64 protein-coding genes, 5 tRNA genes and 1 pseudogene (2 of these 70 cut by a window edge) are annotated in these 57,513 nt (G+C 35.6%); 13 read left to right on the plus strand and 57 right to left on the minus strand.

All coding sequences use genetic code 11. The annotated features are described in order from the left end of the window. From fdhF to TEPIDINF_RS05885, 4 genes are all read right to left on the minus strand, one after another. Window positions 1-586, minus strand: partial view of a formate dehydrogenase subunit alpha gene (gene fdhF / locus TEPIDINF_RS05870; protein WP_421691531.1) — the beginning only. 2,396 nt of this gene lie to the left of the window's left edge; the window shows 586 of its 2,982 coding nt (coding positions 1-586); it begins with the start codon at window positions 584-586; its stop codon lies off the left edge, out of view. A gap of 273 nt (window positions 587-859) precedes the next feature. Next, a complete protein-coding gene (locus tag TEPIDINF_RS05875; RefSeq protein ID WP_069798183.1) occupies window positions 860-1,903 on the minus strand; it encodes a radical SAM/SPASM domain-containing protein in 1,044 nt (347 codons plus the stop codon). Window positions 1,904-1,916: 13 nt separating this feature from the next. Then, window positions 1,917-3,092: a putative heme d1 biosynthesis radical SAM protein NirJ1 gene (nirJ1, locus tag TEPIDINF_RS05880; protein ID WP_068724722.1), complete on the minus strand. Its 1,176-nt coding sequence runs from the start codon at window positions 3,090-3,092 to the stop codon at window positions 1,917-1,919. Window positions 3,093-3,146: 54 nt separating this feature from the next. Then, a complete protein-coding gene (locus tag TEPIDINF_RS05885; RefSeq protein WP_068724724.1) occupies window positions 3,147-3,518 on the minus strand; it encodes a DUF3397 family protein in 372 nt (123 codons plus the stop codon). Window positions 3,519-3,791: 273 nt separating this feature from the next. On the opposite strand from TEPIDINF_RS05885, the gene TEPIDINF_RS05890 reads away from it, so the two are divergent. Further along, complete coding sequence (locus tag TEPIDINF_RS05890) at window positions 3,792-4,265, plus strand: N-acetyltransferase (RefSeq protein ID WP_068724726.1); 474 nt, start codon at window positions 3,792-3,794, stop codon at window positions 4,263-4,265. A gap of 69 nt (window positions 4,266-4,334) precedes the next feature. Here the strand turns inward: TEPIDINF_RS05890 and TEPIDINF_RS05895 are convergent, their stop codons facing one another. Then, the gene (locus tag TEPIDINF_RS05895; RefSeq protein ID WP_069799703.1) at window positions 4,335-4,958 is read right to left on the minus strand and encodes an RsfA family transcriptional regulator; all 624 of its coding nucleotides are present in this window, start codon (window positions 4,956-4,958) and stop codon (window positions 4,335-4,337) included. Window positions 4,959-5,345: 387 nt separating this feature from the next. Continuing rightward, complete coding sequence (locus TEPIDINF_RS05900) at window positions 5,346-5,705, minus strand: Spx/MgsR family RNA polymerase-binding regulatory protein (protein WP_068724731.1); 360 nt, start codon at window positions 5,703-5,705, stop codon at window positions 5,346-5,348. A 312-nt stretch (window positions 5,706-6,017) separates the two neighbouring features. On the opposite strand from TEPIDINF_RS05900, the gene TEPIDINF_RS05905 reads away from it, so the two are divergent. Then, window positions 6,018-6,734, plus strand: coding sequence for a helix-turn-helix transcriptional regulator (locus TEPIDINF_RS05905; RefSeq protein WP_069799705.1), 717 nt, complete (start codon window positions 6,018-6,020; stop codon window positions 6,732-6,734). Window positions 6,735-6,945: 211 nt separating this feature from the next. Here TEPIDINF_RS05905 and TEPIDINF_RS05910 read toward each other — a convergent pair whose 3' ends face one another. From TEPIDINF_RS05910 to TEPIDINF_RS05925, 4 genes are all read right to left on the minus strand, one after another. Beyond that, on the minus strand, window positions 6,946-8,127 hold the full coding sequence (locus TEPIDINF_RS05910; RefSeq protein ID WP_069799707.1) for a class I SAM-dependent methyltransferase: 1,182 nt from the start codon (window positions 8,125-8,127) through the stop codon (window positions 6,946-6,948). Window positions 8,128-8,429: 302 nt separating this feature from the next. Further along, a complete protein-coding gene (locus TEPIDINF_RS05915; RefSeq protein WP_069799708.1) occupies window positions 8,430-9,611 on the minus strand; it encodes a CapA family protein in 1,182 nt (393 codons plus the stop codon). Further along, entirely contained in the window at window positions 9,604-10,221 is a 618-nt protein-coding gene (locus TEPIDINF_RS05920) for an MBL fold metallo-hydrolase (RefSeq protein WP_069799710.1), read from the minus strand. Before TEPIDINF_RS05920 ends, TEPIDINF_RS05915 begins: the two co-directional genes overlap by 8 nt. A gap of 188 nt (window positions 10,222-10,409) precedes the next feature. Beyond that, window positions 10,410-11,741: a PhoH family protein gene (locus TEPIDINF_RS05925; protein WP_069799712.1), complete on the minus strand. Its 1,332-nt coding sequence runs from the start codon at window positions 11,739-11,741 to the stop codon at window positions 10,410-10,412. 183 nt (window positions 11,742-11,924) lie between these two features. Here TEPIDINF_RS05925 and TEPIDINF_RS05930 point away from each other — a divergent pair, with 183 nt between their 5' ends. Beyond that, the gene (locus tag TEPIDINF_RS05930; RefSeq protein WP_069799714.1) at window positions 11,925-12,521 is read left to right on the plus strand and encodes a YhcN/YlaJ family sporulation lipoprotein; all 597 of its coding nucleotides are present in this window, start codon (window positions 11,925-11,927) and stop codon (window positions 12,519-12,521) included. A 36-nt stretch (window positions 12,522-12,557) separates the two neighbouring features. Here the strand turns inward: TEPIDINF_RS05930 and TEPIDINF_RS05935 are convergent, their stop codons facing one another. The 7 genes from TEPIDINF_RS05935 to TEPIDINF_RS05965 form a co-directional block, all read right to left on the minus strand. Next, window positions 12,558-13,010 carry a pyridoxamine 5'-phosphate oxidase family protein gene (locus TEPIDINF_RS05935; RefSeq protein ID WP_421691532.1) on the minus strand — a complete coding sequence of 151 codons (453 nt, stop codon included), beginning with the start codon at window positions 13,008-13,010 and terminating at the stop codon, window positions 12,558-12,560. Next, on the minus strand, window positions 13,003-13,989 hold the full coding sequence (locus TEPIDINF_RS05940; protein ID WP_421691533.1) for an LCP family protein: 987 nt from the start codon (window positions 13,987-13,989) through the stop codon (window positions 13,003-13,005). The genes TEPIDINF_RS05935 and TEPIDINF_RS05940 overlap by 8 nt, the downstream gene beginning before the upstream one ends. A gap of 34 nt (window positions 13,990-14,023) precedes the next feature. Beyond that, the gene (locus TEPIDINF_RS05945; protein WP_069798550.1) at window positions 14,024-14,296 is read right to left on the minus strand and encodes a hypothetical protein; all 273 of its coding nucleotides are present in this window, start codon (window positions 14,294-14,296) and stop codon (window positions 14,024-14,026) included. Window positions 14,297-14,308: 12 nt separating this feature from the next. After that, a complete protein-coding gene (locus tag TEPIDINF_RS05950; RefSeq protein ID WP_068724749.1) occupies window positions 14,309-15,148 on the minus strand; it encodes a deoxyribonuclease IV in 840 nt (279 codons plus the stop codon). Between the two features lie 12 nt (window positions 15,149-15,160). Beyond that, window positions 15,161-16,999 (minus strand): translational GTPase TypA, encoded by a 1,839-nt coding sequence (typA, locus tag TEPIDINF_RS05955; RefSeq protein ID WP_068724751.1) that lies wholly within the window; start codon window positions 16,997-16,999, stop codon window positions 15,161-15,163. Between the two features lie 107 nt (window positions 17,000-17,106). Continuing rightward, complete coding sequence (locus TEPIDINF_RS05960; protein WP_069798547.1) at window positions 17,107-18,015, minus strand: NAD(P)-dependent oxidoreductase; 909 nt, start codon at window positions 18,013-18,015, stop codon at window positions 17,107-17,109. A gap of 70 nt (window positions 18,016-18,085) precedes the next feature. Further along, window positions 18,086-19,582, minus strand: coding sequence for a leucyl aminopeptidase (locus TEPIDINF_RS05965; RefSeq protein WP_421691534.1), 1,497 nt, complete (start codon window positions 19,580-19,582; stop codon window positions 18,086-18,088). A gap of 194 nt (window positions 19,583-19,776) precedes the next feature. Between TEPIDINF_RS05965 and TEPIDINF_RS05970 the strand changes: the two genes are divergently transcribed. Continuing rightward, on the plus strand, window positions 19,777-20,406 hold the full coding sequence (locus TEPIDINF_RS05970) for a YktB family protein (protein WP_069798543.1): 630 nt from the start codon (window positions 19,777-19,779) through the stop codon (window positions 20,404-20,406). Window positions 20,407-20,460: 54 nt separating this feature from the next. Here TEPIDINF_RS05970 and TEPIDINF_RS05975 read toward each other — a convergent pair whose 3' ends face one another. Beyond that, window positions 20,461-21,477 (minus strand): NAD(P)H-dependent flavin oxidoreductase, encoded by a 1,017-nt coding sequence (locus TEPIDINF_RS05975; protein ID WP_421692147.1) that lies wholly within the window; start codon window positions 21,475-21,477, stop codon window positions 20,461-20,463. Between the two features lie 171 nt (window positions 21,478-21,648). On the opposite strand from TEPIDINF_RS05975, the gene TEPIDINF_RS05980 reads away from it, so the two are divergent. Continuing rightward, on the plus strand, window positions 21,649-23,127 hold the full coding sequence (locus TEPIDINF_RS05980; protein ID WP_068724759.1) for an aminotransferase class I/II-fold pyridoxal phosphate-dependent enzyme: 1,479 nt from the start codon (window positions 21,649-21,651) through the stop codon (window positions 23,125-23,127). A 74-nt stretch (window positions 23,128-23,201) separates the two neighbouring features. On the opposite strand, the gene TEPIDINF_RS05985 is transcribed toward TEPIDINF_RS05980, so the two are convergent. The 3 genes from TEPIDINF_RS05985 to TEPIDINF_RS05995 form a co-directional block, all read right to left on the minus strand. After that, the gene (locus TEPIDINF_RS05985; RefSeq protein WP_153012017.1) at window positions 23,202-23,321 is read right to left on the minus strand and encodes a GapA-binding peptide SR1P; all 120 of its coding nucleotides are present in this window, start codon (window positions 23,319-23,321) and stop codon (window positions 23,202-23,204) included. A 187-nt stretch (window positions 23,322-23,508) separates the two neighbouring features. Continuing rightward, a complete protein-coding gene (locus TEPIDINF_RS05990) occupies window positions 23,509-24,315 on the minus strand; it encodes an alpha/beta hydrolase (protein ID WP_421691535.1) in 807 nt (268 codons plus the stop codon). 40 nt (window positions 24,316-24,355) lie between these two features. Further along, window positions 24,356-24,784, minus strand: coding sequence for a hypothetical protein (locus TEPIDINF_RS05995; RefSeq protein ID WP_421691536.1), 429 nt, complete (start codon window positions 24,782-24,784; stop codon window positions 24,356-24,358). 214 nt (window positions 24,785-24,998) lie between these two features. On the opposite strand from TEPIDINF_RS05995, the gene TEPIDINF_RS06000 reads away from it, so the two are divergent. Continuing rightward, a complete protein-coding gene (locus TEPIDINF_RS06000) occupies window positions 24,999-25,424 on the plus strand; it encodes a DUF1885 family protein (protein WP_068724765.1) in 426 nt (141 codons plus the stop codon). 32 nt (window positions 25,425-25,456) lie between these two features. On the opposite strand, the gene TEPIDINF_RS06005 is transcribed toward TEPIDINF_RS06000, so the two are convergent. The 13 genes and pseudogenes from TEPIDINF_RS06005 to TEPIDINF_RS06065 all read right to left on the minus strand — a co-directional run bounded on the left by TEPIDINF_RS06005 (window position 25,457) and on the right by TEPIDINF_RS06065 (window position 36,590). Then, window positions 25,457-25,783 carry a YolD-like family protein gene (locus tag TEPIDINF_RS06005; RefSeq protein ID WP_069798535.1) on the minus strand — a complete coding sequence of 109 codons (327 nt, stop codon included), beginning with the start codon at window positions 25,781-25,783 and terminating at the stop codon, window positions 25,457-25,459. Next, window positions 25,780-27,017, minus strand: a pseudogene (locus tag TEPIDINF_RS06010) (DNA polymerase IV). The gene TEPIDINF_RS06005 and the pseudogene TEPIDINF_RS06010 overlap by 4 nt, the downstream one beginning before the upstream one ends. Window positions 27,018-27,190: 173 nt before the next feature. After that, entirely contained in the window at window positions 27,191-27,502 is a 312-nt protein-coding gene (locus TEPIDINF_RS06015) for a DUF1292 domain-containing protein (RefSeq protein ID WP_069798531.1), read from the minus strand. Between the two features lie 99 nt (window positions 27,503-27,601). Then, a complete protein-coding gene (locus TEPIDINF_RS06020; protein WP_421691537.1) occupies window positions 27,602-28,081 on the minus strand; it encodes a hypothetical protein in 480 nt (159 codons plus the stop codon). Between the two features lie 59 nt (window positions 28,082-28,140). Further along, on the minus strand, window positions 28,141-29,931 hold the full coding sequence (locus tag TEPIDINF_RS06025; RefSeq protein WP_084818758.1) for a KamA family radical SAM protein: 1,791 nt from the start codon (window positions 29,929-29,931) through the stop codon (window positions 28,141-28,143). A gap of 115 nt (window positions 29,932-30,046) precedes the next feature. Beyond that, complete coding sequence (locus tag TEPIDINF_RS06030) at window positions 30,047-30,868, minus strand: M23 family metallopeptidase (RefSeq protein WP_421691538.1); 822 nt, start codon at window positions 30,866-30,868, stop codon at window positions 30,047-30,049. Window positions 30,869-30,983: 115 nt separating this feature from the next. Next, window positions 30,984-31,616, minus strand: a complete 633-nt coding sequence (locus TEPIDINF_RS06035; RefSeq protein ID WP_069798527.1) for a stalk domain-containing protein — start codon at window positions 31,614-31,616, stop codon at window positions 30,984-30,986. A 166-nt stretch (window positions 31,617-31,782) separates the two neighbouring features. Next, on the minus strand, window positions 31,783-32,400 hold the full coding sequence (locus TEPIDINF_RS06040) for a TorD/DmsD family molecular chaperone (protein ID WP_421691539.1): 618 nt from the start codon (window positions 32,398-32,400) through the stop codon (window positions 31,783-31,785). 71 nt (window positions 32,401-32,471) lie between these two features. Beyond that, entirely contained in the window at window positions 32,472-33,587 is a 1,116-nt protein-coding gene (locus TEPIDINF_RS06045) for a 4Fe-4S dicluster domain-containing protein (RefSeq protein ID WP_069798526.1), read from the minus strand. A 63-nt stretch (window positions 33,588-33,650) separates the two neighbouring features. Beyond that, window positions 33,651-33,830, minus strand: a complete 180-nt coding sequence (gene tatA / locus TEPIDINF_RS06050; protein WP_068724787.1) for a twin-arginine translocase TatA/TatE family subunit — start codon at window positions 33,828-33,830, stop codon at window positions 33,651-33,653. Window positions 33,831-34,070: 240 nt separating this feature from the next. Beyond that, complete coding sequence (gene yjjX / locus TEPIDINF_RS06055) at window positions 34,071-34,625, minus strand: inosine/xanthosine triphosphatase (RefSeq protein WP_235589074.1); 555 nt, start codon at window positions 34,623-34,625, stop codon at window positions 34,071-34,073. A 280-nt stretch (window positions 34,626-34,905) separates the two neighbouring features. Continuing rightward, window positions 34,906-35,682, minus strand: a complete 777-nt coding sequence (locus TEPIDINF_RS06060) for a putative hydro-lyase (RefSeq protein WP_069798524.1) — start codon at window positions 35,680-35,682, stop codon at window positions 34,906-34,908. A 116-nt stretch (window positions 35,683-35,798) separates the two neighbouring features. Beyond that, window positions 35,799-36,590, minus strand: coding sequence for a carbon-nitrogen family hydrolase (locus TEPIDINF_RS06065; protein ID WP_069798521.1), 792 nt, complete (start codon window positions 36,588-36,590; stop codon window positions 35,799-35,801). 283 nt (window positions 36,591-36,873) lie between these two features. On the opposite strand from TEPIDINF_RS06065, the gene TEPIDINF_RS06070 reads away from it, so the two are divergent. After that, window positions 36,874-37,038: an aspartyl-phosphate phosphatase Spo0E family protein gene (locus TEPIDINF_RS06070; protein WP_084818757.1), complete on the plus strand. Its 165-nt coding sequence runs from the start codon at window positions 36,874-36,876 to the stop codon at window positions 37,036-37,038. Here the strand turns inward: TEPIDINF_RS06070 and TEPIDINF_RS06075 are convergent. From TEPIDINF_RS06075 to TEPIDINF_RS06115, 9 genes are all read right to left on the minus strand, one after another. Further along, window positions 37,035-38,165: a hypothetical protein gene (locus TEPIDINF_RS06075; protein ID WP_421691540.1), complete on the minus strand. Its 1,131-nt coding sequence runs from the start codon at window positions 38,163-38,165 to the stop codon at window positions 37,035-37,037. The genes TEPIDINF_RS06070 and TEPIDINF_RS06075 overlap by 4 nt on opposite strands. 159 nt (window positions 38,166-38,324) lie before the next feature. After that, on the minus strand, window positions 38,325-39,398 hold the full coding sequence (locus tag TEPIDINF_RS06080) for an NAD(P)H-dependent flavin oxidoreductase (RefSeq protein WP_069798518.1): 1,074 nt from the start codon (window positions 39,396-39,398) through the stop codon (window positions 38,325-38,327). A gap of 253 nt (window positions 39,399-39,651) precedes the next feature. Further along, window positions 39,652-39,801 (minus strand): hypothetical protein, encoded by a 150-nt coding sequence (locus TEPIDINF_RS06085; protein ID WP_161937297.1) that lies wholly within the window; start codon window positions 39,799-39,801, stop codon window positions 39,652-39,654. Between the two features lie 276 nt (window positions 39,802-40,077). Then, window positions 40,078-40,224: a hypothetical protein gene (locus TEPIDINF_RS06090; RefSeq protein WP_181482220.1), complete on the minus strand. Its 147-nt coding sequence runs from the start codon at window positions 40,222-40,224 to the stop codon at window positions 40,078-40,080. 222 nt (window positions 40,225-40,446) lie between these two features. Then, window positions 40,447-40,522: transfer RNA gene (locus tag TEPIDINF_RS06095), tRNA-Val, on the minus strand. Between the two features lie 33 nt (window positions 40,523-40,555). Then, window positions 40,556-40,644, minus strand: a tRNA-Leu gene (locus tag TEPIDINF_RS06100). Window positions 40,645-40,656: 12 nt separating this feature from the next. Further along, window positions 40,657-40,732 (minus strand) — tRNA-Ile (locus tag TEPIDINF_RS06105). 36 nt (window positions 40,733-40,768) lie between these two features. Next, a tRNA-Asp gene (locus TEPIDINF_RS06110) sits at window positions 40,769-40,845 on the minus strand. Between the two features lie 42 nt (window positions 40,846-40,887). Next, window positions 40,888-40,963, minus strand: a tRNA-Met gene (locus tag TEPIDINF_RS06115). Window positions 40,964-41,209: 246 nt separating this feature from the next. Here TEPIDINF_RS06115 and TEPIDINF_RS06120 point away from each other — a divergent pair. Further along, window positions 41,210-41,695 (plus strand): hypothetical protein, encoded by a 486-nt coding sequence (locus TEPIDINF_RS06120; protein WP_069798516.1) that lies wholly within the window; start codon window positions 41,210-41,212, stop codon window positions 41,693-41,695. A 53-nt stretch (window positions 41,696-41,748) separates the two neighbouring features. Here the strand turns inward: TEPIDINF_RS06120 and thpR are convergent, their stop codons facing one another. After that, entirely contained in the window at window positions 41,749-42,303 is a 555-nt protein-coding gene (gene thpR / locus TEPIDINF_RS06125) for an RNA 2',3'-cyclic phosphodiesterase (protein WP_069798514.1), read from the minus strand. 2 nt (window positions 42,304-42,305) lie between these two features. Further along, on the minus strand, window positions 42,306-42,854 hold the full coding sequence (locus tag TEPIDINF_RS06130; protein ID WP_068724802.1) for a phosphatidylglycerophosphatase A family protein: 549 nt from the start codon (window positions 42,852-42,854) through the stop codon (window positions 42,306-42,308). Between the two features lie 417 nt (window positions 42,855-43,271). On the opposite strand from TEPIDINF_RS06130, the gene TEPIDINF_RS06135 reads away from it, so the two are divergent. Together TEPIDINF_RS06135 and TEPIDINF_RS06140 are read left to right on the plus strand one after the other, a co-directional pair. Beyond that, complete coding sequence (locus tag TEPIDINF_RS06135; RefSeq protein WP_068724805.1) at window positions 43,272-43,778, plus strand: 2'-5' RNA ligase family protein; 507 nt, start codon at window positions 43,272-43,274, stop codon at window positions 43,776-43,778. A 43-nt stretch (window positions 43,779-43,821) separates the two neighbouring features. After that, window positions 43,822-44,259, plus strand: coding sequence for a GNAT family N-acetyltransferase (locus tag TEPIDINF_RS06140; protein WP_069798513.1), 438 nt, complete (start codon window positions 43,822-43,824; stop codon window positions 44,257-44,259). Between the two features lie 70 nt (window positions 44,260-44,329). On the opposite strand, the gene TEPIDINF_RS06145 is transcribed toward TEPIDINF_RS06140, so the two are convergent. Next, entirely contained in the window at window positions 44,330-45,157 is an 828-nt protein-coding gene (locus TEPIDINF_RS06145) for a PHP domain-containing protein (RefSeq protein WP_069798511.1), read from the minus strand. A gap of 101 nt (window positions 45,158-45,258) precedes the next feature. On the opposite strand from TEPIDINF_RS06145, the gene TEPIDINF_RS06150 reads away from it, so the two are divergent. Continuing rightward, window positions 45,259-45,606 carry a hypothetical protein gene (locus TEPIDINF_RS06150; RefSeq protein ID WP_068724811.1) on the plus strand — a complete coding sequence of 116 codons (348 nt, stop codon included), beginning with the start codon at window positions 45,259-45,261 and terminating at the stop codon, window positions 45,604-45,606. A gap of 87 nt (window positions 45,607-45,693) precedes the next feature. Here the strand turns inward: TEPIDINF_RS06150 and TEPIDINF_RS06155 are convergent, their stop codons facing one another. From TEPIDINF_RS06155 to TEPIDINF_RS06200, 10 genes are all read right to left on the minus strand, one after another. Continuing rightward, complete coding sequence (locus TEPIDINF_RS06155) at window positions 45,694-47,058, minus strand: MATE family efflux transporter (protein WP_068724812.1); 1,365 nt, start codon at window positions 47,056-47,058, stop codon at window positions 45,694-45,696. A gap of 100 nt (window positions 47,059-47,158) precedes the next feature. Beyond that, on the minus strand, window positions 47,159-47,776 hold the full coding sequence (locus TEPIDINF_RS06160; protein WP_068724816.1) for a PilZ domain-containing protein: 618 nt from the start codon (window positions 47,774-47,776) through the stop codon (window positions 47,159-47,161). A 23-nt stretch (window positions 47,777-47,799) separates the two neighbouring features. Beyond that, window positions 47,800-48,333 carry a MogA/MoaB family molybdenum cofactor biosynthesis protein gene (locus tag TEPIDINF_RS06165; RefSeq protein ID WP_421691541.1) on the minus strand — a complete coding sequence of 178 codons (534 nt, stop codon included), beginning with the start codon at window positions 48,331-48,333 and terminating at the stop codon, window positions 47,800-47,802. Beyond that, complete coding sequence (gene moaC, locus TEPIDINF_RS06170; RefSeq protein ID WP_069798501.1) at window positions 48,330-48,821, minus strand: cyclic pyranopterin monophosphate synthase MoaC; 492 nt, start codon at window positions 48,819-48,821, stop codon at window positions 48,330-48,332. The genes TEPIDINF_RS06165 and moaC overlap by 4 nt, the downstream gene beginning before the upstream one ends. Before the next feature lies 1 nt (window position 48,822). Continuing rightward, window positions 48,823-49,824: a GTP 3',8-cyclase MoaA gene (moaA, locus tag TEPIDINF_RS06175; RefSeq protein WP_068724818.1), complete on the minus strand. Its 1,002-nt coding sequence runs from the start codon at window positions 49,822-49,824 to the stop codon at window positions 48,823-48,825. A gap of 80 nt (window positions 49,825-49,904) precedes the next feature. Beyond that, complete coding sequence (locus tag TEPIDINF_RS06180) at window positions 49,905-50,609, minus strand: ABC transporter ATP-binding protein (RefSeq protein WP_161937298.1); 705 nt, start codon at window positions 50,607-50,609, stop codon at window positions 49,905-49,907. Further along, entirely contained in the window at window positions 50,606-51,307 is a 702-nt protein-coding gene (locus TEPIDINF_RS06185) for an ABC transporter permease (protein WP_421691542.1), read from the minus strand. Before TEPIDINF_RS06185 ends, TEPIDINF_RS06180 begins: the two co-directional genes overlap by 4 nt. 14 nt (window positions 51,308-51,321) lie before the next feature. Next, complete coding sequence (locus tag TEPIDINF_RS06190) at window positions 51,322-52,155, minus strand: ABC transporter substrate-binding protein (RefSeq protein WP_421691543.1); 834 nt, start codon at window positions 52,153-52,155, stop codon at window positions 51,322-51,324. Between the two features lie 20 nt (window positions 52,156-52,175). Next, entirely contained in the window at window positions 52,176-54,098 is a 1,923-nt protein-coding gene (locus TEPIDINF_RS06195; protein ID WP_421691544.1) for a molybdopterin biosynthesis protein, read from the minus strand. A gap of 129 nt (window positions 54,099-54,227) precedes the next feature. Continuing rightward, a complete protein-coding gene (locus TEPIDINF_RS06200; RefSeq protein WP_235589075.1) occupies window positions 54,228-55,496 on the minus strand; it encodes a molybdopterin molybdotransferase MoeA in 1,269 nt (422 codons plus the stop codon). Between the two features lie 135 nt (window positions 55,497-55,631). On the opposite strand from TEPIDINF_RS06200, the gene TEPIDINF_RS06205 reads away from it, so the two are divergent. Together TEPIDINF_RS06205 and TEPIDINF_RS06210 are read left to right on the plus strand one after the other, a co-directional pair. Then, a complete protein-coding gene (locus TEPIDINF_RS06205; protein ID WP_068724833.1) occupies window positions 55,632-55,916 on the plus strand; it encodes a ubiquitin-like small modifier protein 1 in 285 nt (94 codons plus the stop codon). A gap of 1 nt (window position 55,917) precedes the next feature. Further along, on the plus strand, window positions 55,918-56,202 hold the full coding sequence (locus TEPIDINF_RS06210; RefSeq protein WP_421691545.1) for a MoaD-like domain-containing protein: 285 nt from the start codon (window positions 55,918-55,920) through the stop codon (window positions 56,200-56,202). 90 nt (window positions 56,203-56,292) lie between these two features. Here TEPIDINF_RS06210 and TEPIDINF_RS06215 read toward each other — a convergent pair whose 3' ends face one another. Beyond that, window positions 56,293-57,513: the 3' portion of an aldehyde ferredoxin oxidoreductase family protein gene (locus TEPIDINF_RS06215; RefSeq protein WP_421691546.1), read on the minus strand. Its footprint extends 582 nt past the window's final position; 1,221 of the gene's 1,803 nt are visible here — the last part of the coding sequence; its start codon lies beyond the right edge, outside the window; its stop codon occupies window positions 56,293-56,295.

The raw sequence follows: 57,513 nt of genomic DNA on the forward strand, positions 1-57,513 counted from the left end.
CACAAGAAACACAAGAAGATTGGTCAATCGGAACATCCTCATCCCAAATGACTCTTGGGATCTTCCGGCTCCAATCGATAGTCAATGTTTCATTCACTTGAAGATCTTGGCAAGCCTCTACACACCTACCACAAAGAATACATTGATCTGGTTCGTAGCGATAAAAGGGATGAGAGTTATCTGGTGGGTATGGCTTTGGACGAAATTCATATTTTTGATGTTCAATCTCTAAATATTCAGCAGTATTATGTACTTCACAATTTCCGTTATTGTTATCGCATACAGTACAATAAAGTTCATGATTTTTTAAAATTCTAGACATGGCCTCTAGTTGAGACGCCTTTACAAGTTCTGAATGGGTATCTACTTTCATCCCTAATTTTGCTGGTGTTTTACAAGAACGAACGAGTTCCCCATCTACATTAACTAGACAGGTGTCACAAGTCCCTATCTCTCGCAAATTAGGGTGATGGCAGATACTAGGAATATAATAATCATGAGCTCTAGCTACTTCTAAAATCGTTTGACCAGGTTTCACTTCGAATTCTTGATCGTCAATCGTAATGGTAAAATTATCCTCATTCATGATCTATCACCTTCAGGATTTTAAGCTAGGAATAGTTTTTTACAACGTGAGGAAAATTATACCTCTGTCTATTTTCTTTATATTCTCATCTTAAATATAAAGTCAAAAAATAGATATTAATGGATACATTAAAAAGTGGGAATCCCATGTTAGAAATACATGGTTCCCACTTTTTTAAAAGGTAGAAAGTAAACTTTCTTTCAATATTTATTGGAATCCCACAAAAGTAATCGGAGTATGCTTCAAAGGAAGGCGTCACTTTTGTGAGCTATATTAATCTCTGGCTGGTTGATAGATACAGTAAGGCTCTTCCGCCATATAATTGCCGGTTTCATAGAAGGCTCTAGCCCGACACCCTGAACAAACATTGATGTATTCACATACACTACATTTCCCTTCTAGACTCTCTTGATCACGAAGTTTCAAGAAAACAGGAGACTCATTCCAAATCTCCTTTAGCGTCTGTTTTTTTACATCTCCAGCTTCTACTGGAAGATAACCACATGGTTGAACCTTTCCTTTATGAGAAATAAAGAACACTCCTGTCCCAGCTAAACATCCCTTTGTCATTGCTGCCATTCCATGAGTTTGAAAGGTGACTTTCTCTCCTCTTTCTTTTGCCTTTTGCCTGATAATCCGATAATAGTGAGGAGCGCAGGTCGCTTTTATTTCTAACGGAGCTTCACGAGACTGTTCAGAAAACCAAGCTAAAACCTCCTCGTATTGTTCTGAAGGAAGCATTTGGTTCTCAGCAATTTGAATACCACATCCTACAGGCACAAGCATAAACAGATGAAGAGCTACTGCTTTTTTATCTACTGCTAACTGAAGTAATTCTTCGATTTGATCTACATTATGCTTGCTAATGGTTGTGTTAAATTGCACGTCTACCCCAGCATCTTGTAAAAATTTGGCTCCTTCTAACGCTTGGTCAAAGGCACCAGGAATTCCACGAAATCCATCATGAGTTTCTTTATTTGCTCCATCGATACTAATCGAAACCCGTTTAATTCCTATTTCTTTTATTTTGCGGGCATGATATTGGTCAATCAATGTTCCATTAGTGGCAAGAGCCACTTTTAAACCTTTTTGTAAAGCATAACTTGCAATCTCATAAAAATCAGGTCGATAAAGCGGTTCCCCACCTGTCAAGATAAGGATCGGATCCCCTAAGGAAGCGATTTGATCAATTACCTGATAAGCTTCTTCGGTCGACAATTCTTCTTTATTTCGATTTGGTTGAGCCGTCGCGCGACAATGAACACATTTTAGATTACACCCTTCAGTTAATTCCCAAAAAATAAGGCGTGGCTGCATCTATTTCTCCCCCTTATACGATCCCGATCTCTTCGTCTGTTAGATAACAAGCAGGATCTGATGCCCAAAAGTTTCCAGTTGCAGCTTCTGCCCTTGAACGGAAATTACCGTTACAAATCTGAAGCCATTGGCAGGAAGCACATCTTCCTTCAAGTAAGGGTTTACGATTTTTTAAACCATTTAAAATAGGATGTTCTGCTTTGGACCAAATATCACCAAAATGTTGTTCTCTAATATTTCCAAAGGTATGATTTTGGGTAAATTGATCTGCATGTACATTACCACGATGATCTATATTTGCAATGGCGATTCCTGAACGATTGCCACCATTTCGTTGTAACATTTCTAGGATAAAAGCAGCTTGTTCTGGGTTTTTTTCTTTCATTTTGAGATAAAGGTAAGGACCGTCAGCGTGATTATCAACCGTCAAGATTTCTTTTTCAAGACCTCTATGATGGAAATCTAACGTTCTTTCTATAATAATATTTAATGCATCCCTCGTTTCTTCATGGGTTAAATCTTCCTTCATCATCTCACTACCTCTACCTGAATAACCTAGATGATAGAAACAAGCTCTATTAATGTTCTCCTTTTCCATAAAATCAAAAATATCATTTAGTTGAAGATAATTATGTTTATTGATCGTAAATCGTAATCCAACCCTTTGTCCAACCTCTATTAAATGGCGAACCCCATTTAAAGCTTTTTCAAAAGCACCTTTTGATCTTCGAAATTCATCATGTTTTTCATTGATTCCATCAAAGGAAACGCCTACATAGCCAACGCCAATCTCTTTGATTGTATTAGCCATTTCTTGATCAATCAGTGTACCATTTGTAGAAAAAGTTACTCTTATTCCTTTGTTGATCGCATATTCGGCTAATTCTAATATATCTTCACGAATCAAAGGTTCTCCACCAGATAAAAGAAGTACCGGAACTTGAAAGTCCGCTAGCTGATCAATCATTTGTTTTGCTTCTTCTGTTGAAAGTTCATTTTCATACTTTATTGATTCAGAACTAGAGTAACAATGAATACAGTGTAGATTACAAGTCCTCGTTACATTCCATACCACGACAGGCCCGTGGTTTAAATGCGTGCCATTTACTCGCCCATGTGCACCCTTACTATAGCGTAATTGATCCCCAAAATTACTTGAATTGGTTAAAAGTTTTGTAATTCCTATCATTTCTCTCCCCCCCTAAGACGCTATGTTACATTCTAATTATACAAGAAGTATTGCCTATGTACAAAACAAACCTATAACAAAAAAAAGAATATACGCGATACTAAACAAAATAAAACTTAATTTTGAAGTGGCAATCATGATTTTTCTTAAGCTAATTTTTCGTTTTATTTTCCATTGTAGAAAACCAATACTTGTTATCAAAAACAACACCCAGAAAAACACCCACCAAAATCCTTGCTTTAATTGAAAGATAAATTTAATTTGAGCACTTACAGCCGAAAAAAGAAGAATTGTGGTCGAATGAAACGCCCAATTAAATGCATGTTTCTTTTCTTTTCCCATAAAAACCATCAAATAATAAATAAGAAAAAAGGAAATAAACGGAACCGTCGCTATCAAAGCATAAGTTTTTATAAAAACGCCCAAAAGAAACACTCCTTATTACAAAATCGCATTCTTTCCCAAGGTTATTCTTCGGAAAAAACATGATCAATTCCTGCTTTGTAAGTGAATTTCTTTTCCGAATATTTAGGATTTATTTTAATTTACTTTTAATTTAGATTTTTGTAAAATTTTTAATAAAAATATACCATTCTTACGACTTTTATAGTACAATATAAGAAAATAAAGAATATTTTAACAATAATATCCCCTTTTTCAAAACAATGGTTTTTATTTAAATTTAGGGAGGCGGATGAAATGGCTTTATCAAAAGTATTACAGTTAAAAGTAAACTATAAGACGATGGATGACTTTAAAAAATTTAGAGAATATGGTTTGGCTGAATTAGCCATGCTAGAAGATCTTGAGGCCAATTTAATTGAAGATGAAATGAATTCTCCATTTTTCGGGATTTATGATGATGATATGTTGGTTGGAAGAATGAGCTTATATCGTGTTGATCGTAAATATGACCAATTCTTTAGTCCTCCACAGGACTATTATGAACTGTTTAAATTAGAAGTGTTACCTGAATACCGCAATCAAAAAATAGGAACAGCACTCGTCAAATATGCAAAAAGTCTAGGACACCCTATTAAAACCAATGCTAGAAATCGTTCAGATGATTTTTGGCTTAAGATGGAATTTGTACCAGTTAAATATGACATGATTCGCGATAGGGGTGAAAACCCTTACATTTGGCATCCTGATGGTGTCGGCGTTCAGTGGTAGATACTATTCATGTAAATAAGCAAATTTAAAGATAAAAAGAATGACTGTTGAGAAACTCAACAGTCATTTCTATTTGTCTATTCGTTCTAAGTTGCCATTAAGGTCCATCTTAAAAACAGGTTTTGTTTCATGCTCTTGGTCAGATAAGAAGGCCATTTTTCTAGCCCGATCCATAATTTGAATAAGGGCTTTATAATCTTCATTTACCACCTGGATGTCCTTTAGTTGGCTTCTCATTTCTTCATTTTCTTTTCGTAACTTCACCAATTCTTTTTCTTTTTCTTCTAATTCTTTTTCCAAGTTCTTATATAGTTTGCCTCTGTCTTGGGATAATGTCTTCTGCTTTTTTAAGAATCGTATGATGCTGTCATAGGTAAGATTTTCTTCAGTTACCTCTTTCATTTCTTCTGGCGCAGATAATTCTTCACTAAACTCACTATCAAAATTCTTTTCAACCTTTTGATAGTTTCTTTTTTGTCTTTGGGATTTTGCGATTTGAATAGCTGCTTCATATTTTTTACGAATTAAGCTATTCCATCTAAATCCACAAGCTGCAGAAGTTCTATTAAGCTTTTGCCCTACTTCTTCAAAAGCTTTCAATTGAGTGCTACCTTCACGAATGTGCCTCAATATAACCTCTGCTAATAGTAAATCATCATCTTCAGTCCAAGCATCTTGTCTAGTTGCGACCATATAGATCCCCCCGTAAATCGTAAGTATTATATTTTTATGAATTTAATAGTTTTTATAGAATAAAAAACTATTACTTTTTATATCCAATCTTTTAATTTTTTAAACAGGAGGATACATAAATAAATTAGAAAAGGTTTGTATATTCCATCGCGCTCCGTCATCCATGCCCTTCTATAAATAAAGATTAAGGAGAGAAGGGCACTTCTGAGGCACACAAAGTGTACAAGTCGTGCTACACAGCTAAAGCTGCTAGTCACGCTATGTCGCAGCTTATGGAATATACAAACCCCTAAAATGATAAGTGGAAGAAACTTATACTTTCTTTACATTTGAAAAAACCACGAAATTTCGTGGTTTAGGTAAACTGATATGGTATATATTAATAGTTTATGAAGCAAAATGCTGTTCAAGAGCTGGTTTATCATAGCCGATTACAATATTTTCACCATCTGTTAAAATAGGCCTTTTTAACAAGCGTGGTTCTTTGGATAAAAGATCTAATAATTGACTTAATTTTAATTCCTCAATATCCACATCCAAATTTTTGAACATTTGGCTACGTGTAGATAGAATTTCCTCTAATCCATTATTTGTTTTCTTTACAATTTCTAAAAGCTCATCAACAGTTGGTGGATTTTTGAAAAGGTGACGCTCTTCATAACTAACTCCTTTTTCAGATAACCAAGCCTTTGTTTTTCTGCAAGATGTACAACTAGGGTATGTGAAAAACACTAATTTATTTTGCATGCTCCATCTCTCCTTTTTGTAATTTTTTTACATATTGTTGAACACAATGTGTAAAATGTTTTTTAATAAATAATAAACGTATGTATCTAAAAAAAGTTTCCAACACTTTAAATTTGACATTTTCTTTTTGCATCTTAATTATATTATTTAATTAAACACTATGTCAATAGTAATTAATTATTTTTTAACAAAATTTTCTACTCTAAAAGGATAATCTTTACAGTAAATATGTCTATTTCAAGGAATTTATTTACTATAAAACGTTAATATAATATAATTATTATGATTAAGTGAGAAAGGGGCTTTAAAGGCATGGAAAATGATACATTGAAATTAACAAGTGTTTTGGCTGATCCCACACGATTTGCAATTTACCAATACGTCTCTTCCATGGGCCGAGCCGTAAATGTACAAGAAATCGCTGATAAATTTGGTATTCATCCTAATGTAGCTAGACTTCATCTGAGTAAATTAGAAGATGTCAATTTACTTAAATCAATCACCGAAAAAACTGGTCGTGGCGGAAGACCAAGTAGAGTATACACATTATCTGACGAAGTTGTAAGTCTCCAGTTCCCTCCGAGAGATTATAAACTCCTTGCCAAGATAGCCATAGAGACCCTTTTGTCATTTGGTGAAGAAGGTAAGAAAGCTTTAGTAGAAATGGGAAGAAACTTTGGCAGAGAAGCAGCAAGACAGGCCATGATGAAAGATAGTATCGAAAACTCGAGGTACTTACCAATTGAAAAAAAAATTGAAAGTATTGAACGATTGGTCATTGCTCAAGGTCTACAACCGAATATCGAAATCATTGACCAACATACCATTCGATTCCGAGTAAATAACTGTATTTTCCATGAAACGCTTGATGCAGTAAAAAATCATAATATCTGTCAAATGCATCATCATCTTCTTGAAGGAATCTTTGAAACCTATTTAGGAGACATTAACCTCGTTCAAGAAACATCCATTACGAATGGCTCCGATGCATGTCAATATACAATGGTTAAATTACCAGTTCAACAATAAATGAAAAGCCTCTTCCACCTAGGAAGAGGTTTCTTAAATTTTCTTGTCCCTATCCAATAGAGAGTGTGTGTGACAAAAGCAAGCGACTTTCAGGAGTGTATTTCTTACCTGATCATTTTAATCTAAGAAAAACGAAATAGTACCTTTCTCACATTATTCTTTATTCATAGAAAGGTATGAGCAACAGAGCTCGATACAAAGTACTATTTTCTTATAGTCCATATTGTTTTAACGCGCTTGTCATGAAACGATACTGATATGACCCCATATTTTTTTGTTGAACAAGCACCTTAAAAGTTTCCCCCATTTCACCAGGCATAATTAATTGGCGAATCGCGCGGTTCAATTTAATGGCTTCATCTTGAAAAAGGTCTTTATTTTTCATTTGATCCAATCCTATTTCTTGAAGCATTTCTAAAATACCACTATTCATTAAAAAATGGCTTTGCGTAGAAAACCAGACAGGTTCAAGACCCCAACGTTTTCCTTCCTCCATGAGTGCAGTAAAATTCACATGTGTGGTGATATCTTGTTCTCCGATTAGTTGGTAAGGATTATCATTAGCAGTATGCTGATAATAGCACATCAATGTACCATCATGCCGATGACTTGCATATAATTCATCTGCAGGATAACCATAATCGATTGTGATCACATATCCTCTTATTAATCGTTGCGCTACATGTTTCATCCAATCCATCGCATCTAAATTAATTTCAGCGACTTGTCCTTCCTTCAGCGTAACTTTTTGCTGAATGAAATAATCTTCTAAGGAAGGATGGCTAAGCTCTGCAGTGATCTCTTCATAGCTTTCCCTTTCCTCATTCCAGGTCACAAAAATCTCTTTGAATTTCCCGTTTACTTTTTTTACTTTATGTACTGGAAAAGAATCTACCAGCTCATTTGAAAAAATAATTCCTATAAACGGTTGAGGAAGATCCTGTAATTGATCAATCCATTTCACATGATTGAGGTGCCTTTCTAAGTGTTCACGTTGTAAGTCTTGGTGATATGGACTTGCTTCAAGCATAAAATAGGTTAGGGATTGGTATATCTTAGGGTATTTCTCAAACATTGCATTTAATACATCTCTCGCAAAACGGCCATCTCCCCCACCCATTTCTAAAATAAAAAATGTTTCCTTTTCTGAAGCATATTGTAAAAGTTCAACAAAGCTATTCGCGATGGTTTGGCCAAATATAGGCCCTACAGATGAACTGGTATAAAAATCAGCACTCTTCCCTATTTTTTTGCGATCCTTCGTATAGTAACCTAACTCTGGTGCATATAGAGCCATTTTCATAAAGTCATAAAACGTTATACGTTTTTCAGGTGAATCGTTTATCATCTTGATGATTTCTTTTGATAATTGAGTTTCATTTGCTTCTTTCATGTTGTTAACCCCTTTTTTCATTCTGTTGATACTATAACTTCGTCCAAAATTTTTATCAAGGAAAATTTTGTTTTATACTATTGACATAGTGTTTATACTATCATATTATATTAACAGAACCACCCTTATTACTTAGTGAATTGAAAAATCACCCATGAAGTTCAGCTAATGATTGGTTTACACCCAACCATGTCCCCCAAAAAGCTGATCTATGGATTCGGTTCTAAAAGTGTAACAGATTTTTTAACCTCCCCCATTATAACCTCCGTAATTGGAGGTTATTTTTTTGTCTTTAGAAGTTCTTATTGATCTATCATCACATGCTGAACTAATTCATTTCCACGATTAACGATCTGTTTTTGTATATTTTTATTTCCTTGCTCTATAGGGATAATCTCTACGATTTTCTTTCCCTTTTCCCATACATTTTTCACATAAGTAGGAATAGCATTTATTTCTTTTAGCGTAATCTTTTGATTAAATCGATTTTTCTCAAGTAGTAAATCTAGAATAATTCCATAATCTTTCCAATCACCTTGTTGATTACTTAAAAAATTGCCTAATGAATAGACGACACCTCTATCTGATTGCCTATTATCACCTTTTATTACCTGTAGTGGTTGTACGACATGTGGATGACTACCCAAAACAAAATCAACACCATTAGCCATTAAGTCTTCTGTCCATTTTTTTTGTAGATCATTTGGTACTCTTTGATATTCGGTTCCATAATGGATCATAGCTAATATATAATCGACATGATTTTCTTTTAATTGTTCCACGTCAGATGCAACTGCCTCCAAATCTAACGTATTCACCAAGTAGGGTTTATCCTTTGGCTTTATAAATCCATTAAGTCCATAAGTATAAGCGATAAGTCCAATTTTGAAACCATCTTTTTCTAATATAAGAGGGATATCTCTTTCACTTTGAGTGCGAAAACTTCCAGTATGTAAAATTTGATATTCATCTAAATGGTCTAATGTTTTTATAAGTCCCTGCTCTCCTTGGTCGAATGAATGGTTATTTGCCGTAGTTAATACATTTACACCCGTATTTTTTAAGGCTAGGGCAATTTCCTTGGGAGCATTAAAACGTGGATAACCGCTAAACCCTTTTTCCTTTCCTGCCAATGGTGTTTCTAAATTACCAATAACAAAATCTGCATTTGCAAAGATAGGTTTCACTTGTTGAAAAAAAGATTCAAATTGGTATTGATCAGTTTGGCGATTATAACCTGCCTTGGTTAAAGGGATATGCATCAACACATCACCAACGACCATGATCCTCATTTGAACAAATTCAGTAACATCGGGACTTGGTTCAGGTAAATTTGGTATCGTCACTTCCTCAAAAAATTGGTCTTTCTGTTCTGAATGAAAAACTTGTTCACTCCCGTTTAATTCTTTAAAAAATAGACTAATGAAAAGAATTGCAATCAAGATGAATAATATCATTATATAACCAGTTGATTTGCTAAACATATGGATTCAGCTCTTTTTCAAATCTAATGGTTGTTTTTTCCCCATGTCCAGGATATACGACGGTTTCATCAGGAAGAGTGAAGAGTTTTTCATGAATAGATTTAAGTAATTGGTCATAATTTCCTCCCTTTAAGTCCGTACGCCCAATTGATTCTTTGAATAATGTATCTCCACTAAACAGAAATGGTTTCAAATAATAAGAGATTCCACCTGGAGTATGTCCAGGGGTATGAATCACTTCAATAAAAAAAGATTCAATTTCTAAGGAATCTAGATCGCAAAGAAGAACATCAGCTGGTTTACATTTTACTTCGCCAAAAAAAGGAAATATTTCCGACCCATTTAATTGTGGGCTAGATAACCATTCCTTTTCTTCTTGATGAAGATAGACTGGAACTTTAAATCTTTCTCTTATCTGTTCTAAACCACCAATATGGTCTAAATGGGCATGGGTAAGTAAAATGGCTTTTAGGGTTAATTCTTTTTCTTTAATAAATTTTTCGATAGAAAATGGATCAAACCCAACATCAATTAAAATTGCATCTTTCCCTTCAATAAGCAGATAACTATTCATTTGAAAATCTCCTAATATAAATCTTTCGATTTGCATGTTATGTCCCCCTTTTTCAATATCTATTTTATGAGTTCAAATAAAACAAAACAAGAACCGGAAATTCATCCGGTTCTATTTTAACATTAAAGAAAGTATAACTTTCTTTTCATTATATTATAATGAGACCCTACAAAAGTAATCGGAATATGCTTCGAAGTATGGCGTCACTTTTGTGGTTTATCTTGTCATAATAAGTCGGCTGCAAGTTGAGCAAGCTTAGATCGTTCTCCTTTTTGCAATTTTACGTGTCCACTGATTTGTTCTTGTTTAAACTTTTCTACTACATAAGTTAAACCATTATTTGTTGCATCTAGGTATGGATGGTCAATTTGATCAGGATCCCCCATCAATACAATCTTACTTCCTTCTCCAACACGAGAAATAATCGTTTTTACTTCATGTTTAGTCAGATTTTGTGCTTCATCAATAATAATAAATTGATTAGGAATACTTCTCCCCCGTATATAGGTCAATGCTTCAACTTGAATGCTTCCGATTCCTGCTAATATTTTGTCTAATTCTCCTGCTTTTTTCGCATTAAACAGATATTCTAAATTGTCATAAATTGGTTGCATCCAAGGACGCAATTTTTCCTCCTTTTCACCGGGTAGATAACCTAAATCCTTTCCCATTGGTACAATGGGTCTTGCAACAAGAAGTTTATTATAAATCTGTTCATCTTCTACCTTTAACAACCCTGCGGCTAAAGATAGTAATGTTTTTCCTGTCCCTGCTTTTCCAGTCATCGTAACTAAAGAAATTTGATCATCCATCAACAGTTCTAACGCCATTTTCTGTTGTACATTCCTTGGTGTAATTCCCCAAACAGAATCATTATATCGAAGTGGTTCGATCCGCTGATGATCGAAATTTATTTTAGTCACAGCTGATTTGCTTGAACCAAATTCATCTTTTAAAATATAAAATTCATTAGCAAAAACCTGATCAGGATGAAGATTTAAATCTTGTAGTGATAAACATTTTTTTGTATAAAAATCATCGATCATTGAAGGATGAACCTTGAGTTCAAAATAACCCGGATAAATATCTGTATCTGAAACAACTCGGTCAGATAAATAATCTTCAGCATGAATGCCTAATACGTCAGCTTTGACACGAACTAGAGCATCTTTGCTGACTAAAATAACTGGTTTTCCATTCTCCTTTTCTTTTTCCTCCATTTGTAAATTCATCGCTACAGCTAGGATACGATTATCATTTGTCATTTCTAGAAATGAATGCTGTAGTTTTTGAAAAGACTTATGATTTAATTCTACTCTCAATGTTCCGCTATTTCTTAGCTTAACCCCCGAGTGTAACTTTCCCTGAATTCTTAGCTGATCTAACAGTCGTGAAACTTGTCTGGCATTTCTCCCTACTTCATCCATAAATCTTTTTTTCGAGTCAATCTCTTCTAAAACAACGGCCGGTATGATCACATCATTATCTTGAAAAGCAAAAATGGCCCTTGGGTCCTGCAAAAGAACATTGGTATCCAAGACATAAATCTTCTCCAATATGTCCCCTCCTAAACTTTTTTTACACCATTTTCCCTTTTGCTGATGTAAAACTTCTTATTTATATTGTATGCAAGTAATATGAATCTTGAATGCGAACAGAAAATCTAATACATCGAATTATACTGAATGGGTACACTAAGAAAAAACAATGATCCCAATGGATGATGAAAGGATGATTCGATGCGTAAACTATTTTTGTATCTCATCATTTCCTTATTGACGATATCACTTGGTTGCCAAGCAACCAATAAACCACCTGCAAATGAAGCTTCACCCCCAACGAAAAAAATTAAACAAACACAAAGGGTACCTCAAACCATACCTGAACCAAAAAGGAACCAAAGTCCAGAGGCTACGGCACACCGTTTGGCCAGTATTGCGATTCGAGTCCCACAAGTGAATGATGCCACTGCTGTCGTCTTTGGAAAGTATGCGATCGTAGGTATTGATGTGGACGCAACCCTTGATCGTTCTCGTGTTGGTACCATTAAATATTCTGTTGCTGAAGCACTTAAAGAAGATCCTCAAGGGGCTAATGCATTAGTTACCTCAGATCCAGATATTATGCAACGGCTTCGAGAAATCAATCAAGATATAAAGCGTGGACGCCCCATTAAAGGTTTTGCAGAGGAATTATCAGACATTGTAGGAAGGATTATTCCTCAGGTACCACGTGGTGTTCAGAAAAAAGAACAACCACCGACGAAGCAAAACCAAGAAGAGCAAAATCAAACCAAAAATCCAAAAGAACCCAGAAAAAGTTTATATCAACAGTAATTGATTTGAATAAAATGCAAAAAATGCCTAGTTAAACTAGGCATTTTTTAATGCATCCAACACCTGAAGATCTAATTTCTTAGCTGCTTCAGGATTATAAGTCTTTTCTGTTTGGGGTTGGACGGAAATTTTGGAACCATAGTACATTACTTCATGGACACTTTGTACCAACACCTCAATAAGTGCAAGCTTAAATGGGATCCCTTCAATCTCATCCTTCAATATATTCGCTTGCCCGGAAATGGTATAAATCGTTTCTTGATGAAAAATAGTCATCGCAATATCAGGATTTTGTTTAATGTTCGTCACAATCTGAGAACGTTGATCAACTGCAAAGCGTATTGTAGTTGGAGTTTTGGCGTAAGTCCATGATATAGCATTAACAAAAGGCTTGCCTTGATCCATCAATGTTGTTAAAAGCACCAATTGCTGTTCTTGCATGTATTGATATAAACTTTCCGGTAATTGCTCACATCCATCTTTACTCATTAAAATCCTCCTTTTGCGGCTGTGAAAGTTCAGTTTCTTCGGTCTTAGTTATAGCATATGCATTTTTTAATTTTTCCTGAACTTTTGCCAACTCTTGATCATCAATGTAAACATAGGGAGTTTTCCAATAAGAGTTCATTTCAATCGTCTGAATCGAATCTTTATTTGCACCTTTAAAATCCCAAACTAGCTTTTTCATTTCATCAGGGGTTAGGTTTGTTTTAATATGATCTCCTGCAACATCAAGAATATCAAATACATTTGTAATCCCTTTAAATGAGCTCATTTTATCAGCTAGGGCTTTTAAAATTTTTTGATGTCTTTGATTGCGCTCAAAATCATCAGAAGATTTCCCAACTGAAGATTTTCGAAAACGAGCATAATCTAAAGCTTGCTTACCATTAAGAACCTGCAAACCTTTTTTTAGATTGATATCGGTACCATCGGCTAAAGAATGATAAACCATATTTCGGTCTACATCAATTTCAATTCCACCAAGTTCGTCAATAACCGCTTCAAAACCTTTAAAATCGACTGTGGCATAATATTGAATCGGAATATCTAAAAGGTCAGATAACGTCTCCATGGCTAAAATTGGACCACCCTTTGCAAACGTGCTATTTACTTTTGCATAGCCATAATCCGGAATTTTGACTTTAGTATCTCTTGGGATAGATAACAAATATACTTTCTTGGTTACTGGATTCCAGACACTTACAATAATTGCATCTGTATTCAAACTATGTGTTTCCGGTCTGTAATCCTCACCTAGTAATAAAATAGCAAATGGTTTCTCTGTTCGTTTGTCTTGCTCAGAGTCCTGTTTCATATTATTGATGTTTGGTTTTTCAGCAGTTTCCGATGTTTTTTCAAAAAATTGATTGATTTTCCATGAAGCATATCCAATAATCGAGCCCAAGCCCAAGCCAATAATCGTCACAAAAATGATGAGTCCCTTCACCCATTTATGATGTTTCATTTTCTCAACTCCCCTATTTTCACGAGGATAGTTTTTAAATATTATACTTTGGTTCGTTTTCGATATCCTCTAGTAATTTCTCTACCAAACCTGTCCCAAATGTAATTTTATCTTCTTTCCCTTCAATCCTATAAGTAATCGTATAAAAGAAGGGATCTCTTTCATAACGAATTTCCTCAATTTTATGATCCTCTATTAGAATTTGTTTAAAAAATTCAGAAGTGTTTTTCGCCGCATGATCTTCAGGTCTTGCTTTATGAACAACAGTGATTTGAACCCAATTAAAAATTGCATCTCTCAGATCCATTTCCATCCTCCATTACTTCATATCTTCACGAAGTTGGTGAAGATAAACGATTTCATCTTTGTATTCTTCTTCCTCTGTCACTGGTGTTTCTAAAATAAAAGGAATATGTTCTAGTTTTTCACATTGCAAAAATTTTTGCAATGCTTTTGCCCCTATTTCTCCTTGACCTATTTTTTCGTGACGGTCTTTCCTACTATTAAAAGGCACTTTACTGTCATTGAAGTGAATCACTTTAATATGTTCTAAATAACCAGCTTCCTCTGCCCGTTTAATAAAGTCATCAAATTGTTCTTCATTCCATTGCCCTGCTGCAAAAGCATGACAGGTATCAAAGCAAAATTCTATTTTTTCAGGATATTTTGTATTATTACGTATCTCCATTAACGTTTCAGGGGCTAATCCCAATTCTGAACCTTGGCCGGCAGTATTTTCTAGTAACAGTTTTACAGGACCATCATATTGCTCTAGAATCAAATCTAAGGTTTCAATCATTCGTTTGATTCCATATTCTTCTCCTTCACCAACATGTTTTCCACAATGTACAACTGCTCCAATTGCACCATAAGCCTCAGCGATATTCAAGTCTTCAACAATCGAACGAATGGTGACTTCTTGTAAATCCTCTTTAGGCGTGGATAAATTTGTAATATATGGAGTATGACAGATAACGGTTATTCCATGTTCTTTACAAAATTCTACCCCGTTTAAAGCATCCTTCATATCCACCTTTTTAGGTTTTAGTCCTCTCGGATTTTTTGTAAAAACTTGAAATGTTTCTGCACCCAATTCATGTGCCTTTTGGGCAGCCTTTTCTAGTCCTTTGGAAACACTGATATGACAACCAAGTTGCATTTTTTCACCTCTTTATGCATTCTGATGTTCCATTTTTTTCTGTTTTGCGTGCTTATCACGCTCTGATTTATTTAGATATTTTTTACGTAACCGTATAGATTTAGGTGTGATTTCACAATATTCATCATCATCTAGATATTCTAATGCTTGTTCTAAACTTAACACTCTAGCTGCTTTCATTTTCACCGTTTCTTCTTTTGTTGAAGATCTGACGTTTGTCATATGCTTTTCTTTACATACATTGACAATAATATCATTCTCACGATTATGCTCGCCAACAATCATTCCCTCATAGATCTCCGTTCCAGGCGTGACAAACAGAACTCCACGATCTTCTACTGATAGTATACCATAAGTTGTTGCTATTCCTGTTTCTGAAGAAACGAGAACACCCTCTCGTCTACCTCCGACTTCTTGATGAACCAATGGCTGATAAGAATCAAAAGAATGATTCAAAATTCCGTACCCTCTAGTTAATGTTAAAAATTCAGTACGATAGCCAATTAGTCCTCTTGACGGTATCAAGAATTCAAGTCTAATTTGGTTAAAGCCTAAATGAGTCATATTGAGCATTTCTGCCTTTCTTGGCCCTAAGCTTTCCATGACTGCTCCCATATGCTCCTCAGGTATATCAATGATTAAGTTTTCAAATGGTTCCATTTTTTTGCCATTGATGAATTTAACAATGACCTCAGGCTTTGAAACTTGAAGCTCATAGCCTTCTCGTCTCATGTTTTCAATCAGAATAGATAAATGTAGCTCACCACGGCCTGATACGATAAAAGCATCAGGGCTATCTGTTTCATCTACGCGTAAACTAACATCTTTTTCTAATTCCGCAAATAATCGCTCCCTTAATTTTCTAGATGTGACATATTTCCCTTCTTTTCCTGCAAATGGACTATTATTGACGACGAATGTCATTTGTAAGGTAGGCTCATCAATATGCAATAAAGGTAATGCTTCTGGTTGTTCAGGGTCAGCAATGGTTTCCCCTACGTTAATCCCTTCAATTCCTGCAATTGCAACAATATCTCCCGCTTTTGCTTCTTCTATTTCTACTTTTTTCAAGCCTACAAAGCCATATAACTTGGCTATTCTTGCTTGCTTCATTGATCCTTCTCGTTTCATGACAGCAACAGTTTGGTTTTTTCTAAGAATACCTCGTTCGATTCGACCAATCCCGATCCGACCCAGATATTCACTATAATCCAATAAAGTGACTTGCATTTGTAATGGTGCATCATAATCAACTTCTGGTGCTGGAATATGCTCGATGATTGCATCAAATAAAGGTTTCATATCCTCTGTTAGTTGGTTTGGTTCTGTTCCACTAACTCCTTTGAGTGCAGAAGCATAGATGACTGGAAACTCAATCTGTTCATCATTTGCTCCAAGTTCAATAAATAACTCTAATATCTCATCAACTACTTCTACAGGACGAGCATTTTCACGATCAATCTTATTTACAACAACAATTGGCGTTAGACCAGCTTCTAAGGCTTTACGAAGAACAAACTTGGTTTGCGGCATACTTCCTTCGAATGCATCAACAACTAATAAAACTCCATTTACCATTTTCATTATTCGTTCGACTTCTCCACCAAAGTCCGCATGACCAGGGGTGTCGATGATATTGATGATATGTTCTTTATATTGAACTGCAGTATTTTTAGCAAGAATTGTAATTCCACGTTCTCGTTCAAGGTCATTAGAATCCATCATCCGCTCCCCAACCTGTTCGTTTTCTCTAAAGATTCCTGATTGAGTTAATAATTTATCCACTAGTGTTGTTTTTCCATGATCAACATGGGCAATAATCGCTATATTTCGAATATCGTCTCGTTTCATCAAATGTTTCTCCTTTAGTTAAGGTTTTTTACAAACAAAGATAAAGACGCCCATTTAGGCGTCTAAACTAATACTTTATTTTATCATTTATGAGTCTATTTAACAACTTACTTTACTTCAGTGTGTGCCCTTTTTTCAAAAACTTTAATAACAGCCGAAATATCTTCATTGCCATAACCTTGTTCTTTTGCTTCACCAATCGCATCTTGAGCCATTTTAGATAATTTCACAGGAACGAGAATTTGATCTGCTAATTTATTGACCAAACCTAAATCTTTATATAGTAAATCAATGCTAAATCTTGGTTTGAAATCACGGTTCTGGATCAATGGTAAACAGCGATCAATCATATAGCTATACCCTGTACTGTTTTTTATGATTTCATATAATGCGTCACTTTCCATTCCTGTTTTTGCTCCTAATACAAATGCCTCTGTGAGTGCAGCAGTATGGATCCCTACCAACATATTATTGATTAATTTTGCAATACTTCCACTTCCCGTTTTTCCTATATAAAGAATGGTTTTTCCCATCGCTTTAAAAATAGGTTGAACTTTATCAAAGACCTCTTTATCTCCACCGACCATGATGGTTAGTGTCCCTGCCTCTGCTCCCATTGGACCACCACTTATCGGAGCATCCAAATAATCCACTCCTTGTTTTTTGGCTTCTTTATAGATCTTTTCATTTAAATCAGGCCCCACGGTACTATGATCAATAACGATAGTTCCTGGTTTTGCGGTATCAAGGATTCCACCTGTTTCTAAATATACATATTCAATCGTATCAGGCATCGGAAGCGCAGTTAAAACGACATCGACCTGTTGAACTAATTCTTTTACTGAACTTGCTTCTTTTGCACCTAATTCTACCACCTTTTTGACCGATTCTTTACTCCTATTAAAAACCCACACCTCAAAATTAGCTTTTAATAAATTTTTTGTCATAGGAAATCCCATAGTTCCTATTCCAATAAATCCAACTTTCAATGGATTAACCTCCTTTTGGTACGCGATAAAGACGGCCTAACATAGACCGTCTTTACACTTTATTCTATATTAATATTATACCAATTCTTGCTCTTTTTTAATTACCACCAAAGCGAATGGCTAAAGCAATTAAGCTTCTAGTCATCGCCCCAGTTGCCCCTTTGATATTTACCCCTTTTGTTTCAGATAACCAAGAAGTTCCTGCTATATCTAAATGAGCCCAAGGTGTATCCCCTGCAAATGCCTTTAAAAACATTGCACCCTGAATCGCTCCTGCACCAAAACCAGCATCATTTTTTAAATCAGCAATTTCACTTTCAACTAATTCTTCATAATCATCATCAATTGGAAGCTCCCATACCTTTTCACCAGATAGATTTGCAGCAGTTTTTACTTCTTTTGCCCAATCAGGGTCATTTGAGAATATTCCAGTCATATGATGGCCTAATGCAGAGATGACTGATCCCGTTAATGTGGCCACATCTACAATTTTAGTAACCCCTAAGTGTTTAGCATAGGAAATTGCATCAGCTAAAATTAAACGGCCTTCCGCATCTGTATGTTTAATCTCAACTGTTTTTCCAGAAAAGGTTTCTACAATGTCCCCAGGATGAATCGCATGACCAGAAACCATGTTTTCACAAGCTGGAATAACTGCAATTATATTAGCATGCGGCTCCAAACTACCGATGGCATTCATAGCCCCAAGTACTGCTGCTGCTCCAGTCATATCCCCTTTCATTTCATCCATATCTTTATCAGGTTTAATTTGAATACCACCAGAATCAAAGGTAATTCCTTTTCCTACAAATCCAATAACATCCTTATATTCTGGTGCTCCAAAATATTTCATCACAATCAATTTCGGTTCTTCATCGCTTCCTTTAGAAACGGCTAAAAATGCACCCATATTTAATTCTTCAATTTGTTTTTTATCTAAAATATTAATTTCTAAACGATGCTTTTTTGCTACCTCTTTTGCTTTATCAGCTAATAGTGAAGGTGTCATTTTATTCGCTGGAGTATTGCCTAAATCTCTTGCTAAATTTTGAGATTCTGCAAAAATAATTCCTCGTTCTACCCCAGCTTCTACTGCTTTTACAGATATCCCATCAACAGTGACAAGGATTCGTTCTATTTTTTGTTGTGTTTTTTCTTTTGTTTTGTAATTAAACGTATAGGTACCTAACTGAATCGCTTCAACAACTGCTTGCCCTAAATCAACTGGATTCCATATCGCTTTATATTTTTGACTTACGACTACAGCTAATTCTCTTACACCGATCGATTGGGCTTTTCTTGCTGCGATAGCATAAGCATTTCTTGCTCGATCAATCGTTAGTTTTTCTTCTTTACCAAGACCTAAAACAAGTACTCTTTTTGCCGGTATTTTCCCCCAAGTATGCAATAAAGTGACTTCTCCATAGGTTCCTTTAATCTCTTTTTCTGCAATTAATTGAGAGATTCGATGATCCATTTGCTCATCTACTTGTTGTGCTAAACCTAATAACATGTCCTTATCTTCGGTGTGCGTCAAAATGATACAATCTGAAGCTAATGTTATGATTGATTCTGTACTCACTTTAAATTGCATGAAAGGCACCTCCACATTGGTTTCTTACTCCCATTTTCTATTATATCAATTTTAGATATCCATTTAAAACGTTTTCTTTCATATAATTGTCACAATGATTTAGCAAACGTTAGAAAATACTTCAATTGCACCTGATTTTTTGAATGAATAGGAAGTATATGGTATATTTATTATAATTGAAAGGAGAGTATGCTATGAATTTTGTTGGATTTTCAAATCTAGATTTTGATGTATTTCAAATAGATGGATTAGAGCCGCGAATGGAAGGAATTAAGCAATATATCCGCCCGAAGCTTGAATTAATTGGTCAGGAAATGGCTCCTTACTTAAGTGTATTAACAGGCCAAGAAATGTTTTATCATGTAGCCAAACACGCAAGAAGAACTAAAAATCCTCCAAATGATACCTGGGTTGCGTTTGCTCCAAGCAAACGGGGATACAAAGCCTTCCCTCATTTTCAAGTTGGCCTTTGGTCTACACATCTATTTATCTGGTTTGCTTTAATCTATGAAGCTCCGTACAAGAAAGAGTTTGGAGAAAATCTTGTAAACCATTTAACAGAAATTTTTTCTTCTATTCCCTCTGAGTTTGCTTGGTCGATGGATCATACAAAACCAGAAGTTCTTCCTCATAAAGACCTGACTAAGGAAGAACTATTCCAAATGGCAGAGAAGTTGAAAAAGGTTAAAAAAGCTGAGCTTTTATGTGGCATTACTATTGATCGTAATGATCCAATTTTAACAAATAAAGAACAACTCTTTCAAAAAATTGAAAATACCTTTGAAACCTTAATGCCACTTTATCAACTAGCGACAAAGGCTTAGTCTTAATCATAGAAAGGCATGTACGATGGAGGTCGTTGCAATATACATTTCTCTTTAAAAGATACTCTTCCACTTTTCACTGATTTCTTCTGCTTCTCCAACAATTCGGTGGAAGAGTTCCTGTACGGTTGGAACGTCTCGGATAAGCCCCATTACCTGTCCAGCCCATGCAAAACCTCTTTCCATATCCCCTTGATAAATAGCCACCTTATTATTTTCACCACCAATCAATGGTCGCAATTGTTCAAATGTAGCCCCTTGGTGTTCTAGTTCAAGAACCTTTTCCGTTGTTGGATTAAGGATTGCCCTAGCTGGAGCGCCAAGTGTTCTTTTAACCACAATCGTATCCATCTCTGTTTTTTCTACCAATGTTTTCTTATAATTTTCATGTGCCAATACACACTCTTTTGTTGCAATAAAACGAGTTCCCATTTCTATTCCTTCTGCCCCTAAAGCGAAAGCAGCCATCATCCCTCGGCCATCACCAATTCCTCCACTTGCGATAACTGGAATTTTCACTGCGTCTACAACTTTTGGAATGAGAACAAAAGTACCTAAATCATCTTTACCAATATGGCCGCCTCCTTCTTGTCCAACTGCCATGATGGCATCCATTCCTAATGCTTCAGCTTTCATTGCTTGTTTTACAGTGGATACCAAAGAGATCTTCTTGATCGGTAAACCTTTTAGTCTTTCCAATACAGGCAGTGGATTCCCTCCTGTAATCGTGATTACTGGAACTTGCTCTGCAATTGCAACTTCTAGATAATCTTTCCATTTATCACCATATAAACTTATCGCAAAATTAACAGCAAATGGCTTAGATGTAAGCATCTTTACCTTTTTGATTTCTTCACGCAAATGTTCTGGGGTAGGTAAGGTAACTGCTGTAATTTGCCCAAGTCCTCCCGCATTTGACACGGCCGAAGCCAAGTTAGCATCTGCGAGATAAGCCAATCCTCCCTGAATAATGGGATAATCGATTTCTAATAACTCAGTAATTCTTGTCTTCATTTCTAACCTCCTAAAAATAGTAATGATAGCGCTTTCACAAATAAGTAAATGATACATATCCATTTATTTTCTACTATTATGTACGAAATCCTTCAAATATTTTTTTCTTGAATGAAAAAAATCATATTTTTGCCTATTGCAACTCAAAATAATCATGTTATACTCTATTTGTTTGTTTAATGATTATGATAATGTGGAAAAAATATAATAAGGAAAGGGTGATAAGGGTTGAATCGTCAAGAAAATACACCCTTGTTTAGTGCATTGTTAGAGCATGCCAAAAAGAATCCCATACAATTTCACATACCCGGACATAAAAAAGGGCAAGGAATGGACGAAAAATTCAAAGAATTTATAGGTACCAATGCTTTATCCATTGACTTAATCAATATTGCACCTCTTGATGATTTACATCATCCTCATGGCATTATTAAAGAGGCTCAAGAGCTTGCTGCTGAAGCTTTTGGTGCTGATTATACATTCTTTTCAGTTCAAGGTACAAGTGGGGCTATTATGGCAATGATTATGTCAGTTGTAGGCCCTAGCGATAAAATCATTGTACCAAGAAACGTTCATAAATCGATTCTTTCCGCTATTATTTTTGCAGGTGCAACACCCATATTTATTCATCCTGAAATGGATCCTAAAGTAGGTATTGCCCATGGGATAACTCCTAAATCTGTTAAAAAAGCCTTAGAACAACATCCAGATGCAAAAGCAGTACTGGTGATCAATCCTACCTACTTTGGAGTTGCTGGTAACTTGGAAGAAATTGTACGAATTGTCCATGAATATGAAATCGCTGTTCTTGTTGATGAAGCCCATGGAGTACATATTCACTTTCATGATCAACTTCCCTTATCAGCAATGCAAGCAGGGGCTGATATGGCGGCTACTAGTGTTCATAAATTAGGTGGCTCTTTAACTCAAAGTTCTATTTTGAATGTAAAGGAAGGGTTGGTTAATCCTCATCATGTCCAATCTGTCATGAGTATGCTTACCACCACCTCTACTTCTTATATTCTTTTAGCTTCCTTAGATGCGGCTCGGAGAAATCTTGCAATCAATGGGCGTATGTTTTTAGAACAAGCAATTGAACTATCCCAATACGCAAGAAGAAGCGTGAATGAAATACCTGGACTATATAGCCCTGGAGATGATATATTGGGGACTGACGCAACTTATGATTATGACCCAACGAAGTTATTGATCAGTGTAAAAGACCTTGGTGTAACAGGCTATGAAGTAGAAAAGTGGTTAAGAAAGGAATATAATATCGAGGTTGAATTAAGCGACTTGTATAATATTCTATGTTTAATTACTCCTGGAGATACTTATCAGGACGTAGATCTATTGATTACGGCACTTCAACGATTATCAAAAGAACATATTCATCTGGGTAAACAAAATCATGTAGAGGTTCGTTTACCAAAAATTCCATCACTTGCACTCTCTCCTAGAGACGCATTTTATTCTGATACAGATGTCGTCTTACTAGATGATTCGGTAGGCCATGTCATTGCTGAATTCGTTATGGTTTATCCTCCTGGTATTCCTATTCTCTTACCTGGTGAAATCATTACCCAAGATAATATAGATTATATTAAATATAACCTTGCTGCAGGATTACCTGTTCAAGGACCTGAAGATGAAACGATCGGAACCTTAAAGGTCATTAAGGCAAGAAAAGCGATTCCTATCTATTAAAATAGCAAAGATAAAAAAAAGCAAAAATGAAGCCTATGATCTAAAATTCATAGGCCTTTTTCATGTTTTTAATTTTATTCCTTATCATGCTTGTGAGAACTACAATCTTCGCAAATTCCAAATAATACTTCTGATTTCTCTGACTGAATTGGTGCAATGATTTGGTCACATTCTTTACATACTAATGTACCCATTTTCTTACCCCCATCCTTTTGGTGTAACCGCTTTAATATTATGTTATTATTATTTTAATATGTTATACTTTTTATGTCAATTGAACAAATAAATTATTTTAATTATCTATATCATCTAATTAGTAGGACATAAAAAGCCCTATGGGTTTTAAAATTGTCCCATAGAGCAATTTAATGAAAATATAGCTCACTCTATTTTTTTTGACATCCAGTCTGTAATCAATTGAAGATAGATCTCTTTTTCTGGTTCATTCAAGATTTCATGATAAAGACCATCAATCAGGTGAAATTGGACTTGTTCTTTAGAAAAACCCTCCACAAATTCTTTAGCTTTTTGTGGATCGACTAATTGATCCTCTCCCGCTTGCAAATAAAGTAACGGAATCCCTGAACGAGAGATTTGATCCTTTTTTTTCCAAACGAGTTCAATTGCTTTTTGAAATGCAAGAAACCAAGCAATACTTACTTTATTATAAACGAGTGGATCTTCTGCATATGCTTTAACCACCTTTGGATCACGACTCACTTGACTTGCTGTAATGCCACTCTTTAATCTCATCGTTGGCCATACCTTTACTAAATTCTCGGCAAGGATACGTTGCCACTTTGGTACTTCTATACCAATGCTCACCGCAGGAGATGTTACGATCACTCCTTTAAGTGCTTGGCTATCCTTTAACTCTTCTAAATACCTTAATACAATGAGTCCGCCCATACTATGGCCTAATAAAAAGGTTGGTTTTTCAGGCCAATTTTTTTTAATATATTGAAACCATTGATCTATTTTATGTAAATAATTAGCAAAATCCTGAATATGTCCACGTTTTTCTTTAGATCGTCCCAAACCAGGAAGATCCCCACCTACCATAGAAATATGATGTTTATTTAACCAGACTGCCACATGCCGATATCTACCAATATGTTCGCCTGAACCATGAACCACTAATAAAATGGCTTTTGCATCGTTAACCAAGTACGTTTGCATTGTATCCATGCTTGATTCCCCCATCCATTTACTTATGCAAAAAAGTCCCTTATACAATAGGGACTTGATTTAATATATTTTGTATATATTTAATAAAGCAGATTTCCTCTTGGTCTACATATTGAGTTGTTTTAATTAATAGTTCTCCTACAAGATGATGTCCATGGTAAAAAGGAATAAAGATTAATTGTCCCGATGGTTCAAATTCACAGGAGATTTCGCCACGGGCTGCAACATTACTTAACATTCCTTCTCCAAAAGGAATCGCTTCTAAGTTCATTCCTTCAACATTGCCTTCATGTTTATAGTATTGAAAAGAGGTTTCATCAGTTAGGTACATCAAAATTGTTTTGTAATGAGGAATATAAGCCTTTAAAACTTGAATTACCCTATCATAACATTCATTTTTACTCTTAGCATCTTGCAAAATAAGGCCTAACTCACATCTCACCGTTTCTAGCAGATCAGCCTTTCCCATGTGATTTCCTCCAAAACATTTTTAATTGTCTGCTTTTTTTTATTTTACCATATTCTTATAACCTTAACAAATTTTCTTCACCAATAATATGTAGCAGTTTATTTTTTTATCCTACATCAATTTTTCTTTTTTTTGGCTATTTTATTGTCAACCCTATGCCCTAATGCTAAAATATAACTAGTATGTTAAATATGGAATTGGGAGTGGACTAAAGTTGGGAAAAAGTGCGTATGTTAAACTAGTCAATGGTTCAGTACAGCAAGAGATCACAATAGATCAAGTTAAGGAATTATTAAATAAGTACATTGAAAATACTGGAAAATTAGCTGAACAATTAGATTGGGAGTATCATGAATCTGCTTTTCCATACACCATCCAAGAAAAAGCTGAAGGGGATACGAAATACCTTTACTTAAAAGCAAAAGATGAGCTCTATAATTATCTCATTATCGGTGTTGGATCTGAGGAAGTAGATGGTCATACCACCCAGTTTATCCAAGTTGTATTACCTGATGAAGACTATCGTACCCCTGGGGATCAGGCAAAAGGAAATGAGTTTTCCAAATACCTTGCTAAGAAGTTAAAAGCTGAATTACATCTATTTAATGGCCGTGTTCTTTATTATAACCCTCGTAAATAGTGGTAGTAAGAGTGTTCAATTCGAACGCTCTTTTATTTTAGAGCTATATCTATCATGTCCTCTAATTTGATCCATGAATACTCCTGTTCATCTCCCAATTGTAATCTTCGTAACAAAGGATCAATCCCTAATACCTTTCCGGTGATCCTTTTTTCATGATAGGGATCAAACAAAGTAATGATGACTTCTAGATCATTCACCATCGCTTCAGAAATGATTTGCACCATTTGTTCCTTTTGTTGCTCATCCAATAGTGGCTTTTGTTTTTTGTTGATATCTCTCAACCTTTTATTCAACAATTGTCGATGTTCTGTTAGCATCATACGGCTACCTGTCCATAATAAATTTCCTCTATTCATGCTTCATGCCCTCCTATTTTTGTAGCTCGATCAAATAATAAGCCTGAAGACAATAAAGAAGAAGCTCGAAAAATCGCTGTTTTTCCATAACGCTCGCGAATCTCATCCATTGTTTTCCCTAATTGTAACTTCTTAATAGGATGACTAAATAAATCAAGCTGAATTTCCCGATCATCCTCTAGTTGATCCAGACTTAGCCCTATACTTCTTACTGGTTGCCGATCCCAAAAATGTTCAAGCAACTGTAAACTAGCTTGATAAACTTCTATGGTATCACTGGTTGCAAAAGGAATGGTAGTTTGGCGATGAAATCCTGTAGGATGATTAAAATCTGCTCCTCGAAGTGAAAGACTAATCGTCCTACCTCTTTTATGAAGAGCTCTTACCCGCCTGCATACTTCATCTGCTAATTCCAACAAAACGACCTGTATATCCTCTTTATAGATATAATCTCGTGGTAAAGTAATGCTATTACCTACCCCTTTTTGCAATTCTGTAGAATCATTTTTTACTGGTGAGTAGTCAATACCATGGGCACTTAACCATAAAATATGACCGTTGACACCCCATCTTTTTTTCATTTCCTCAAGTGGCCTTTTGGCTAAGTCCCCTATGGTATAAATTCCTATTTATATAAATTTCTTTTCATTCTTGAACCGACTCCAAACAACTCATCAACAGCTAAAGAAGCCGTTTTTTTCATATAATTGGTACTATTTAATTCAAAAATTCCTTCAAGATTTTTCTTGGCAAATCGATCACATGCCATCTTTGCTTGGATTTTATTTTCACCAATTCCTACCCTTGCCCTGACACCTACTTCGTCCCAGATTCGTTTTTGAATCATTTTTGCCATATGCTGAGGGGACCCAAACAAGCTTTGGCTTGCTGTTACATCCATAAATTGCTCGTCGATAGAAAAAGGCTCAACTTGATCAGTAAATTCATACAAAATTTCCGTAATTTGAAGAGATGCTTCAATATATTTCCCCATATGTGGCCTTACAAATTGAGCCTGTGGACAAACACTTTTCACTTCCCAAAGAGGCATTGCTGTTTTTACTCCTGCCTTTTTGGCCAAAGGATTTGCAGCTAAAGTAATTCCATGCCTTTTTTCCGGATCTCCACAAACCACAACAGGCTTTCCGACTAATTCAGGGTTGGAGGCTATTTCAACAGAGGCATAAAAGCTTTCCATATCCACTAAAAAAATAACCCTTTTCTTTTTATCCATTATGTTACACCTCCAATATACCCACAAAAGTGATTAAAAGGAACTAATGTTCTTATTTTATTATACCTCAATCCTTCGTTTTTTAGAACATATATTCCTTTTATTTATTTTTAATTTATTCTATAGCAAAAACCCTCCACATTGGAGAGTTTCTCCAGTGTAGAGGGTTTCTTTTAGTCTTCTTGAATTAACTGTTCGTAGACAGATAATACTTTTTCCCATTCTTCGTCATCTTCAATATCTACAAGAAATTCTTCGCCATTTTCTTCTTGAACTTTTAAGATGACCCCTTCTTGATCATCATCGGCATCAGCAGAAACTAAAACGACATATTCTTGAGATTCTACTTCAAACCAAGTAACAATGTCAAATTCTTTTTCTTGTCCATTTTCATCAACTAATACCACTTTATGCTCATGGTCGTGATCGTGGTTATGATGGTGGTCATGGTGATGATGGTTATGGTTGTGATCGTGTTCACTCATCTAAATCAATCCTCTTTTCTTATCAATTAGCTGTTTAATCGTATCATTACAAATAACAACAGTCAAGGAAAAACTTTCAAAACTAAAATTTCTAAGAAATTAGCCTCTTTTCATATAGCATAACTGTATTTTTTGTAATTCAACAATTTCAGCCTTTTTCATATAAAGTTGATACTTAGCAGCTAAATAAGTGGCTTCATTAAAGGTCTTGCGAGGGTGGCAGACAACTCCTTCAGTTGAAAAGGGGTTATCAAACAAAACTTGCCATTCTCCATCCCTTTGCTCTTTAGGAATTTCCATGAAATACCCTACTTTTACATCATAAATCTTTGCTAAGTCTTGCCATGTATTTTCCCAAGAAGGACTAATAACACTCAAATTCGGGAAAAGTTCACTCCCCCATTGTAACCATTTTTTTATTTGATCAAACTCTAATTCGTCCATATTTTTTAGTTTTTCATAAAAATCTTGAATCAATTGATTCATGGCAGTAAAACCAACTGCCTCTAATTTGTTTTTAAATTCTATTTTTTCTTCTTCTAGTGAAAGTTGAGTAAATTGTTCAAACCATTTGTTCATCCATCAACATCCTTCCAGTATCATTTACAGTCACAACAAATACCATTATACTATTGTTTTTAGTAATAATACCAGATGGATTGATAATCCTTAAGGTTTTCCCCTTTATGGGCTAATTGTTGAAGAAAAGTAAAAATAGGAACATCTCGATATAGAAATGACCTTTTGTTGAATAAATTGACGTCTGAAGGATAAAATTCATATACTCTTGAACCATCGCCTAGGATCATAATCAGTTCATGCTCTTGGGAAGCTTTTAAGTAGTTTTTTCCCATTCCTGGTATATCAAATACCGCCTCATCGGAACGATCGATTCCTGGCGCCAAACGGGACTCTTCGTTTTGTTCTTGGATCATCCGTGCAATAGGTACTCTTTCTTCAGGAATATCCTTTTTAGCATTAAAGGAATAATAAGGATCCACTCCAATTAGACGCAATTGCTTTCTTAATGCAGACATTTCAAACCTTCTAGCATTCTCTACCGTATAAATGGATTGATTACAAACCTGAACTCCAGTTTTTCTTAATTTTTGGATAGCTTTCATCGCTTCAAGCGTAACCTCATAAGGATGTTCAAAATGGGTCATTAAAGAGATTTCTCTTCTACCTGAAATTTGATATGAGCTTAGAAGATGTACTAGTGAGTCTGTAATCCTCATAGGTAAAATCATTGGAATTCTTGTCGATACGCGAATCCGCTGTATATGAGAAATATCCGCCAGACGGGATAAGATCTCTTCTATCATTGGGTCATCATAGATCATAATATCCCCTGAAATCAAAACTTCAGTCACACCTGGATGACGATTAAACCAGCGAATGGCTCGATCTATTTTATCCAATTCTACTTGATCTTGCCTCCATAGAGCATGATTGATCGCCCAGCTTCGCTCACAATATAAGCAATACCTTACCTTTTGGCGGATCGGTTTAAAAATAGCAATCATAGGATAACCCCTTGTGATTGAAATTTCTGTAGGTATTTGCCGAGTTTGAGATAATGACATGTTCATATGGTGTTTTTTTACCTCTACTAAGCGTTGAATATATCGGAGTGGAGGGAAGGCTTGTGCACGTATCGCATGATCATATTTGCTTTCTGGATCATTTAAATCCAATAAAGATAAGAAAAAAGGAGTAATCCCAAAAGGAAGTTGGTGATGATTTGCTAAATCAATCGCCTCTTTTTCCTCTTCAGTCAGAGAAATGAACTTTTCTAATTCTTTTCGGTCTCTTATCACGTTTTGGCATTGCCATTTCCAATGATCCCATTCTTTATTAGTAATTTTGTAGCTTGATTTTATCGATTCTCGGTTTTCAATCCTTTGCAGGATAATCGAATTATCTAACCCACTTGGATATCGGCTCATCCAATCATTTACTTCCTTAGATAGATGATCTAACAGACTCCATTCAGGCATCTTAGACATAGGTTTTTCTTCTTGAAGTTGTTCTAATCCTGTGGTTCCCTTTAAAGCCCTAAACAAAAATAAAATTTCATAGGCAAATCCCAAACCTACCTCATGGTAATCTTGGTTTAAACATTTTTTTAAGTTCTTAAGTACTGAGAAATGTGTAATCGCCTCATGGCGTGGAGAAAACAAGTTTTTCAAAACGCGTAAAGCTTGTTGAGATTGATAACGTTGTAAAGCATTCATATGACAAGATTGTAGACAATGAATTTCGAAATGATAAAAGTATTGATAAATCTTTTCACGTAATTCATCATCATCCTTAGATTTCATAATAATTTCACAAAATCCAGGATTTTCCTTTTTTATTAAATCAATAACTTCCTCAATTTTTTCTATTTCCACCATTACATCTGCTTTATCAATATGAAAAATCACGATTACTCCCCCTCACCCATTACAAACCCTAAAACAAAGATGATAAGATAATATATTAAATTGTACCAAATCCAAGAGCAAAAAAGGTAAGAAACAAAAAAAATTCAATAAATTGTTAGAAAAAGATCGCTTTTAAAACTTGCCTTATTTGCCTTTTGTCTAAATTTTCCCAAAATAGGTGGTTATAAATCAAAATATCTGTATGAAGGTGCAGTCCCCGATCATTTCCAAAGACACCATCACTTGTACCAGAATTACCAACATAGCCTAAGACTTCTCCTGTTTTTATCCCTTTTCCAAGGACTACATTTTTAGAAATAGCACTTAAATGGGCATAACGAACAAGTACTCCTTTTGGATATTGCACCCAAACTGTTCTTCCTCTTAAACGATCTAAAATATATTCAGGTGTTTGGTTAGAACTCTTTGCAATATTTAGTAGTTCTGTCCTTTCTTTTTTGGTTAATTCAACGAAATCACGATCAACTCTCACTACAATTCCATCAGCCATAGATAAAACAGGCGTCGTCTGATTTATCGTTATTCCAGTTACTCCAGTATACCAATCAATTCCCTCATGAAATCCGTTTCGATAACTTCTTAAAGCACCAGGCAAATGGGAATCACGTGTACTAACCTTTGCTCCTTTTAATGGTGATGAGAGAAAATCTAAATAAGAAATAAGCTCATCACTTGACATCTCAGAAAAATGTTGCTCAAATTCACGCTTTTCCCATTCAAAAATTTGACTAAGTAAAGAAAGAGTAAGCTTTCCATCAAATGGGTATGAGAAAGATAGACCGGCAGTGGAATTGGGTATTTGCACTTCATCAGTCGATTTTTTTTCATACTTCACCTTATTTTGTTGGAGCCAGAAATACTGACCTGATAGAACGATGATAAGGGCAAGTGCTACTAAGAACAAATGTCTTTTCACAATAGTAAACTCCTATCTTTTTATTTTATCTAAAAAGAAAAGCCGTCTAACAACAAGACGACTTTTTAGTAAGGCACTTTACTATTATTGACAATCTTACCCCTATTCAAACGATTTACTTAACCAAGATTAGTTTTTCACCTATTTTAAGAAACTCACCACGAGTAGCTTCGCTTTTCAATAGAAACTCTACACGATAATTACCGGTTTTAATAAAATCAATATTTTTGAAGGGAGTAACATACTGCAAGCTATCTTCATTTGTTGCATCAAAGGTTTTGGTTTCCCCTTCTTCTACAAGTTTTCCATCTGGATCTTTAAGCACTACTTTAATTTGAATTTTTTCATTTGGTAAATTATCCACTTCACTATAAACAGCGAAATTAAATCCAGAACGTCTGTTTGTAGGGATTTTCCCAAAAGGACTATAAATAACATAGTTCCCATTATCCAAAACTGGGTTTGCAGTAAGCTGCATATTCACATTGGGTTTTATCATTTTTACAAGGCTTTTTTCCTCATCCCAATAAACAATCGCTCCCATAGACTCGGCAATCGTTTTAAGAGGTAGAACTGTTGTATTTTCAATGATAAATCCTGGGACTTTGGATACCATCTGCTCTCCATTAAGGAGAACTTTTACCTTCTCATAACCATTAAAATAACCATAAATCGCATTCCCTGCATAAACTGTAACGGCACTAAATAGAAGAATCATCGTTAGAATAATCACAACTCTTTTTTTCATTATGTTACCTCCGCACTCTTTTCACGTTTCAAATTGTCTATACTCTTTATACATTTTTCAAACCAAAATGTTGCGGTTAAAATGAAAAAAAGAAATGCATTCTTCGAAAAAACTCTATAAAATAGAAATCCCTACTTCTCAATATGAAAAGTAGGGATTTTCAACTTTATGGCCTCTTTTCGTTGTTTATGAAACTGATGATGATGTCTGTTACATCGATATAAAAGGAACTATCATTTACTTTTAATAATTCATGTTTAAAATCTTCTAACCAATCAAGATGATCAGCAACGAATTGATTTACATGTTCTTCACTCGTTTCTTTGATCAAAAAAGCAAGAAACTCTAATAAGAGTGTCAAATGATCAGGCATTTTTGCATAATCATCTGGGATTTCTAAATGGAATTGTTCGAAGAGGTGCCTGATGTGTAGAGCTGCATCACCAAACAGATACCCTTTGCTCTTTGCAATAGATAGTCCAGCAGTTGGATCAGTTGTCCATACCTTGTAGACTGATTCAATCGGTGGGGCATAAGGTTTAATCACACCCATAAAACAACGCATATAGGTTTGTTTCATTTCAGAAAAATTTGGAAATCTACCTTTTAACTGAACAGTTGGTTTGGTGTAATTTGCTTCTTTCGCCATTTCTACTAGTAGTTGATCAACTGTTCCATTCATAACATCTTGATAAAAGTCTTCAGTTGGAAACTTAAAAAATTCAGCTAGGGTTAAATAGATTTCAACTTTTGCTTGTTTGTTTTGTGACACATGATTCTGCACAAAGACTCCTCCTCTAGACAACATACTTTTTATCTAAATCTGTAAGAGTGATTTTGCTCTTTTGTGTGAAGTTAAAGAGCGAAGAAGCGGGATGAATCTTTATCTTGTTTTACTTTACAAAATTCACAAGTTTCTTCTTCTGTCGCAGTCTTAAATGCCTGGCCACATTGACTACACTCTTTCAACCATAATGTGATTAATACCTTTGGTTCTTGCACATATTCATCAAGCTTAACACTTTGGTATGTGATAGATTGTTCTGGACATGCGCTGCATCTTTGGCAAGCAATGCAATCTTGAGTAGAAAAAACGAGTTTACTTTGATTCCCCTCATTTTTCCATTTAATCGCTTCTGTGGGACAAATTTGTTCACAAATTGTACAACCTCTACATTTGTCTATCGATTCAATTTTTAAAAATTGACCAAAGGGTAAGGTTGTTTTATTATGTCTTGATGTGCTTAGTAGCTGCAGATATTGATTCAATTTCTTCCTTTTAAATAGATTCCTTTCTTTTTTACCCTGTTTCTCGGAATCAGTCACTCTTTTCAATTCTTCGTTTTGGTCTTTCTCTGCAAACATCATCTTCCGAATATTACGGATAGAAAAATTCTGTAGTAATTCCCTTCTTGTTATTCCTTGAAAAACAACATCATCGGCTTCTTGTATTTCTTCTGCTGTAAGATCAATTTTCACTTTCCTATAAACCAATGCTAGTTCTTGTTCCAATCTTGCAAAATGTTTTTGGATCAGGTCAAACCCTACTTTCTCACATGTTTGACATTTTCCAATATAAAAACTTACCTTCTCTTTTCCTTTTGTAAATGCTAAAAGAAGATGCTGATCAAGATAAAGATAACAAGGTAGTTTAATTCCCTTTTGTATATTTTCTGCTTGATCACAAGTGATCTTAGATAAGGGAAATTCTTCAATCTGCCTATAAATCTCTTGGTATGGCTTTTGGATGTGGTCGATTGCAAAAACAGGACAGGCACCAATACATGCTCCACAATTGACACATTTTGAATGATTCAACTCTGGAACTTGGTCATTCAATTGGATCGCATTTGTTGGACAATTTGCCACACACTCGTTACAAACCTTTTTTCGATTTGCATAGTTGATGCAACTCTTTTCCTGAATTTGAACTACTTCAAATTGAAAAAAGTTCTTTAAATCCTGACGCATTTGCACTCCCCCAGCTAAAGTTTCACCTCCCCAGAGAATGAACCTCTCATAAATAAAAATCTATTATTTTTCTTTAGAATTGGATTCATTCTCATCAATCAATTCCTTCGTTGCACTTTTAAATTCCTTTAGTGTTTTGCCAGCTGCTCTTCCAAGCTCAGGTAATTTATTAGGTCCAAAAATAACTAAGGCAATGATTAAAATGAGAATCAATCCAGGTACTCCGATATTAGCAAAGGACATCCTCGTTCCCTCCTTTCTATGATAACTATTTCACAAAGTCTCTTTTACCTAACCAGTTAAAAAATATAATTATTCCTCTTTTACAGTTATTATTTTATAGGAAGATAAGGGCAAAAAGTCAGTGTAAATTTGAAAATTTAGCGAACACCTTGACAAAAGTGATTACAGAACTGAAACAGAAAAACGTAATCAATACTTTAAAGGAATAGAACAATTTGTAGATAAAATTGGTGACCACTGTTAGTTTTCTTCATACAACTGTGGGTTTAAAAATCTGGCAAAAGCAGAAATGGTTACATCACGGAACATATCTTTTCGAGTGATGAGCTGGTTTGTTAAAATCCCAATTGTACCTTCTTTTTTCTTCACATTGTGTTTTCCTGTAAAATCATCAATAATATCTCCCAACTCTTTCCCCATACGTAAATGGTTTGCAATTTCTTCAGGGAGCTGTACACGGAGTCCACCACCGATTCCCACATTCCCTTCTTTATCAACTACTACACCCCAATTACATAAAAACATACCAAACGGAGATTCAATTACTCCTCCTTCTAACCCTATACAGTAATCAAAGAAATGCGATTCCTTTTCCGCAAACATTACGTTATTTGCGCGATTAATTGCTCCTTGAATCGTTTCTTCATCTGAAAAAGGTTGTTCAGACACTTGCGATTCTACATCTAATCCAATCACTTCTGCTTCAAACCCCATTTCAGCAAATGCTGATCGAACCGCCTCAATTTTTGCAGGATTCTTTGACCCTACTCCAATATGTAAGACCAATTTCCACACTTCTTTCCTTCACAATATGGTTTAATCCTAACTATAGTAAAACATTCTCTTTCCCAAATCGCAAGAATAGAATAAGAAAAGGTTTGTATATTCCATCGCGCTCCGTCATCCGTTCCCTTCTATAAGAGAGAAGGGCACTTGAAAGCACACAAAGTGTACAAGTCGTGCTACACAGCTAAAGCTGTTCGTCACGCTATGTCGCAGCTTATGGAATATACAAACCCCTAAATGACAACGGAAAATTCAACAAACATTTGTTGTCAGGTAATCTATGTTTAATTTATCTAGCAAGTTTGGCCGTTGGATAATCCGTAATGAGCATGTGCCCTGGGGCATGAGTAATCGTGATATCTGGTTTGCTATTTAATAGAGCGACTTGAGGCGTCACACCACATGCCCAAAACACAGGTACTTCATTTTCTGCGATGTCAATAGAATCGCCAAAGTCTGGTGAATGGATGTCTTTGATACCAATTTGGGTAGGATCTCCTATATGAATAGGGGAACCATGTGCACTAGGAAACCTAGAAGTAATTTCGACAACACGAGGGATTAAAGAATAATGAAATGGTCTCATACTTACAACTTGATTTCCTCTAAAAGATCCTGCTGGTTCAGTCTCAATATTCGTAATATACATCGCCACGTTTTTCCCTTGGTTGATGTGTTTTACGGGTATTCCATTATTTATTAATTCATTTTCAAAAGTGAAACTGCATCCTAGAAGAAAGGTTACAAAATCATCTTGCCAAATATCCTTTATATCCAATGGTTCATCAACGAATTCACCATTTTTAAATACTCGGTATTTAGGAACATCGGTTCTTATATCAATGATATCATCTGAATATTTTTTTATATAAGGTGAACCGGTATCCGTAATCTCTAATATTGGACAAGGTTTGGGATTTCTGATACAAAATAAAAGAAAATCATAAGCGTATTTTTTCGGTAGAATGACTACGTTTGCTTGTAATCGATCCATCCCATAACCTGTCGTAGGTTTCGTAAATTCATTGGCTCTAATTTTCATTCTTAATTGTTGAACATTTTCCATCTCATCACCCCATCTTTTAAATAAATGGTATGTAATATTATCGAACAAAAGAAGCTCTATTCGGAAAATAAGTCGTTACCAATACCACTCATCTTAATCCTCCTTCTTTTCTTTGACTAAAAATAAAATTCTTCTTTACGGTCTTTAAATACAGGAATTCTGTTCCTTATCTCTGGAACAATGGACAAATCAAGTTCTGCCGTAATAATTTCTTCCTCTTCTGTACCTTCAGCAATCACCTCTCCCCATGGATCAATAATCATCGAATGGCCAAAGAATGTATTATTCGGGTCACTTCCCACACGATTCGTTGCAACCACAAACATTTGGTTCTCAATTGCTCGAGCAATAAGGAGACTTCTCCAATGATATAAGCGAGGATGTGGCCATTCTGCTGGGACAAATAATACTTCCATCCCATCTAATGCCATCGAACGTATTAACTCTGGAAAACGAATATCATAACAAATGACGATTCCGGCTTTATGGCCATATAAATCAAAAGTGAAACGTTTGTTACCGGGTTCAAGATATTTTTCTTCATTCATGAGTCGAAATAGATGAATTTTATCATAGTAGCCTCGTACATCACCATGATTATCAATGACATAAGTAGTATTAAAGACCTTAATATTCCTCACATTCGCCACCGAACCTGGGATGATATAGGAACCATATTGCTTAGCGATTGCCGTGAAGGAGGATTTAACCATTTCTCCATCTCGATCTCCATTTTTAAGAGCGTTTTCAAGATCATACCCCAAATTCCACATTTCGGGAGCAAGCACCACATTGGATTGCTGCTGCTTGAGAGCCCTATGCATCGTGTCTACTAACCGTTGTCTATTTACTTCAGATTGGCCAAATTGAATATCCATTTGGATTGCAGAAACTTTTATTTTATCCATTACTATTCAATCCCCTTACTATTATCGTGTGAGTTTCTCTATGACTAATGTCATCATACAACAAAAACTGCCAAGTGTCATGCGGCATTTCGTCTAATTTTGTAAGTTTTTACAATTCTTAACTAAGCTAAAAACCTTAATATATTCAATTTTGTACATTTGCTTAAATTTTTAAAAAAAATTTATGTAAAAATTGTGAATTTATTTATAGTCAGCTAATAAAAATTATGTTATTATTTGTCATGTTGTGTAAAAACATCCACTGAAAGGCGTTTGATATATTTTGTCTGAACAACTTATAGAACAATTTGAAAATTTGCGAGAAGAAATGATTCAATCTGCTATGAAATATGGTTTGACTCATCCAGTCGTTATCAAGTTAAGCCAATCTTTAGACAAATTACATATCGAAATATTGAAAGAACAGCAACAAAAAAAGAACATTTAATCAGTAAACAGTTCCTCAAAATCAATTGTCCATCGATCTGTAACTGAATTTCTTTTTAGTAGAAAATTCATTTTCCTTTTTTCTCTTCCCCCTTCTTTCCAATATAAGTTTACTTCTATGGGAATTTCAAATGACATTAGATTGAATGTGTTCGTCTTATCAAAAATAGTCGTTCTTGAGATTGTATCGATTTTATCCATTTCAACCAATAGTGAAGTTATTTCCTTATATTTATTTTTCGAAAGCAACATTTTAAACAACTGTTTATCATTTTGATTTAAAGACATCAAAAATACATCAACAAGATCATATGGGTTGAGTGTGATTAAATATTGCTCTATTTTTCCTGCTGCTTTATATACCATGACTTGATGGCCAGGATCTAGATTTCTAGTTATATGCGTAATGCTCCCTTTAAAGTGGATACAAAAGTGTCCAGGGAACCCATTCCTAAGTGCACCGAACCCATGAGGCATTCCATTCATTGATGCAGCAATCCGTTGATTACCAATTTGGATTAGAATCGCTCTCCTATCCCAACTCCATTTCCCTTCATATATCTCTCTCATAATTTTAGTATCCTCTTTTGATAATGGTTGCACATCAGCATGATGACTTCCTGCTCTTCGTTGAACATTGAAACGTAGTCCTGTCTCTAAGTCGATCACTTGGAATTTTGTTTTCCTAGGGATAATCGTATCGACCTCTTCCCATGGTAACAATTCTCCATAGTGCTTTCTTTTTATGATTTCTATGTATGTAAATAATTGCTCTTGAAGATGAGCTGGCAAATGAACCTTTTTAAGCTGTCGAACATCAAATAAGTTACCATATTGATCTGCTAAGTAACGACGAACACCACTTTGTTGATTTATAGTGATATAGGTGTCTGTAAAAGGAAGAACTACCTTAGAGGGATATAAAGGACTTTTTACAATTTCTTTTATTATTTTACTTTGATAGATGGTTAGTTTTGTTTCATTAATTGCTTCAGGTGACGATTTGATGGAAATGGTTATTTTACTTGCTTCTTTTGAGGAAACATTGTGAGAAAATGATGCAAAAAATACGAAACTAAAAACGAGAGTGAAAAGAATTAAAATAATGACCCTGTTTCCTTTTTCCAATACAACCAGCTCCAATCGAAGATTTCTCAGTTATATTCTTTGTATTGGAAAAAAAGATATACAAATATCACCATTTTGCATTGGCGTGAAGATTACTAGGTGTGTAATAAAAAAACCTTGAAATATTAAAACTTTCAAGGATTTTTACTACTAATATCTTTACATAGACATCATCAGTTCAGCTTCTTGAACGAGCTCTTTCATCAATTTTTTAACAGTAATAATCTCATTTAATCGATACCCATTTGAACCGGTAAAAATCAATCCGTTTGAAATATTCCCTTTCACTGCCTCGATAAGTGCTTTTGATATACAATAAGGAGTCGTTTTAGGGTCGCAAGTGACTAAACAATCATAGCACTTTTTTACAGGTATTCTTTCTCCTTCAACTGTTTTAACAAACTCATTATGGATGGCTCTTCCTGGAAGACCAACAGGACTTTTTACAAGGTTGATATCCTCTTGTTTTGAACGAATAAATGCCTGTTTGTAATTAACATCTGCATCACATTCTTCTGTAGCAATAAAGCGAGTTCCCATCTGTACTCCGGAGACTCCTAATTTTAAATATTTTGCAATATCTTGACCATTAAAAATACCTCCTGCAGCAATAATAGGGATACGTTTTTTATATTTTTCTTCAAATGAATGTAACGCTTCTCTTACATCACTTAAGATTTGAGAAAGATTTATTTTAGATTTTAATTCATCAATGGAAAAACCCAAATGTCCACCTGCTTCAGGTCCTTCAACAATCATTAAATCAGGTAAATATTCATACCTTTTGTCCCATAGCTTCGTCATTAGATATGCTGCTTTTCCTGAAGAGACAATCGGTGCGATTTTCGTTTTTGTGCCTTTAATAAATTCAGGTAATTCCTTAGGTAACCCGGCTCCAGAAACAATAATGTCTATTTTTTCCTCTACCGCGGTTCTTACCATTTCCTTATAATGGTTCATGGCCACCATAAGGTTAACCCCTATAATGCCTTTGGGACTTAACTCCCGTGCCTTACTAATTTCTTTTCTTAGAGCTCTTATATTAGCAAGAAGAGCATTGTTTTCGAAATCTGGTTCATTAAAACCAATTTGCACCCCAGAAATGATCCCAATTCCTCCCTCATTTGCTACAGCTGAGGCTAACCTAGAACGAGAAACACCTACGCCCATTCCTCCTTGAATAATAGGTACTGACGCTATTAAATCTCCTAACGAGAGTGAAGGTAATTTCATAAAATCGACTCCTTGAATTTGTTTAATGATTATCATTGTTTGCATTATAACGTTTTAAACCTTTAAAGTAAATATTTCACTTGAATTAGTTAGTATAAGTTTGACAATTTTGGAGATTTCGTAAGCAAAAAAAAACCTTCCTATAATAGAAAGGTTTGTTTCCATATCTTTAATATCTCTTTCACTAGGTTGAATAGGTCTTTTATATGAACTCAGTATCTTACTGTATTATAAATAAAATAATTGCAAGTTCTTACTTTTTGGCTAGATAAAAATCCCAAACAGCTTCTTGTTCTTTTTTTGTTAAATACTCTTCAAAGCTCATCATTTTACCTTTATAGTTTACAACGTAATCTAATAAATCTTTTTGACGAGCTACCTCTTCCACTTTGTAGATTGCCATCCCAATCACCTCTTTTTTAATTTCAATCTCATTATACAACATTTTTTAGTCTATGATTGTGAAAATTATAACAAAAATATGAACATCGTTAAAGTTTAAATCTTTAGAAAAATCAATTAAATACTTTAATATCGGCTAATTTTATTAGATTTCCAGAATTTAATATCTAATAAAAATTTTATGACTATTTTATATGTGAAAACGATAACAATTTATTATTATGTATTACGGGATAGCAATAAAGAACAACAGCTACGTTTGTTTGTAGCTGTTAGTTTATCGACGATCACTTACTAATTTAACCACCCTTGTATATTTCCCCTTTTTTACCTCTTCAGGAGTTGCATCTTCATCTAGTGCATCCATCTCCATACTTGGTGCAATGGTAGGCTCCTTTTCTTTAGGACTGATTTTCTTATCCACGATGATTCATCTCCTTTTCTTTACCTTATGTTCATTATGCTCCATAAATTGGATTTCATTCTTTATATTGTCGCTATTATCATCCATTTACTTATCACCTCTGTACCCTTTCAGGAATAACATCTTGAAAGATGGTGGTCTAAAAAATCAAAAAAGGGTTTATATCCGACCATCAACTTTCCAAAATCTTTTATGGCCTTCAAACCCTTGATATATAAAGTATGGTGACCCCGACTGGGTTCGAACCAGCGACCCCCACCCTGTCAAGATGGTGCTCTCCCGGCTGAGCTACGGAGTCACATATATTCGACGTTGTTACACTCAATTTAGATGGTGCCGAGGACCGGACTTGAACCGGTACGGTAGTCACCTACCGCAGGATTTTAAGTCCTGTGCGTCTGCCAATTCCGCCACCCCGGCAGGACTTTTAAATGGTGGGCCCAACAGGACTCGAACCTGTGACCAATCGGTTATGAGCCGACCGCTCTACCAACTGAGCTATAGGCCCCTACTAATTTAACTTTAAACAAATACTTTTTTAAAATGGCGGAGCTGACGGGATTCGAACCCGCGGTCTCCTGCGTGACAGGCAGGCATGTTAGGCCTCTACACCACAGCTCCATAATATAAATGGGAATATTCGACGTAGTGCAAATAGTTTATTGGTTGCGGGGACAGGATTTGAACCTGCGACCTTCGGGTTATGAGCCCGACGAGCTACCAACTGCTCCACCCCGCGTCATTACATAATAAAATTAGCGACAAAAATTATTATATATGATTTATAACATTTATGCAACAATTTTTAAAAATAGTTTTATCCCTTAAACCTCTTGGTCTTTGGGACAAAAGTAATTTTACCTAGAGTACAATAATTTGTCAATAGTATTGTCACATATATTTAGTGAATTGGGTTTACAATAACATTGTCAGTGTATACATGAATACCATTGACTTGAACCATGGTTAAGGAGAGTGTTGCATTTTGGCCAAACAAATAAAAGACAGACAAATCGCTTATGTAAATAAAGAAACAAATCTGTTGGTGTCACAAATCGTAAGTGGAACTCAATCACTACTACAGCAGACTAAACAATTACAGAGCAATCCATCATTAGTTGTACCTATACAACAATCTCAACTTACGTCGTCCACTGCATCTAACAACATGCAAATGTCTCAACAAAATTTCAAAACGCAACAACTTGGGCGGGCACAACAACATACTAGCGTCCCTGAAATGCAGCATTTAGATCAAATGCTACAAAAATTTTATAACGAGATTGGTAAGATGGAAACCGAATACAACCAATTGAAATCAGCCAATATGAATCCTTTACATCTTCAGCAATTGATGCAACAAAAAGCAAATGCGCTCCAATCATTTAGTAATCAAATACAACAAACAATCAATCAGGTTCAATTATCAAGTCAAACGAATCAAATTTATGAATCAGGCCATGGTTTCTAAAAAGTTTTGGCTGTTGAAATTCATCAACAGCCTCTCATATTTTCATACAAAGCTCATTTCTCTCGTTCATTTAAAAACTCTTTAGTTAAAATAGGTTGATATTTTACCCCAGAAACCGTAAAAACTGACTGGTATAAAGTTAGAGAAGTTACTTGCCATACAGAAGACGTTAGTTTAAAATTTTCCTTTTTAAAGGGAACATTCACCTTTCTTGCTAATGTTACATGAGGAGTATACTTTGGCTTTGCATCGAATGTAATCTTTGTTTTTGTCAATGCTTCAACAAAATTTTGGTAAAGTTTGTTTAACATTTGCAAGTCCCCATGAACATCAGCCCATAAAATATTAGGCTTATTTTCGCTAGGAAAGGCACTTATATTCTTTAACTGTAATTGAAAAGGGGATACATTTTTTACAGCCTCATTTAATGCTTGGTCTAACGATTCCATCTCTTTTTCATCGACTTCCCCTAAAAAAAGAAGAGTAATATGCCAATTTTCTTCTGGTACCCATTTTCCCAATTGTAAGCTGTTGCGAATAATTGGCAATTGTTGTTTAAGTTCATTTTTTACATGTTCAGCTAGCTTAAGTGCAACAAATAATCTCATAGCTAAACCACATTATCCTCAGTCATTTGTTCTTCTATTTCTTCCACCATTTCTTGCACATCTCTTAATCGATGGGCAATACGTCCTGCCGCTGAAGCAGCGATTCCAGCAACAAGGTCATCCAAAAACGTATGAACACCTTTACCGTTTTTTGTATCCAACTTTTTAATTATTCCCACTTTATCTTTATCTAAATATCCAAAAGTGGTCACTGCAATGCTTCCATAACCAAAGACAGAGCCTAATGCCATTGTTTCATCAATTCCAAAAAGTCCTTCATCAGACTCAACAAGAGATTGCAATGGTTCAGTTAACAAACCTTTTTCAGCCAATACGTCTAACTCGATCCCAACAAGTAATGCATGTTGAACTTCACGTTTTTCTAATACTTTGTTTACACTTTCCAGGCAAAGCTCCATGGTTAAATCTTTATTATATGGCAATTGTAATTCATAGACGATTTCTGCAATGTCTTCCAATGTAACACCGCGTTCTCTTAATCTCTGTAACGCTGCAGCTTTTACCTCTTTACTTGGTACCCTTCTTTTCAATACCTGTCACCTCCAAAAATATCTTTCTCCATCATATCACTTTCTCTACATATACAAAATAAACTTCATTATATATATTATTAAAAAAAAGAGTAGCAGTGAATCATGCTTACACTGCCACCCTTATCAAATATAAAATAAAAATAGATAAAGATTATTGATTTTGATGTTGATCCAGTCTTTGAATTAAATAGGCTAAACCATAACTCATTCCAACTAAAAAAAGCAAAGCGATAAAAACAATAAAAATGACTGCCATTTTATTCCTCCTTCATGTAAAAAAACTCTTTCTTAGTTTATACGGAAAAAAGGCAATTTATTCTTTCATTGTATTTACCAAAATATTTCATATTTCAAATTCTTTTGATAAAATAGGTTTATGAACCTAATGATAGGTTGAAAAAGGAGGAAAAAGGTATGAAATATGGTATTGTGATTTACCCCCAAAAGGAAATACAGGATTGGGCGAATTCATTACGAAAACGTTATGATTCTCATTACACATTAATTCCGCCCCATATTACAATTAAAGAGGCTTTTGAGATAGAAAATATAAACGAGGCTATTCAATATATTGAAAACATTACAAGTCAAATTCCTCCTTTTACATTAAAACTAAGCAAAGTCGGTACTTTTCTTCCTATCTCTCCTGTTGTATATGTAGGGTTTGAAAAAAATCCTGTTATTTATGAATTACAAGAAAAACTAAACGCTGACATCTTAAAGCGGCCATTAAAACATCAATTTATTCCACATATGACCATTGCTCAAGATTTGCATGAACAAGAAATACATGATGTATATGGTAGATTGAAATTGGAAAATTTAAATAAGTCTATACTGGTCGATCGAATTCATTTGTGTTATCAGATTGAGAATCAATCATGGACAGTTTATCAAACTTTTTTATTAACAGGAAAATAATAGCAGTGAATTTAAATATTCGTAGCAAATTTGAGGTGAGTTTATGCAAAAGTTGATATACAAACTCGTAACAAATCTACAAGAATTAAAGGATGCTTTTTCTATTAGAGAAGTTGTTTTTATCGATGAACAACAAGTTCCAAAAGAACTAGAAATGGATGAATACGATAATACAGCAACTCACTTTATTGTCTATGATGATAAACGTCCTGTAGCAACTGCAAGAATGAGGGAATACCATGACCCCTCCACCGTCAAGATTGAGAGAGTCGCTGTCCTGAAGGATGAGCGAGGTAAAGGTATTGGAAAAAAATTAATGACTTTTATTGAACAAGAAGCTTTAAAAATGGGATTTAAAACCCTAAGATTAAACGCTCAACGACATGCCGAAACGTTTTATAAAGACCTAGGATATATGACCATCAGCGAACCGTTCGATGAGGCCGGTATTGAACATGTTACCATGGAAAAGAAAAGTTAAGGTTTTTTAAAATGTACCTCATCCTTCGTGATATCTCATTAACATGTATGTCGAAAGAGTAGAGATATTCCTATCTTCTTAAATTTTTTAAACGTTCCACAACCTGATAGGGAACCATTTTTGTCCCTATTGGCGCGTGGAACATCTCGCCATTCCTTGAACCATGAAAATCAGAACCAGCGGTTACAATTATTCCGTAAGTTTCTCCCATTTCTTGATACCGTTTTTCTGCCTCTTCATCGTGATCAGGATGAAAAGCCTCAATTCCTTTAAGCCCGTATTTAATCAATCTAACAACCATTTCATCATCATCGTATAATCCTGGATGGGCTAATACTGGGACTCCTCCAGCTTTTTTAATAATATCAATTCCTTCCTCTGGAGAAATTCGAATCGGATTTACGTAGGCCTTTCCCTTTTTTCCAAGGTACAAATCAAAAGCTTCTTCCATGGTATCAACCACTTTCTTCTCGATCAATACTTCAGCAATATGAGGTCGACCAACATTAGCCCCTTCTCTTCTAATTTTCTTTTTCACTTCATCTAATGTGATCTGTATGCCAAGCTCATTTAATTTGACTATTATCATTTCATTTCGTTTATCCCTTGCTTTTTGCAGTTCATCAAGCGTATTTAAAAATTCCTTATCTTGGTAGCGAATAAAATACCCAAGAACATGAATATCTTGTCCTTTTTCTACAGTACTCATCTCAATTCCAGGAACAACCTCAATTCCTATTTTTTCAGCCATTTCAATCGCTTCATCAATTCCACTTACTGAATCGTGATCTGTGACGCCTAAAGCAGCCAATCCTGCTTCTTTTGCTAATTTGACGTTATCTGCAGGTGCATTTAGACCATCTGATGCAGTGCTATGCGAATGCAAATCTGCTCTCATCCTTTTCACTCCTTAAAAAAAATTCACAAAAATAACAGGTATTTTGAACAAGGCATCCCTCATAAACGTTTTAATACAATAAAGTTAAAGGAGGCCGTTTTGTGCACATTAACGTAAAGTCTGGATTTAAAATTGTAAAACCCTCTTCAAGAATTGATAAAGTATTTGAATCTCAAGGGTTCAAGAAAAAAGGGGGCAAAGACTTTCCCTACTATCGTCTAAGAATAGATGATATTTGCACACGAACGAGTTATGAATTACAGATACCCATACAGGAAATCTATTTAAGTCCAAAAGAATCTCTATATAAATTTCAGGAGATGATTATTCATACCCGATCTCCAGTAAAACCCCATCAAATTCCGGAGGCGATTATTCAAGCGGCAAAGGAAAAAATGAATGAGGTATTTTCTACTCTTTCTGAATCTAAACCAAGTATAAAAATCTAACATGTCTATTTTACCCTTTTTATCTTTTTATCATGAAAAAGAAAATATGAAAAGGCTGCGAGTTTTGCAGCCTTTACTTCATTATTCTCACACCATTTCAGCACTATGTTTAACCAATACTTTCTTCTGCCAAATTCGACTTTTCCAGCGAAAGAACATAAAAATACCTCTAAACCATTCATCTGCTGCAAACCCTAACCAAGCGCCGATTAAACCAAGGCCAAAGTGAATTCCTAAAACATAGGTTAAGGTTACACTTACACCGAACATTGAGATCACTCCCATGATAACAGGAAAATTCACATCCCCTGCCGCACGAAGAGAACTAATCAAGACTAAATTAAACGTTCGTCCTGCTTCTAGTAAAATATTAATCATCAATAAAGTTGAACCTAATTCTATAATCGAAGGGTCAACAGTGAAAATTCGGAATAAGTATTTGCTTAGCACAGAAAATAAAATAGCAACTGAAACCGAAACGATAAAGCTAATTTTTAAACTACGTAATGCTGTATGATAAGCATCGTCATTCTTTTTTGCGCCAACTAAATGTCCAACAAGAATTTGTGTACCTTGAGCAACGGAAACGGAGAATAAAAAGATAAAACTACTAAGATTTTGAGCATACACTTTTGTGGTTAATGCCAGCGTTCCCATCATCGTAATAAAATACGTATTTAAAATTTGCGAAGTATTATAGGCTAAATGTTCCCCTGCAGCAGGTAAACCAACCGATAAAATTCCTTTAATGTAGTACTTTTTAAAATTAAAAAATTCACTAACTGTATAGCGATGGTTTAATCGATTAGACAAGATCATCATAATTGCAATAAAACCAATGATTCGTGTAATTGTAGTTGAGATCGCCACTCCGGTTACTCCGAGCTTTGGAAAACCAAAAAGACCAAAAATAAAAATGGAGTTACCAATGATATTCATCACATTCATCGAAAGGCTTACATACATGGCATCCCTAGTAAAACCATTACTCCTTAATACCGCACCTGCAGAATTTAATGCAGCCTGAACAAATAAAAAGCCACCGACAATCAACATATATGATTTAGAATAAGCTTGTAGTTCAATTGGTACATTCATAATGTCTAAGAAAACGGGTGAAAAGAAAGCCATCATTCCACTTAATAGGATCCCAAATAGGAAATTAACGCCAATTGCAACAGCTCCAATTTTTAATGCATCATAATATTGTTTTGCTCCTAAATTCTGAGCCACGACAATACTTGCCCCAGCGGAAACGAAACCAAACATCACAATGGCAATAGAAATAATTTGATTGGTAACTCCTACTGCGGCAACAGCATCATCGGATACTTTACTGAGCATCATCGTATCTATATTTCCCATCAACATAAAAAGGAACACTTCAATAAAAATAGGCCAAGTAATTGAAAAAAGCGAAAGTTTTTGCTGTGCAGATTCCTCTAATACCATACTCTTCCCCCCATCAGCTTTATGAATCAATATTAGTGCAAACGTTTTCTTTAAAACGGATAAATCTAGTATAGTACGTTTACATTAGAATAGGAAGAGTTTATTTTTTTCCTTTTTTCAACATGTATCGTTTGAATAAAGTTTCAATGATAAAGGAGCGAATAACTTGATAATCCTTTGAATTCGTATCTATAAATTTGGCACCATAATAAAACTTTTTATCTTTTTTAGAAAATGTACTCTTCATAATTTCAACCTCTAGATGAAGAAATTGGTCAAATAGCCTAAAAGAAAGAAGAGCAATTCCATTTTCTCGAATATAGCATTTAGTAGAAAAGCCAATTCCTCCCTCACTGACATCATGAAGCTCTATTTGACAGAGTTGATTTAAATCAATTAAGGGCTTCGAACCAGAAAAAGAGACAGCGGTAATTTTGCCTTTTGCATCAATTCGAATTCGAGGGTTTTCTCTAGAAATAATCCATTTGTCTCGTAAGATCAGCGGAACCAGCGTGATCAAGGAGTTCTCAGTTTTACCCATGACTGTTGTCTCGAAGGATTCAATGATTCCGTCTTCATTTAATGTGCAAGAAATCTTATCACCAACATTTAGCTGCACTACTGAGGTTTGGATTTCTAGAAAGTCACTTTCTACATACCGGATCACCCCAGGACGTTTAAACGAAGCACCTTGTATAACAATTTGATTTCCAATCAAAGTTATTAGCCTCCATCGTCATCTTATTCCATTGATTTGTGAGACTTACTCATTTGTGCCTCAAAATTCTTTGGATGCTCTCCCATTTTTCCTTGTAAGATTTGCAAAGCATGGGGAAGAATTTCAATAATCGCTTCTAGATTTTCCCGTACTCCCTTTGGACTCCCAGGAAGATTAACGATGATGCTATCTCCTCTTGCACCCACCACAGCACGAGAAAGGGTAGCAAAAGGGGTTTTTACCCGTGAAACCCGACGCATTTCTTCGGCAAGACCAGGAATTTCTTTATCTATAACAGCTAAAGTTGCTTCAGGTGTCACATCTCTTTTTGCCAAACCTGTTCCTCCTGTTGTAATCACTAGATCAAGCTGTAACTCATCCGTATATCGTATCAAGTACTTTTCGATCAGTTGCCGTTCATCGGGAATAACGTCATATTGCTTTACTTCTCCCTGAATCGTTGCTACGATTTCATGAATCACTTTTCCGCTAATATCTTCTCGTTCACCACGAGAACCTTTATCACTTAATGTCAAAATCCCAACTGACCAATTCACGATGATATCTCCCCTTTGTTTCTGACATACTCCCCACTTTTGCCCCCTGTTTTAGAGACGAGATAGGTTTCCCCTAATACCATTCCTTTGTCTACTGCTTTACACATATCATAGATGGTTAACATGGCAACACTTACAGCGGTTAGTGCTTCCATCTCTACCCCTGTCACATTCGTGGTTTTAACGGTGGACTCTACAATAATTGTATTTTCACCTGATTCTTCAAAGGAGATATCCACTCCAGTGAGTGGAATAGGGTGGCACATAGGAATAAGCTCTGATGTTTTTTTTGCTGCCATGATCCCAGCGATTTGGGCAACAGCTAAAACATCTCCTTTCCCAATCTTTCCTTGCCGAATTAGTTGCAAGGTTTCTGGCTTCATAATGATTGTGCCTCTAGCCACAGCTGTTCGTTTAGTCACGTTTTTTTCACTTACATCAACCATTTTGGCTCGGCCTTGATTATTAAAGTGGGTTAATTCGCTCATCTTAACCTCCTATTTGCGACATTCTTCTTTGGGTTGGTATATGTGATAACTCTTCGTTATTTAATGTTTTTGCCATCTCATGATTTTCTGGTTTCATATTTAACGCTTTATAATAAAGCTGTTTTAGTCCTTCCTCATCTCCCAAATACGGTTTAACATTTAATTCTTCCTGCCAATAAAGACAAGGCTTGATATAACCATCAGAAGTTAACCGAAGGCGATTACAGTTAGCGCAGAAATGATCACTAATTGGATGAATAAATCCGATTGATCCTTTTGCTCCTTTAATTCGGAAGTTTTCCGATGGGCCATTGCCAAAAACTTCTCCAGATTCCTCTAATTCAAAACCCAATTCTTTCGCTTTTTCCTTTACAAGTTCTAATGAGAGATAACCACTTTTCCAGGTTTCATCTGCATGACCAATCGGCATATATTCGATAAACCGAACCTGTACAGGTTGATCAATCGTCATTCGCAGAAAATCACCAATTTCATCATCATTAAACCCTTTCATCAGAACCGTATTGATTTTAATCGGCGAAAATCCTACACGATAAGCAGCATCAATCCCATCTAGTACCTTTTTCAAATCGCCACCTCTTGTAATTTCCTTAAAACGATCATGGCGTAATGAATCTAAGCTAACATTGACCCTAGTTAATCCTGCTTTTTTAAGTACTTCCGCCTTTTGCGCTAAAAACATTGCATTTGTTGTTAAAGCAATATCTTTTATTCCTTCAATACGACTAAGTTTCTCAACTAATACCTCTAGATCTCTACGAACTAGAGGCTCTCCACCTGTTAAGCGGATTTTTCGAATACCTAAACTCGCACCAACTCTCACCACTTCTTCAATTTGTTCATAAGTTAGAAGCTGATGGTGGTCCATAAATTGAACACCCTCAGGTGGCATACAATAGACACAACGTAAATTACAACGGTCGGTCACAGATATTCTCAAATAATCATGTACACGGTTAAATCGATCTACTAATTGGCTCATTTATAAAGCCTCCTCTCCCTGATTCAATCCCCTCTAGTCTGAATAACTCTATTTTACAACAAATTCATGGTAAATAAGTGCTAAAAATGTACTTCACCTAAAATAAACTTTTTCGTTAGTTCATGAATAGGATTTTCAAACATTCTTCTCGTTGCCTGGGATTCAATCAAATAACCACTATGTAAAAAAAGAGTCTCATCAGCAATCCGTTTTGCTTGAAACATATTATGAGTCACCATGATCACCGTCATTTGAAATTGGTTCTTTAACTTTAAAATAAGTTGTTCAATCTCAAGCACATTTTGAGGATCTAAACTTGCAGTAGGTTCATCTAAAATAAGAACTTGTGGTGAAGTAATAATGGCTCTAGCAATGGCCACCTTTGCCATTTCTCCTCCAGATAAGCTTTTTGCCTTTTGATCAATCAAATGATCAATTTGAAATTGTTTCAGGATTTCCAAAACCTGTTCTTTTCTTTCTTTTCTAGGTACACCACGTACTTTTAAACCGTATGCAACATTTTGAAAAACATTCGTCTGAAACATATATGGCTTTTGCCAGACTACCGCTATTCTTTTGTCTGGTTCTGTTAACACTTTTCCATGGAAATAAATTTCCCCAGAAGTTGGTGTTAAAAATCCTGAGATGATCTTTAACAAGGTGCTTTTCCCTGCCCCGTTTGGTCCGATTATCCCATACACCTTTTCATTTTCAAATCGATAACTAATTGGCTTTAATATCGTTTTTCCATCGATTTCAACCGTTGCATTTTTTACTTGGATCAAGATTTCCATCCTCCTTGCTGCCAGGAGAATAAAACAGAGTTAATCAGAAAAGAAACAAAAAGAAGAATCATTCCTAATGCAATCGCCATATCAAAGTTTCCTTTTCTTGTTTCTAAAACAATGGCAGTAGTGAGCACCCTTGTTTTTCCCGCAATATCTCCACCTACTAACATCACGGCTCCTACTTCAGCAATCACTCTGCCAAAAGCAGAGATTAAAGCAGCAATCGCTGGAAATCGAATCTCTTTGATCAAGGTGAATAACGTATATATTCGATTTGCTCCCAACCCTCTTGCTGTCATCATGACGACTTGGGCTTTTCCTTCTGCTGCAACATAGATCAAGCCTATAACAATGGGTAAAGCTAACATCAACTGAGCTAAGATCATCGCTATCGGGGTGTAAAGAAGATAGATATAAGGAGCAATTGGGCCACTCCTCGATAAAAGTAAAAATAGAATAAGTCCAGCCAATACAGGGGGTAATCCCATCAAAACATAAATCAATCGGATGAAAACATATTTAAAGGGAAAAGATCGAGTTCCCAGCCAGGTACCGATAGGAACTCCGATCAATCCTGCAATCATCACAGCGATACTAGAGATATAAAGTGAACGAAATGTAACTTCATATAATTCTCTATTTCCAGTTAAGATTAAAGAAACAGCCCGTTCAAATCCTTGCAAATAGATTTCCATATTGCTACAAGCCCCTATTTTCCATAAGTAAAGAACAATTGTTGACCATTTACTTTATAGTCCTTAATCAGTTGTTGCCCTTCATCAGAAAGAATAAAATCAATCAATTTTTGTGCATCCTCGTGATTAATTCCTTGATGTTTCTCAGGGTTAACAGCAATGATTCCATAGGGGTTAAGCAACCCTTTGTCTCCTTCAACTAAAATATCAAGATTGCTCAATTTATCTTTCATGAAGGAATAGGTAGCACGATCTGTTAGAGTATACCCTTGCTGCTCATTGGCCATGATTAAAGTATCTCCCATTCCTTTGCCTACAGAAAGATACCAGTCCCCTTTTGGTTTTATCCCTAACTTTTGCCAAATTTCTAGTTCTTTTTTATTTGTCCCAGAGTCGTCCCCTCTTGATAAAAAAGGAGCTTGCCCATTTGTAAAAAGGGTAAATGCTTCATCTAATGATTTACCTTTAATCCCATCAGGATCATTTTTAGGTCCAACAATGACAAAATCGTTGTACATCACATCATAACGCTTGCTTCCATGCCCATCTGCGACAAACTTTTCTTCCGCTTTTCGTGCATGAACTAAGATCACGTCAGCATCGCCTCTTGAAGCGGTTTCGATCGCTTGGCCAGTTCCTTGTGCAAGCACATCTACTTTTACATGATATTTTTCTTCAAAAACAGGAAGCAAATAGTCTAATAAACCTGAATCTTGCGTACTTGTCGTTGTAGCAAGGCGTAAAGTTGTTGGTTGTTCACTAGTTGTCTGTTCTCCCCCACAAGCCACTAGTATAAACATAAGGAATACGAAAAGGATTCCAACAAATAATCTCATTCTTTTTCTCATTTATTATTCCTCCTAGTCAACTACTTTCCTGTTACTTCATTTTTATACAAAATTTTTCCAGTATCTCGACAACTATATCCACCCATTGATTCTACCTCTGATTTGAATTCATCTGAGGTGATCACTTGTATTAAGAGTTGACCGGCTTCACTTTGATAAAACTCTTTTGTCATGATTAAATCATATCTTTCTTCTGCAACAGGAATAAAATCTAGATCAAGAACCTTAGCTGCTGAATAAATTCCCAAACCAACGTCCGCATTGCCTCCTTTAATCGCTGCTGCTAGACTTAGATGGGAAAAATCCTCTCGTGTATACCCGTAAATATCATCAGGAGAAAGATTAACTTGTTTTAGTAAATAATCAAAGAGAATTCTTGTTCCTGCTCCCCGTTGACGGTTGATATAGCGAATTCCTTCTTTTGTAAGATCCTCAATCGTTTGAATTTGCTTTGGATTACCTTTCTGAACGATCCAACCTTGCTGTCGATAAACTAAATTGATCAATACAACAGGTGTATTGGATAAATATTGCTCTATATAAGAAAGGTTATACTCCCCTGTTTTCTCATCTAAAAGATGGGTTCCTGCTACATGGTTTTCTCCTTTGCGAATGGCCAAAATTCCAGCAAGGCTTCCTATATGTGCAGAACTTAATGAATATGAAGAATCTTGCTTTCTAATTGCTGACGCTAATAGATCTAAAATAAGATCATGACTTCCCGCAAAGACGATCGTTTGGTCAATTTGTTCAAGCGATCGATATAATTCAACCTCTACCTCTTCCCCTTGTTCATAACCTTGGCTTTGAATAGGGATACGAAGTAATCCATCAGCCCGTACAAGTGACATCGTTACCCCGGCAGAACGACTTAATGGGTTCGCAACATATTGTCCATTTACCTTTCCGAGTGTTAAACGAATAAAATCCTCAGCTCCCATTTTTGAAACAATTCTTCTACCTAGCTTTACTTTAATCTTTCTTCGTTCAGGTGAAGCGAGTCCAAGAAATTGATGCATCAATGGTTTGAGAAACCAATCTAAAGCTAAATAAGCTGAAACAGGATACCCGGGAACGCCAATAATCGGCTTGCCATTATAGGCTTTTCCTAGAACAACTGGCTTACCTGGTCTTGTTGCAACACCATGGACAATCACTTCTCCTAGGGAAGCAATCACAGATGAGGTAAAATCTTCTCTCCCTGCCGATGAACCAGCATTCATTAAAACAATATCAGCTTCTTCTAAGGCTTCCTTTACTTTTTGCTGAATCAGATTGAAATCGTCAATCACAATTCCTTTATAAATCGGTTTTCCTCCCCATTCTTTCACGTAACTAGCAAAAACCGTTCCGTTAAATTCAATAATGTCCCCTGGTTTTAAATTCAACGTTGGCTCAACGATTTCTGTTCCCGTTGGAATAATAGCGACCTTTGGCATAGCAATGACAGGAACCTCTAAGACTCCACCAGCTAAAAGGGCGCCTTGATCAACAGGACGAATTTTATGATAAATCGGTAAAATCATCTCTCCTGCAACAATATCCTCACCAATTTGACGAATATGTTTCCAAGGACTAGCTGGCTCAATAATTTCAACCGTTTCTTCATCAATTTGATGGAGATATTCAACCATAATCACTGCATTGAATGGTTCTGGAATAGGGTCACCTGTGTCTACCACTTCATAATCAACATGCAGTTTTAAACGAAGGGGATTTGTTTCATGAGCAGAATATGTTTTTTCTGCTTTTACTGCAATTCCATCCATAGCTGATGCATGAAAATGAGGCATAGAAACATTTGCGAAAATTGCTTGTGCAGTAACCCGACCTAAACTTTCAGTTGTTGGTACCATTTCCACATTCGGTTTGAGATCAAAGAGTTGCAAAAATTTAACTTGTGCTTCATGTAAAGGTGTGTCTTCCAAATAGATTTTTCTCATTCCAATGTCTCCTTTTGCTTTCTTCCCAGTTATCCCTATTCTAGCATTAAAAAATAACCCACAAAAGTGACGTTTTTCTTTCGTAGCATATTCCTATTATTTTACAGGATCCCATTATAATAAAAGTCATTAAGAAAACAATATGACATTTACCCATTCACCAGCTATAATGCCTTCTTTATATTGTGAAATTTCTATCATCCCATCACTTTTTACTAGATTGGTAATTAGACCTGATTTACCAAAAACAGGGTTGGCCCATAATTCATGATCACGAATCTCCAATTGTACCCGAACATAATCGGTGCGACCTACTTGAGAAGCAATATTTCTTGATATTCTTGCTCTCAATTGTTTGGCAAAAGGATTTTCGTTTACATGATGAAGCTGGTTCATGATTTGCCTACCAAATAATTCAAATAAGACCATGGCAGACACAGGGTGTCCTGGTAAACCCATCACAGGTTTCCCATTACAATTAGCGATTATGGTTGGTTTGCCCGGTTTTATAGATATCCCATGTACAAAAACACCTGGTGAACCTAATTGGTTCATCACTTGACTTGTATAATCCTTTGTCCCCATTGAACTCCCACCAGATAGAATCAAAAAATCTACCTGTTGAAACAGCTCTTGTGATTTTGAAAGATATTGGTCAAACTGGTCTTTAACGATTCCTCCATAGATGATTTGACCACCTAGTGCTTGTACAGCTGCTGCAATCGATATCCCATTAATATCTCTAATCTGCCCGGGTAACAATTCTTCAGTTTCTGGTGGGACAATTTCATCACCAGTAGATAATAGGCCAACCTTTAATTTTGTATAGACAGGAACTTTGGTTACTCCAATTGCGGCTAAGCCACCTAAATCTTGTGGTCTTAAACGATGCCCCTTTTTCAACACCACTTCGCCATCATAGACGTCTTCTCCTTTGAAAATCACGTTCTCTCTGGGGGCTACTTGTTCAAAGACATTTAATAGATCTCCTACAACTTCTACATCTTCAATCATCACCACTGCATCTGCACCTTCAGGTAACATCCCGCCAGTAGGAACATACATCGCTTGTCCTTCTTGAATGGTTTGATTGACATCTTTCCCCATTTCAACCGAACCAGTAATATGAAAAAAAGTAGGCATTGATTCTGTAGAGCCATAGGTATTTCTTGCCTTCACAGCATATCCGTCAACCGTCGAACGATGAAATCCTGGAACATCTTCCTTTGAAACCATGTCATGAGCTAGAACTCTCCCTACAGCTTCTATAATCGAAATTTCTTCAACCGAATCAATTGCTTGAAACTGCTTTTTGATCTTTTCTGCCACTTCTTGTACTTGTTGGACATCTAGTAATTCGATTCTAGGTCCATTTTGATGAAGGTTTAATGGTTCCATACTTCTTTTCCTCCTTTGATGTACATTCCTTTTACAAATGCTCTCCTATTTTGAAAGATGGCATATAAAGATGATATAATAGGATTAAATTGAATTGAATTGAAAATAGACTAGATTGGCTTCGGGGGTGAAACTATGCAAATCCAATTATTCGCTACCTATCGTGATATTGTTAACGCTAAGACTGTCGATGTACCTGTGACAGAATCAATGACTACAATAAAAGAACTTTTACAATCATTAATCAACTTATTTCCAGCATTTCAAAAAGAACTTTTTCTTGATGAAACACAATTATCATTAAAACCTCATGTCCATATTTTTGTAAACGGTCGTAACATCATTCATCTACAAGGGCTAAATACGCCTTTTACGTTCAAAGATGAAATCGCTTTAATCCCTCCTGTTGGAGGTGGTTGATATGTATGAGACCCAGCTTGAATTTAGGGGTATTTCTCGTGAATTAGTCATTGAATATTTACTAAGCATTGCCGAGTTAACAACTACTTCCATTATATCAAACGCTGATGGCAGCGTAACAATTCCTTCTAAAGATTGGATGGTTACTTTATCGGAAGTGGAGTCTTTTTCCATTGTTCCAACAGTTGTGATTCCAAGATTTTTCATTTCCTTTACAGGAGATGAAACAAAAATTTTAGATACCATCCAAAAACTTCGAGTTAGAACCTTACGTACAGGTGGATAATTTTTTTAAAGAATAATCCAGCTTTCCTGTTGGAAGCTGGATTATTCTTTTTCAACATTTAAAACCCAATCATTCTCAAATAGTAGGAGATTAGAGAATTTCTAATGCCTTTAATTTTTCTTCTGGAACTACACCATCGACCCAACCACGAAGTTGATAATATTCTTCTAACATTTCAGCAAGGTTTGAAACAACACCTTCGCTATGTTTAGTTGCCCCTTCTGTTAAGAAACGTTTTGGTAAGGTATCGTCTTTTCGATCAAATCCATTCAGGTTGTTATAATAACGCTCTAGATTAACGATTCTTTCTCCTGTCTTCATCACTTCTTCAGCTGTCATATCTCTTCCAATCATCGTTGCAAGCTGTGCTGCATATTCTTCTGCTCCTTCAGCAAAAGAAGAGAACTTACAAATATCCATTGAATCTCCAAAAGCAGCAAGATCTTGGAACACCTTGGTTAAATTACCTTTTCCTTTTACCTGAAGACGATCCATTGGTTCAGGAATTCCCAACATTTCACTTGCAATGGTATACCCATTGACATGGCAAGCACCACGGTTACTTGTTGCATAGGTTAAACCGATTCCTTGTACACCACGAGGATCGTAAGCGGGAATCGATTGATCTTTAACAGACATAGATAACTCTGGCGCCCCAAGTTTTTTGGAGGCTTTACCACCACCTTCTGCTAAAAGATCGCCAAGCCCTTCTCGAACTGCAATTTTATCAAGAAGTTCGATCATTTTATCCGCATCGCCCCACTTGATTTCTTCTTCAATGAGGCCTTTTTCTGAAGCTTCCATAGCCATAGCAAGTGTATTTCCAGCTTCAATCGTATCCATGCCATAATCATTACATTGGTAAAGCATATAGGCCATCGCTTCTCGATTAAAGTTTCCACTCATTGCACCTAGAGCCCAAGCCGTTTCATACTCCATGGATTCAACTTTAACCTTATACTTACCATCCTTAACTTCAAGCTCTTTCTTACATGCAACAGGACAAGCATGACAAGTTGGTTCAGATACTAATAAGGTTGCTCTAAATGTTTCCCCACTAATCTCATCTGCTTGATCAAAATGGGATTGTTTCCCGTTATAGGCAGGGAAAGCACTAACAGCATTCATCATATTGGTTAACACATTTGTTCCATAAACAGATAGCCCACCTTTTCCAGGTGAAGTCACAGGATTATCCATGATCAGTTTTAATGCCTTTTGCCTTGCTGCTTTATGTTCATCAGGCTGTACCGGTTTTAACATATTTTTCTGTGAACCGCGTATGACGATGGCTTTCAAATTTTTACTCCC

Origin of the sequence: Tepidibacillus infernus (assembly GCF_048898065.1) — a bacterium.
Taxonomy (GTDB): Bacteria; Bacillota; Bacilli; order Tepidibacillales; family Tepidibacillaceae; genus Tepidibacillus_B; species Tepidibacillus_B infernus.

Excerpts from the sequence above, each read along its gene's own strand:
- TEPIDINF_RS05875 (WP_069798183.1), bottom strand. The coding sequence starts at position 1,903 with ATGCAGCCACGCCTTATTTTTTGGGAATTAACTGAAGGGTGTAATCTA.
- nirJ1 (WP_068724722.1), bottom strand. The coding sequence starts at position 3,092 with ATGATAGGAATTACAAAACTTTTAACCAATTCAAGTAATTTTGGGGAT.
- TEPIDINF_RS05890 (WP_068724726.1), top strand. The coding sequence starts at position 3,792 with ATGGCTTTATCAAAAGTATTACAGTTAAAAGTAAACTATAAGACGATG.
- TEPIDINF_RS05895 (WP_069799703.1), bottom strand. The coding sequence starts at position 4,958 with ATGGTCGCAACTAGACAAGATGCTTGGACTGAAGATGATGATTTACTA.
- TEPIDINF_RS05900 (WP_068724731.1), bottom strand. The coding sequence starts at position 5,705 with ATGCAAAATAAATTAGTGTTTTTCACATACCCTAGTTGTACATCTTGC.
- TEPIDINF_RS05905 (WP_069799705.1), top strand. The coding sequence starts at position 6,018 with ATGGAAAATGATACATTGAAATTAACAAGTGTTTTGGCTGATCCCACA.
- TEPIDINF_RS05910 (WP_069799707.1), bottom strand. The coding sequence starts at position 8,127 with ATGAAAGAAGCAAATGAAACTCAATTATCAAAAGAAATCATCAAGATG.
- TEPIDINF_RS05915 (WP_069799708.1), bottom strand. The coding sequence starts at position 9,611 with ATGTTTAGCAAATCAACTGGTTATATAATGATATTATTCATCTTGATT.
- TEPIDINF_RS05920 (WP_069799710.1), bottom strand. The coding sequence starts at position 10,221 with ATGCAAATCGAAAGATTTATATTAGGAGATTTTCAAATGAATAGTTAT.
- TEPIDINF_RS05930 (WP_069799714.1), top strand. The coding sequence starts at position 11,925 with ATGCGTAAACTATTTTTGTATCTCATCATTTCCTTATTGACGATATCA.
- TEPIDINF_RS05935 (WP_421691532.1), bottom strand. The coding sequence starts at position 13,010 with ATGAGTAAAGATGGATGTGAGCAATTACCGGAAAGTTTATATCAATAC.
- TEPIDINF_RS05940 (WP_421691533.1), bottom strand. The coding sequence starts at position 13,989 with ATGAAACATCATAAATGGGTGAAGGGACTCATCATTTTTGTGACGATT.
- TEPIDINF_RS05945 (WP_069798550.1), bottom strand. The coding sequence starts at position 14,296 with ATGGATCTGAGAGATGCAATTTTTAATTGGGTTCAAATCACTGTTGTT.
- TEPIDINF_RS05950 (WP_068724749.1), bottom strand. The coding sequence starts at position 15,148 with ATGCAACTTGGTTGTCATATCAGTGTTTCCAAAGGACTAGAAAAGGCT.
- typA (WP_068724751.1), bottom strand. The coding sequence starts at position 16,999 with ATGAAACGAGACGATATTCGAAATATAGCGATTATTGCCCATGTTGAT.
- TEPIDINF_RS05965 (WP_421691534.1), bottom strand. The coding sequence starts at position 19,582 with ATGCAATTTAAAGTGAGTACAGAATCAATCATAACATTAGCTTCAGAT.
- TEPIDINF_RS05970 (WP_069798543.1), top strand. The coding sequence starts at position 19,777 with ATGAATTTTGTTGGATTTTCAAATCTAGATTTTGATGTATTTCAAATA.
- TEPIDINF_RS05975 (WP_421692147.1), bottom strand. The coding sequence starts at position 21,477 with ATGTATCATTTACTTATTTGTGAAAGCGCTATCATTACTATTTTTAGG.
- TEPIDINF_RS05985 (WP_153012017.1), bottom strand. The coding sequence starts at position 23,321 with ATGGGTACATTAGTATGTAAAGAATGTGACCAAATCATTGCACCAATT.
- TEPIDINF_RS05990 (WP_421691535.1), bottom strand. The coding sequence starts at position 24,315 with ATGGATACAATGCAAACGTACTTGGTTAACGATGCAAAAGCCATTTTA.
- TEPIDINF_RS05995 (WP_421691536.1), bottom strand. The coding sequence starts at position 24,784 with ATGGGAAAGGCTGATCTGCTAGAAACGGTGAGATGTGAGTTAGGCCTT.
- TEPIDINF_RS06005 (WP_069798535.1), bottom strand. The coding sequence starts at position 25,783 with ATGAATAGAGGAAATTTATTATGGACAGGTAGCCGTATGATGCTAACA.
- TEPIDINF_RS06015 (WP_069798531.1), bottom strand. The coding sequence starts at position 27,502 with ATGAGTGAACACGATCACAACCATAACCATCATCACCATGACCACCAT.
- TEPIDINF_RS06020 (WP_421691537.1), bottom strand. The coding sequence starts at position 28,081 with ATGAACAAATGGTTTGAACAATTTACTCAACTTTCACTAGAAGAAGAA.
- TEPIDINF_RS06035 (WP_069798527.1), bottom strand. The coding sequence starts at position 31,616 with ATGAAAAAAAGAGTTGTGATTATTCTAACGATGATTCTTCTATTTAGT.
- TEPIDINF_RS06045 (WP_069798526.1), bottom strand. The coding sequence starts at position 33,587 with ATGCGTCAGGATTTAAAGAACTTTTTTCAATTTGAAGTAGTTCAAATT.
- tatA (WP_068724787.1), bottom strand. The coding sequence starts at position 33,830 with ATGTCCTTTGCTAATATCGGAGTACCTGGATTGATTCTCATTTTAATC.
- TEPIDINF_RS06060 (WP_069798524.1), bottom strand. The coding sequence starts at position 35,682 with ATGGAAAATGTTCAACAATTAAGAATGAAAATTAGAGCCAATGAATTT.
- TEPIDINF_RS06065 (WP_069798521.1), bottom strand. The coding sequence starts at position 36,590 with ATGGATAAAATAAAAGTTTCTGCAATCCAAATGGATATTCAATTTGGC.
- TEPIDINF_RS06080 (WP_069798518.1), bottom strand. The coding sequence starts at position 39,398 with ATGAAATTACCTTCACTCTCGTTAGGAGATTTAATAGCGTCAGTACCT.
- TEPIDINF_RS06085 (WP_161937297.1), bottom strand. The coding sequence starts at position 39,801 with ATGGCAATCTACAAAGTGGAAGAGGTAGCTCGTCAAAAAGATTTATTA.
- thpR (WP_069798514.1), bottom strand. The coding sequence starts at position 42,303 with ATGAGATTATTTGTTGCACTTAAGCTAGCTGAACATGTAAAAAATGAA.
- TEPIDINF_RS06135 (WP_068724805.1), top strand. The coding sequence starts at position 43,272 with ATGAAATATGGTATTGTGATTTACCCCCAAAAGGAAATACAGGATTGG.
- TEPIDINF_RS06140 (WP_069798513.1), top strand. The coding sequence starts at position 43,822 with ATGCAAAAGTTGATATACAAACTCGTAACAAATCTACAAGAATTAAAG.
- TEPIDINF_RS06145 (WP_069798511.1), bottom strand. The coding sequence starts at position 45,157 with ATGAGAGCAGATTTGCATTCGCATAGCACTGCATCAGATGGTCTAAAT.
- TEPIDINF_RS06155 (WP_068724812.1), bottom strand. The coding sequence starts at position 47,058 with ATGGTATTAGAGGAATCTGCACAGCAAAAACTTTCGCTTTTTTCAATT.
- moaC (WP_069798501.1), bottom strand. The coding sequence starts at position 48,821 with ATGAGCGAATTAACCCACTTTAATAATCAAGGCCGAGCCAAAATGGTT.
- moaA (WP_068724818.1), bottom strand. The coding sequence starts at position 49,824 with ATGAGCCAATTAGTAGATCGATTTAACCGTGTACATGATTATTTGAGA.
- TEPIDINF_RS06185 (WP_421691542.1), bottom strand. The coding sequence starts at position 51,307 with ATGGAAATCTATTTGCAAGGATTTGAACGGGCTGTTTCTTTAATCTTA.
- TEPIDINF_RS06190 (WP_421691543.1), bottom strand. The coding sequence starts at position 52,155 with ATGAGAAAAAGAATGAGATTATTTGTTGGAATCCTTTTCGTATTCCTT.
- TEPIDINF_RS06195 (WP_421691544.1), bottom strand. The coding sequence starts at position 54,098 with ATGAGAAAAATCTATTTGGAAGACACACCTTTACATGAAGCACAAGTT.
- TEPIDINF_RS06200 (WP_235589075.1), bottom strand. The coding sequence starts at position 55,496 with ATGGAACCATTAAACCTTCATCAAAATGGACCTAGAATCGAATTACTA.
- TEPIDINF_RS06205 (WP_068724833.1), top strand. The coding sequence starts at position 55,632 with ATGCAAATCCAATTATTCGCTACCTATCGTGATATTGTTAACGCTAAG.
- TEPIDINF_RS06210 (WP_421691545.1), top strand. The coding sequence starts at position 55,918 with ATGTATGAGACCCAGCTTGAATTTAGGGGTATTTCTCGTGAATTAGTC.